Genomic DNA, 57,113 nt, shown 5'->3' with positions numbered 1-57,113 from the left:
GGAACCCGGTCTCGCGCGCGGCGGTCGTCAGCACGATGTCGGCCTGCCCGGCCAGCGGCGCGCCCGCGTGGTTGGTGATCGCGATCGTGGTGGCCCCCGCCTTGCGGGCGAGGAGGAGGAACTCGATGGTGTCGGTGGTCGCGCCGCTGTGCGACACCGCGATGGCGACGTTGCCGGGGCCGAGGGTGGCGGCGGAGGTCCAGGCGGCGTGCGGATCGGACCACTCCAGGGCCGTCCGCCCGATCCGGGTGAGCTTGCGCTGGAGGTCGAGGCCGACGATCGAGCTGGCCCCGACACCGAAGATGTCGACGCGGCTCGACGACGTGATCGCCTCGACCGCGGCGCGCAGCGACTCGGTGTCGAGCACCTTGGCGGTGTCGGCGAGCGACAGCGTCTCGGCGAGGGAGACCTTCGCCACGATGTCGGCGAGCGTGTCGTTGCGGTCGATGTCGCCCGACACGGCGGGGAGCGCGGCGGTGTCGTACGTCTCGCGCTCCACCTCGCGCAGCACGTGGTTGCGCAGCTCGCGCACGTGCTCGTATCCCAGGCGCTTGCAGAAGCGGACGACGGAGGTGGTGGAGGTGTCGCAGCGGTGGGCGAGCTCGGCGACCGAGAGGCCGGCGGTGGCGGCCGGGTCGGCGAGGAAGAGATCGGCGATGCGCTGCTCGCTCGGGCGGAGCTCGGGGCGGATCGCCCGCATGCGCACCAGCACGGGGGGAGCGCCGGCGTCGTCGCGGGCGGCGTCGTGGGACATGTGTTCTCCGATCGGTGTTCATAACAGTAGAGGAACTTCTGTTACACCAACAGCGACCTTCGTGTACTTTTGGTACCACCCAGACCGACGATGTTCACGGGACGTCAGGCAGCATCGCCTGAACCCAGCCAGGGCGACGCGGTCCCAGCCAGGAGGAAACAGCATGAGCACAGTACGGCGGGCGTCATTCGGCGCTCTCTCCGCCGCGGGCGTCGCGATGGCGCTCGTCATCACCGGGTGTTCCGCGCCGGCGTCGAACCCCTCGCCCTCCGAGGGCGGCACCGCGGGCGGCGACCTCGTCATCGGCGTCACCAGCGACCCGGACACCCTCTTCCCGTGGAAGGCCACGCAGTTCCAGGCGGTCAACGTCCTGCAGAACCTGTACGGCACGCTCACCGAGTTCGACGAGGACCTGAACGTGGTGCCCGGCCTCGCCGAGTCGTGGGACGTCTCGGAAGACGGCCTCACCGTCATCTTCCACCTCCGCGAGGGCGTCACCTTCGCCGACGGCAGCACGTTCGGCTCCGAAGACGTGAAGTACTCCCTCGACGCGATCGCCGCCGAGGCCACCGCGGCCGTCGCGCGCAGCTCGCTGGCGTCCGTCACCGCGGTCGAGGCGACCGACGAGACCACCGTCACCCTCACCCTCAGCGCCCCCGACGCGGCCCTGCCCGCCAACCTCGCCGTGATCAACATGGCCATGCTCTCCTCCGACGACACCGAGGAAGCGCTCAACACCACCCCGAACGGCACCGGCCCGTTCGTGCTCGAGGACCGCACCGCCAGCCAGTCGCTCACGCTCGCCAAGAACGACGACTACTGGGGCGACAAGGCGCTGCTCGACACGGTCGAGTTCCGCGTGATCCCCGACGAGTCGTCGATCGTGTCGGCCATGCAGTCCGGCAACGTGCAGCTCGCGGTGTTCGACGACCCGCTGGTCGCCCAGACCGCCGAGGGCGCGAACGTCGAGGTCGCCACGACCCCGCAGCTCAGCTACCACGCCCTTCAGCTCAACGCCACGCGCGGCGACCTGGCCGACGTGAACGTGCGGCTCGCGATCCAGTGCGCGATCGACCGCGAGGAGGTGCTGGAGACCGCCGCGCTCGGCGAGGGCGAGGTCACCGGGCCCATCACGTCGCCGGCGTTCAAGTCCGACCCCGACGCGCGCCCGTGCCCCGAGCGCGACCTCGACAAGGCGGCCGAGTACCTGAAGAAGGCCGGCAAGGAGGACGGCGTCACGATCAAGACGATCGTGTCGCAGGGCGAGTACGCCACCTCCGTCAACGAGGCGCAGAACCTGAAGGCGCAGCTCGCCGACGCCGACATCACGCTCGACCTCGAGGTGCTCGAGTCCGGCGCGTTCGTCGACCGCTGGATCGCCGCCGACTTCGACGCCGCGGTCGCCCTCAACGGCGGACGCCCCGACCCCGACGGCATGTACGGGCGCTACTTCACCAGCACCGGCAACCTGAACAAGGTCGCGGGGTACTCCTCGCCCGAGCTCGACGCGCTGTTCGCCGAGGGCCGCCAGACCGCCGACACCGAGAAGCGCAAGGAGATCTACGCCGAGGTCTCCGAGAACCTCGAGGACAACGCCGCCTGGATCTGGCTGTTCACCAGCTACACCTACACGGCCACCGCCACCAGCGTGGACGGCTTCACCCCGATGGCGAACGGCTCGCTGCAGTACCTGCGGACCACCTCCATCCAGTAGCGGACCGGAGGGGGCGCGGCCGCCCGCGCCCCCTCCGTCCCCCTCCGACGACAGGCACCCTCACACGCGCATGTTCAGACAGCTCCTCCGCAACAGCGTGCTGCGACGCATCCTCGCAGCCCTCGGCACCCTCTTCGGGGTCGCCGTGTTCGTCTTCCTGATGCTGCGCGCCATCCCCGGCGACCAGATCAGCTCGGGACTCGGCACCGAGGCCGCCGCGCTCACCCCGGCGCAGCGTGAGGCTCTCGAGGCCTACTACGGCCTGGACCAGCCGCTGTTCGTGCAGTTCTTCTCCTGGCTGGGCAACATCTTCACCGGCAACCTCGGCTTCTCGTCGCGGGCGCAGACGAGCGTGCTCGACCTGACCGCTGCCGCCCTGCCCGTCACGTTCGAACTCGCGATCCTCTCGATCGTGATCGCCCTCGCGATCGGCATCCCGCTCGGCATGCTGTCGGCCTCCAAGCCGGACTCGCTCCGCGACGGCGTCGGTCAGGTCGTGGGACTCGCGGGCCTCTCCATCCCGGCGTTCCTGCTCGGCACGGCGCTGCTGGCGATCCTGGCCCAGTCGCTCGGCTTCAACCCCAACGGCCAGGGCTACGCGCGGCTGTTCGACGACCCGCTGCTGAACCTGCAGCAGATGCTGCTCCCGTCGATCGTGCTCGGCTTCGGCATCGCGGCGCCGATCATGCGCACGACCCGCACCGCCGTGCTGGAGATCCGCGCGAACGACTTCATCCGCACGGCCCGGGCGAAGGGCGTGCCGCCCCGCCGCCTCCAGGTGCGCCACGTGCTCGGCAACGCGCTGGTCCCGATCGTCACCATGACCGGCCTGCAGTTCGGCTACCTGCTCGGCGGCGCCGTCGTGGTGGAGCAGATCTTCTCGCTCCCCGGCATCGGCCGTCAGGTGCTGCTCGGCATCCAGCAGAAGGAGTACGCGCTCGTGCAGAGCACCGTGCTGGTGATCGCGCTCGCCTTCGTCATCGTCAACCTGCTCACCGACCTGCTGTACCGGGTCATCGATCCCCGGGTGCGTGCCGCATGACCGACATCTCTCAGACCCCGGCCCTCGCCCCCGGCGGAGGGCGCACCATGGAGCGCGTGCGTCTCCTGCTGCGCAGCCGCAGCGGGCTCGCCGGCCTCATCATCGTGTTCCTGCTGGCGGTGCTCAGCGTCGTGTCGGCGTTCGGGCTGCTGCCCTTCGACCCGCTGGCGCAGGATCCGCCCTCGCGTCTGCAGCCGCCGTCGGCCGTGCACTGGTTCGGCACCGACCAGTTCGGCCGCGACGTGTTCTCGCGCGTGGCCGCCGGCGTCGCGAACTCGGCGCTGATCTCGGTCGTCGCGGTGGCGTTCGCGACCGTGGTCGGCACGGTCTGCGGCCTCATCGCCGGCTTCTACCGCGGCATCTCCGACGGAGCGATCACCGCGGTCACCAACGTCCTGTTCGCATTCCCGCCGCTGCTGCTGGCGCTGTCGCTCGCCTCGGTGTTCGACCGCAACTGGTTCACGATCGCGGTCGCCATCGCGATCGTCTACGTGCCGATCTTCATCCGCGTCACGCGCGGCCCGGTGCTGTCGCTGCGCGAGGTCGAGTACGTCAAGGCCGCCAAGAGCACGGGGCAGGGCCGCATGGCCACGATGTTCCGGCACGTGCTGCCCAACATCACGTCGATCATCATCGTGCAGGTCACGCTGTCCCTGTCGTGGGCCGTGCTGACCGAGGCGTCGCTGAGCTTCCTCGGCCTCGGCACGCCGCCGCCCGCGCCGTCGCTCGGCTCGATGATCTTCGAGGCGCGCACGCTCGTCACCATCGCGCCGTGGACCATGATCGCGCCCGGCGTGGTCGTGGTGCTGCTCGTGGTCGGGCTCAACCTGCTGGGCGACGGGCTGCGCGACAGCCTCGACCCGCGGAACCGGGGGAAGCGATGACCCTGGAGGATCTCGGCGCCCTCGCCACCGAGGCCAGCGACCCCCGCTACGCGCGACTCGACCAGATGAGCGTGGCGGAGCTCGCCCAGACCATGAACGACGCCGACGCCACGGTGCCCGCGGCCGTGCGGCGCGCACTGCCGCAGATCGTCCCGGCCATCGAGGCCACCGCGGAGCGGATGGCGCGGGGCGGACGGCTGGTCTACGTCGGGGCAGGGACGCCCGGTCGCATCGGGGTGCTCGACGCCTCGGAATGCCCGCCCACGTTCAGCACGCCGCCCGAGCTGGTGTTCGCCATCATGGCCGGCGGGCCCGGCGCGATCGTGAACCCGGTCGAGGGCGCGGAAGACGACGCCGAGGCCGGAGCCGCCGCGATCGACGCCGCCGACATCGGCCCGCTCGACACCGTGATCGGCATCGCCTCGAGCGGCCGCACCCCGTACGTGGTCGCGGCCGTCCGCCGGGCGCGCGAGCGCGGGGCGCTGGGTATCGGGCTGTCGTGCAACGCGGACACCCCGCTGAGCGCCGTCGCCGAGCACGGCATCGAGGTCGAGGTCGGCCCCGAGGTGCTGTCGGGTTCCACCCGCCTCAAGTCGGGCACGGCGCAGAAGCTCGTGCTCAACATGTTCTCGACCATCTCGATGGTGCGAGGCGGCAAGGCCTACGGCAACCTGATGGTCGACGTGAAGGCCACGAACCACAAGCTCCGCGAGCGCGCGATCCGCATGGTGCGCACGATCGCCGAGGTCGATCGCGACACCGCGGTCGCGGCGCTGGAGACCGCCGCCTGGGACGTGAAGCTCGCGTCGATCATGATCCGCCGCGGCGAGGACCTCGCCGCGGCCACCACCCGACTCACCGCGGCAGGCGGACGCCTGCGCACGGCACTGGAGGAGAACTGATGCGCGTCCTCGGACTGATCTCCGGCACCTCGCACGACGGGATCGACGCCGCCGTCGTCGACTTCGCGACCAGCGGGGGCTTCACCGACCACGGCGTCGACCTGACCGGCACCGTGCTCGCGGCCACGAGCGTGCCGTACGCGCCGGAGCTGCGCGCCCGGCTGATCGCCGCCCTCCCGCCCGCGCCGACCACGCTCGCCGAGGTCGCGGAGCTCGACACCCTCATCGGCCAGGCGTTCGCCGACGTCGCGGCCGACATCGCCGCGCAGGTCGGCGGGGTCGACGCGATCTGCTCCCACGGGCAGACCGTGTACCACTGGGTCGACGGCGCCCACGCCCTGGGGACCCTGCAGATCGGGCAGCCCGCCTGGATCGCGGAGAGGGTCGGGGTGCCCGTGGTGTCGGACATCCGCATCCGCGACATCACCGCGGGCGGCCACGGCGCCCCGCTGGTGTCGTTCCTCGACGAGCTGCTGCTGCGCGGACGAGCCGGGGTCACGGCGGCCCTCAACCTCGGCGGCATCTCGAACATGACGGTCGTGCGCCAGGACGGCCTGGTCGCCTACGACATCGGTCCCGCGAACGCGCTGGTCGACGCGGTCATCGTGGAGCACGGGCTCAACCCGCTCGGCTACGACGACGATGCGGCCGTGGCGCGCACCGGCCGCGTCGACGAGGCGCTGCTGTCGGCCCTCCTCGACGACCCGTACTACGCGCTGACGCCGCCGAAGAGCACCGGCAAGGAGCACTTCCACCTCGGCTACGTGCACGAGCACCTGGCCGCGCAGGGCCGCGACATACCGGTCGCCGATGTGGTGCGCACGCTCACCGAGCTCACCGTCCGCACGGTCGCCCGCGACGTCGCCGCGGCGGGCATCGGCTTCCTCGCCGTCTCGGGCGGCGGGTGCCGCAACCCGCTGATCCTCGAGGGTCTGCGCGCCGCGCTGCCGGAGACCGAGGTCGTGCTGGCCGACGAGCTGGGGGCTCCCGCCGACAGCAAGGAAGCGATCCTGCTCGCGGTCATCGGCTGGTCCACGATGCACGGCGTCCCCGCCATCGTCCCCGGCGGCACGGGCGCCCGCGAGCCCCGCATCCTCGGCACGATCACGCCCGGCGCCGGCCCGCTGCACATGCCGGAGCCGGTCGCGGCGATCGATTCGCTCACGCTCGGGGAGGCGACGGCGTCGTGAGCGGCCACGGAGCAGGCCAGGTGCGCGGCGCGAGCGCTGCGGGGGCCGTCGCGGCGGTGATGCGCGGCGACACCGCCCCCCGCGCGGTGGTCGCCGGGGTGGTCACGCGCACCTCGCGTGACGTCGCGGTGGGTGGCCTCGCGGACCTTGCGGGAACCCCGGTCACGCGCGCCACCGCCTTCGACCTCGCCTCGGTGTCGAAGGTCGCGGCGACCACCACGGCTCTGCTGCGCCTGGTGAGCACGGGCGACCTCGGCGTCGACGACCCGGTCGACCGCTTCCTTCCGGGCACCGCGTGCGCTCCCGGCACCACGGTGCGCCACCTGCTGCAGCACCGCGCCGGACTGTGGGAGTGGCAGCCGCTGTACCTCGACCCCGCGCCCGCCGACGCGGTCGTGGACGCCCTGCCGCTGCGCTACGGCCTCGACGAGGGGCGGCACTACTCCGACCTGGGCTTCATCCTGCTCGGGCGCCTCATCACCGCGGTGACCGGCCTTCCGCTCGACGCCGCCGTGCGGGCGCTCGTCACCGCGCCGCTGGGGCTCGCGCACACGGGCTACGGCCCCGTCGGCCCTCCCGTCGCGTCCTCCGGCATCGGCGACGCCGCCGAGCGCCGCATGGTGGCCACGGGCGACCCCTACCCGATCCTCACGTCGCGCCGGCACTTCCCGTGGCGGGAGGACGAGATCGCCGGCAGTGTCAACGACGGCAACTGCTTCCACGCGCTCGGCGGCGTCTCCGGGCACGCGGGCCTGTTCGGCACGGTCGACGACCTGCTCACGCTCGGCGCCGCGCTCGCCGACGCCGACCGGCACACCGACCTCTGGCGCCCCGACGCGGTCGCCGACTTCTTCCGCGACGGCCCGGACGCCGGTCAGGCCCTGGGCTGGCGCAGCGACACCGTGCCGGTCGACGGCCGCCCCACGCGCCTGCTGTGGCACCCGGGCTACACCGGCTGCGCGCTCGGCCTCGTGCCGGCGACGGGGACCGCGGCCGTACTGCTGAGCACCCGTCTCCTCGCGGCCGAGATCGCCCCGACCGAGACCCTGTGGCGTGCGGCGCTGCCCGCCCTCCTGGACCCCGAAGGAACGAGTACCCCATGAGCACCACCCCGCCCGTGCTGAGCATCGACGGCCTCGCCGTCGCCTTCCGGACCGGTTCCGAGCTGATCACCGCGATCAGCGACGTGAACATCGACATCGCCGCGGGCGAGACCGTCGCGGTGGTCGGCGAGTCCGGCTCGGGGAAGTCCACGACCGCCGCCGCCGTCAACCGCCTGCTCCCCGAGAACGGCGGGATCACGGCGGGCAGCATCCGCTTCGACGGGCGCGAGCTGACCGAGCTGCCCGAGAGCGCGATGATCTCGCTGCGCGGCGCCGGGATCGGGCTCGTGCCGCAGGACCCGATGTCGAACCTCAACCCGCTCATGCGCGTGGGGGAGCAGATCGGCGAGGCGCTGGAGGTGCACGGTCACACCAGCGGCGAGGCGACGAAGGTCCGCGTGGTCGAGCTGCTCGAGATGGTGGGCATCGCCGACGCCGCCCGGCGCGCACGGCAGTACCCGCACGAGTTCTCCGGCGGGATGCGCCAGCGCGTGCTGATCGCGATGGGGCTCGCGTGCAAGCCCCGGCTGCTGATCGCCGACGAGCCCACCTCGGCCCTCGACGTCACGGTGCAGCGCCGCATCCTCGACCAGCTCGACCAGCTCACCGACGAGCTCGGGACCGCGGTCTTCCTCATCACGCACGACCTGGCGCTCGCGGCCGAGCGCGCCGACCGCATCGTGGTCATGTTCCGGGGCCGCGTGGTCGAGGAGGGCACGTCCGCCCAGGTGCTGGGCAACCCGCAGCACGAGTACACCAGGCAGCTGCTGGCCGCGGCGCCGAGCCTCTCCTCCCGGCGCGACGCCCTGCCCGCGCGCACGGCCGCGACCGACGCCGTGCCGTTCGTGGAGATCCGCGACCTGCGCAAGGAGTTCCCGGTGCGCGGCGCCAAGGCCGGGGAGCCCCAGACCTTCACGGCGGTCGACGGTGTGAGCCTCACGATCCGCCGCGGCACGACCGTGTCGATCGTGGGGGAGTCCGGGTCGGGCAAGTCCACGACCGCGAACATGGTGCTGGGGCTGGAGGACGCCACCTCCGGATCGATCCTGTTCGACGGGCTCGACCTCACCACGCTGCGCCGCAAGGAGCTGTTCGCCCTGCGCCGCCGCGTGCAGCCGGTGTTCCAGAACCCCTACGCCTCGCTCGACCCGCGGTTCACCGTGGAGCAGTCGATCGCGGAACCGCTGCGCGTGCACCGCATCGGCACCGCGGCCTCGCGTCACGCCCGCGTCCTGGAGCTGCTGGAGCAGGTGGCGCTCCCGGCCGCGATGGCCGAGCGGCTGCCGCACGAGCTCTCCGGCGGACAACGGCAGCGCGTGGCGATCGCGCGGGCGCTGGCGCTCGAACCCGAGCTGGTGGTGCTCGACGAAGCCGTGTCGGCGCTCGACGTGCTGGTGCAGGCGCAGATCCTCGATCTGCTGGCGGAGCTGCAGACGCGCCTCGGCCTCAGCTACCTCTTCATCAGCCACGACCTCGCGGTCGTGCGGATGATCTCCGACGAGGTGCACGTGATGCAGCGCGGGGTCGTGGTCGAGAGCGGCACACCGGAGCGCATCTTCGACGACCCGCAGCACCCCTACACGCGGGAGCTGCTGGCCGCGATCCCCGGGGCCTCGCTGGCGTCCTGACCGCGGCCGGAGGCGACGGCCGCGGGCTCAGCGCCGGCGGTCGTCGTCGTCCCAGGGGCCTTCCCACCAGCCGGCACGACCGTCGTCCGAGCCGCGGCCGCGACGGGAGCGCACGAACTGCACGATGATCACGGTGAGCGACGTGAGCCCGATCAGGATCAGCACGAGGAACAGCAGGTCGTTCTGGGTCATGGGCGTTTCCCCTCCGCGGCGTCCGCCACGATCTTCGCGATGCGGGCGGCCTTCGTCTCCGGTCGCTTGGCCATCGCGATGTGCGTGAGCCCGAACTTCTTCACCGACTTCGGGAACGCGTCCCAGTTCTCACGGGCGGCGGGGTCCGCGTCGAGTGCGGCCGTGAGCTCGGGCGGCTCGATGCCCGCCTCCGGTCCGTCGAGCAGGGTCCACGAGCCGTTGGCCTTCGCGACCTCCAGCACCCGGACGCCCGCGGGGGCCAGCAGCCCGGCGGCCTCCAGCTCGGCGATGCGCGCCTTGTTCGTCGCCGCCCACCCGCTGCCGGGCCGCCGCGGCGAGAACCACTGGCCGTTCGTCTCCTCGTCGAAGCTGCGCACCGGGCCGTCGATCCACCCGAAGCACAGCGCCTGCCGCACCGCGTCCTCATAGCCGACGCCGACGGCGGAGCGGCCGCGCACGCTCAGCAGCCACACGCCCGCGGTGCGCTCGTGGTGCTCCTCGAGCCAGGCGCGCCAGGCCGCGGCGTCGGCCGCCGCGATCCGCTCGCCGTCGTCGAGGGCGCCCACGTCAGTCCTCGTCCAGCGTGGGGATCGATGCGGTGATGGTCGGCAGCAGGTCGGCGACGGAGTCGACGATCTCGTCGGGACGGAACGGGTACTGCTCGATGCTGCGCCGGTCGCTGATGCCGGTCATCACGAGCACGGTGTGCAGGCCCGCCTCGATGCCGGCGACGATGTCGGTGTCCATGCGGTCGCCGATCATGCCCGTCTTCTTGGAGTGCGCACCGATCTTGTTCAGCGCCGAGCGGAACATCATCGGGTTGGGCTTGCCGACCACGTAGGGCTCCTTGCCGGTCGCCTTCGTGATGAGCGCGGCGATCGCGCCGGTGGCCGGCAGCACGCCGTCGACGCTCGGGCCCGTCGCGTCGGGGTTGGTGACGATGAACCGCGAGCCGTTGATGATGTGACGGATGGCCTTGGTGATCGCCTCGAACGAGTAGTTGCGGGTCTCGCCGACTACCACGAAGTCGGGGTTCGTCTCGGTCATGATGAAGCCCGCCTCGTGCAGGGCCGTGAGGATGCCGGCCTCGCCGATCACGAAGGCGGAGCCGCCGGGCAGCTGCTGGGCCAGGAAGTCGGCCGTCGCGAGCGCCGAGGTCCAGATGCGCTCCTCCGGCACGACCAGGCCGCTCTGCCGCAGGCGCGCGGAGAGGTCGCGGGCGGTGAAGATCGAGTTGTTCGTCAGCACCAGGTAGGGGATGTCGTTGCGCTCCCACCCGGCGAGCAGTTCGGAGGCCCCGGGGATGGCGTCGTTCTCATGGACGAGCACGCCGTCCATGTCGGTGAGCCAGCATTCGATGTCGTCACGGTGTGCCATGTGCTCAGCCTAGAGGCCGCGTGTTTCCGGCAGGTCTCAGGCGGTGATCCACACGACGCCGGCGCTTCCGTCGGGAAGGGCTCGCTCGACGCCGTCCAGGCGCACGCCGTCGGCGAGGACCTCGACGGTGCTGCCGACCGTGAGCCCCTCGGCCTCCAGGGCCCGCAGCAGGTCGGAGTCGCGGTCGTCGACCCGCAGCACGCGACCGCTGTGCCCCTCCGCGGCGTCGGCGAGCAGCACGAACGGCTCCCGCTCGATGTGCCCGTCGGCGTCGGGGATCGCGTCGCCGTGCGGGTCGAAGCGCGGGCGGCCCAGGCGGGCGTCGATGCCCTCGAGCAGCCGCTCGCTGATGGTGTGCTCCAGCACCTCGGCCTCGTCGTGCACCTCGTCCCACCCGTAGCCGAACTCCTGCACGAGCCAGGTCTCGATGAGGCGGTGGCGCCGCACCATCGCGAGGGCCCTGGTCGTCCCGGCTTCGGTCAGCCGCACGGCACCGTAGGGCACGTGCGACACGAGCCCCGCGGCGGCGAGCTTCTTCACCATCTCGGTGACCGACGACGGGGCGATGCCGAGCTTGGCCGCCAGCACCGACGGGGTGATCGGGGCGTCCTGCCATTCGGTGTGGGCGTAGACGGTCTTGAGGTAGTCGTCAGCTGCGGGGGAGGCCACCCGTCCAGCCTACGCGGTGGCGTCGGAGGCTCTTTCGGCGCGCGCCCACGCGGTGAGGCCGTGGATGAGGGCGCGCACGCCGATCTCGAACGTGCGGCGGGCGGGGTCGGAGCTGAGGCGGGCGCGAGCGCGCTCGGCCTCGGCGAAGGTCGGGTAGGCGGGGGCGAGGTCGCCGGGCGACATGTTGTCCGCCGGGGCGAGGGCGTCGAGGGCGGATCCGATGATGAAGGACTCCAGGGCGACGATCGCGTCGACGATGGTGTCGGTGGGCCAGCCGTCGTCGGCGAGCAGGCGGGCGATCTGCTCGTAGTCGGCGAACGAGCCCTCGTCGGCGTCGATGGGGGAGGTGGCGAGCATGACCATCGCCTGGGGTGCGGCGATCGTGGCGTCGCGGTAGCTGTGCGCCCAGGCGAGGAGCGCGTCCTCCAGTGGCAGGGCCCCGGGCTCGGGGGTGGCGAGGTCGCGGCTGATCCGCCCGCGCATCGCCCGGATCACGGCGTCGCGGCTCTCGAAGTGGTGGTAGAGCGCCGAGGTGCGCACGCCCAGGGACTCCGCGAGCGCCGTCATCGTGAACTGCCGTGGTGTGCGCTCGGCGCTGAGCCGGAACGCCGCCGTGAGGATCCGCTCCTCGGTGAGCACCCTGGTCGACGGGCGGCCCACGCTGCGCGGGGATGTCGTCATCGTGGCTCACTCCTGCTCGGTGTCTGCTACTTTATTGAAACTCTTTCAATTCGCTCGAGGAAGAACGCCATGACGGGTTTCGACGCCGACACTATCGTCACCGGCGCGCGCGTCGTGACCATGGACCCCCGCCGCCCGGAGGCCTCGGCGTTCGCCGTGCGCGACGGCCGCTTCCTCGCGGTGGGCGACGACGCGCTCGTGCGGGAACTGCGCGGCCCGCGCACCGTCGTCCACGACCTCGCGGGAGCCGCGGTCACCCCGGGGCTCATCGACGCCCACCTCCACCCGCTGCAGGGGCTCGAGCTCACCGCCGGGGTCGACCTCGGCGGCATCACCACCGGCACCGGCTTCCTGGCGGCCCTGCGCGCCGAGGCCGACCGCGCGCTGCGCGACGACCGCGACCCCTGGGTGCGCGGCTGGAACCTCGACTACGACGTCTTCCACGAGCTCCCCATGACCGCCGATGCGATCGACGACGCCGTGCGCGGGCTCCCCGCCCTGTTCATCGTGTTCGACGGGCACACCGCGCTCGCCAGTCACGAGGGTCTCCGCCGCGCCGGCATCACCGGGCCCCGCGAGACCGACGACTCCTCGTGCATCGTCGTCGACGGCGACGGGCGGCCGACCGGGGAGCTGCGCGAGCTCGCGGCGTACGAGCCCGTGCGCCTCGCCGCCCCCGCCCTCGACCGCACGCAGACCCTCGCGGCGGGCCACGAGCTGCTGCGCGGACTGCGGGACTCCGGCCTCACGGGCGGCACCATCATGGACGGCGGCTTCGCCACGCTCGACCTGCTCGACGGTCTCGAGCACGGCCCGGGTCTGCCCCTCCGCATCGTGTCCGCGATCGACCACGAGCCCGGGTTCGACGCCGACCGCACGGCGGAGAACCTGCGGATGCGCGACCGCCGCGGCGAGCGGTGGCGCGGCGGCGTCGTGAAGCTGTACGCCGACGGGGTCGTCGAGACGGGCACCGCGTGGCTGTACGAGCCCGATACGGCCGGCGGCGGCACGGAGCCCTTCTGGAAGGACGCCGCCGCCTACGCCCGCACCGTGCGGCGCTACGCCGACGCCGGCTTCCAGGTCGCGACCCACGCGATCGGCGACCGCGCGGTCGGCGAGGTCGTCGACGCCTACCTCGCCGCGGGCGCGCGCTGCGCCACCGGAGCCCCGCACCGCATCGAGCACCTGGAGACCACGACCGACCGCGACGTCGCCCGCATCGCCGCCGCCGGCATCACCGCATCGATGCAGCCGCTGCACCTGCAGTGGCGCAAGGCCGACGCCTCCGACGACTGGTCGCGGCGCCTCGGCCCCGCCCGGGCCGCCCGGGCCTGGCGCGTGCGCGACTACTGGGATGCGGGTGCCCCGGTCGCCCTCGGGTCGGACTGGCCGATCGCGCAGAACGACGCCCGGATCGGCCTCGCGTGGGCCATGCTGCGCCGCCGCCCCGGCGACCGCGACGCCCCGGTGTTCGAGCCCCACCAGGTGCTCACCCCCTTCCAGGCGCTGCACGGCTACACCGTGGGCGCTGCGCGGGCGCAGGGCGACGGCGACCTCGGTCGCATCGCCCCCGGCTACCGCGCCGACTACGCCGTGTGGGCGGAGAACCCGCTGCACGTCGCACCCGACGACCTCCCCGACCTGCCCGTACAGCGGACGGTCGTCGGCGGCGTCGAGCCCTGACCCCCGGCTCGACCACCCCCTCCCTTTCCTTTCACACCGAGGTGAACCCCATGCCCGAATTCGGCGCCCTCGCGCTCCTGCCCATCGCGGTGATCCTCGTGGTCGCCGTCGCCACCCGCCGCACCCTCTTCGCGCTCCTCTGCGGCACCGTCGCCGGAGCTCTGATCCTCGGCGGCTGGGGCGGCTTCGACGTCTGGGTCGAGTACACCGGCAAGGCCCTGTCGAACGAGACGGCGCAGTGGCTGCTGCTGATCGTCGCCCTGTTCGGCATCCTGATGATGCTGTTCGAGAAGTCGGGCATCGTCACCGACTTCGCCCGCTGGGTCGAGCGGTTCGTGACCTCGCGGCGCAAGTCGACCCTGCTCACGTTCCTGCTCTCGATCGTGCTGTTCGTCGACGACTACCTCAACGTGCTCACCACCGGCACGTCGATGAAGCAGGTGACCGACCGCTACCGGGTTCCCCGCACCCAGCTCGGCGCGATCATGAAGATGACCGCTGCCCCGATCGCCGTGCTCGTCCCCGTGTCGACGTGGGCACTGTTCTTCTCGGGCCTGTTCGAGGCGCAGGGGGTCACCGTCGGCGGCAGCGGCTTCGGGGCCTACCTGCAGTCCATCCCGTTCATCTTCTTCGGCTGGGCGGCCATCGCGGTGGCGCTGCTGATGAGCATCGGCTGGCTGCCGAAGCTCGGCCTGATCAAGAAGGACGCGCTGCGCGCCGAGCGCGACGGCGACGTCTTCCCGCTCGGCACGACAGACGCCGAACGCCGGGCCGAGGGCGCGGCGCTGCTCTCCGAGCTCCGCGCGGACGACGCGGACGGTTCGACCGCGCAGCGCGTCGCCGTGGCGCTCGAGACGACCACGGACACCGCGCGCAAGCCGCAGCCGTGGTCTTTCCTGATCGCGATGGCCGTGCTGGTCGGCGTCACGATCGCGACGGACGCCAACGTGGTCGCCGGTACCGCGGCGGCCCTCGCAGTCACGGTCGTGCTGGTGCTCGTGCAGCGTCGGCTCTCGGTGCGCGGCGTGCTGGACGCGGCGCTCGAGGGCATCGAGAGCATGCTCTTCGTGATGGTGCTCACCGTGCTCGCGTTCATGGTGCAGGAGATGAACATCGCCCTGCAGCTCGCCGAGTTCGTGATCCAGGTGACCGAGCCCGTGCTCACCCCCGCTCTGCTGCCGGCGATCGTGTTCGCCGTGTGCGGCGTCTACGCCTACGCGACCGGGTCGTTCTGGGACCTCGCGGCGGTCATCACCCCGGTCGTGCTGCCGCTGGCGCTCGCTCTCGGTGCCGACCCGATCCTGGCCGGTGCCGCGGTGTTCTCGGGCGCCGCGCTCGGCAGTACCACGTGCCTGTACGGCGACGGCATCATCCTGGCCTCGCGTTCGATCGGCATCAAGCCGATCAACCTCATGCTGGCGATCCTGCCCTACGCGGGGATCGCGGCAGGGCTCTCGCTCGTGCTCTATCTGGTGACGGGGTTCGTCGCGGCCTGAGTCACGGATTCGCGACCGCGACCAGCAGGCCGAATGCCACCTGCCCCGCGAAGAACACCACGAGGAAGCCGAGGAGGGCGGCGGCGAGCGACAGGCGCCCGTCGAAGCCCTCCACCTCGGCGATCCCGACCTTGCGCGCGCGGAAGGCGAGCACGAGCGTGGCGATGCCGAGGGCGAGCTGCAGCCACGGTCCGAGGGGGCCGACGACCTTCGGGAACGCGATCAGCACGGCCCCGATCACCCCGGTCGCGATTCCGATCCAGGTGAGGATGCGGACGGTGCGGCGGGCGTTCTCGGCGGGCATGGTGTTGAGCCTATCCGGGCTCATGCCCCCGTCAGGACCAGCCAGAGCAGCGCGGCGTTGAGGGCGATGAGCAGCACCGAGGCGACGACCCCGGCGATGGTGGTCCACGCGCGGTTGGCCCACACCCCGAGCGTGCGCCGCTGCGCGGTCAGCGCCACCAGCGGGATGAGCGCGAACGGAATGCCGAACGACAGCACGACCTGGCTCAGCACGAGCGCGAGGGTGGGGTCGACGCCGAGTCCGAGGATCGCGAGGGCGGGGATCAGGGTCACCAGCCGCCGTGCGAGCAGCGGGATGCGCACGTGCAGCAGCCCGTGCATGATCTCGGCGCCCGCGTAGGCGCCGACCGAGGTGGACGCCAGGCCGGAGGCGAGCAGCCCCACCGCGAAGAACGTGGCGACGACGGGACCGAGACCGGCGGCCAGGGCGGCGTGCGCGCCCTCCAGGGAGTCGGTGCCCTCGACCCCGGCGAGGTTCGCCGCGGCCAGCAGGAGGATGCCGAGGTTGACCGACCCCGCGATGACCATCGCGATCGACACGTCCCAGCGCGTGGCGGTGAGCAGGCGGCGGATCCGGGAGGCCTCGGTCCGCGTGGCCTCCTCGTGGGGCAGACCCGCGCTCCCGAAGCGGTCGCGGGCGAGCGAGGAGTGCGCATAGATCGCGTGCGGCATGATCGTGGCGCCGAGGATGGAGGCCGCGAGCAGCACCGACCCGGTGCCCTCGAAGCGGGGCACGAGTCCGCCGACGACACCCGCGGGGTCGGGCGGGGCGAGGAACAGGCCGGCCAGGAAGCCGACCGTGATGACGAGCATCAGTCCGATGATCACGAACTCGAAGGGGCGGGCGCCGCGGCGGCTCTGCACGGTGAGCAGGATCATCGACACGGCCCCGGTGAGCAGGCCGCCGAGGAGCAGCGGCACGTCGAACAGCAGGTACAGCGCGACGGCGCCGCCGATCACCTCGGCGAGGTCGGTCGCCATGGCCACCAGTTCGGCCTGGAGCCAGTACGCGCGTCGCGCCCATGGGCGCTTCAGGCGTGCACCGAGCACCTCCGGCAGGCTCTGCCCCGTGACCACGCCGAGCTTGGCGGAGAGGTACTGGATGAGCCAGGCCATGACGTTTCCCGCGATGACCACCCACACCAGGAGGTAGCCGTACTGCGCGCCGGCGGTCATGTTGCTGGCGACGTTGCCCGGGTCGAGATATGCGACACCGGCCACGAGGGCGGGGCCGAGCAGCCACAGGCTGCGCGGGGCGGTGGCGGCGGACGGTGTCACGGGGGCGACGAGATTTTTCGGCACACCGAAACCGTAGCGTATTTTTCGGCTTGCCTAAATATCCGGATCTGGGCCACCTCGGTGACGACGATCGCTCCGCCGAGACAGGCGGCAGTGGGGCGGCGATAGCCTGGCGGGATGGATGCACGCACGCCCGAGAGCCCGGCGACGGACGACTCCGCGGCCCCGGTCCCGGACGGCGCGGGCGGGTCCCTCGCCCAGCCCGGCTACGGCGTCGGCCCGTGGCCGGGAGGACGGGACGCCTGGCCCGAGGGGGAGCAGTACGACCCGGAGCTGCTCGCCAACGGCGACACCCGCAACGTGATCGACCGCTACCGCTATTGGCGGATGGAGCGGATCGTGGCCGACCTGGACACGCGGCGGCACCCGTTCCACGTCGCGATCGAGAACTGGCAGCACGACATGAACATCGGTTCGATCGTGCGCAGCGCCAACGCGTTCCTCGCCGACACCGTGCACATCATCGGGCGCCGCCGCTGGAACAAGCGCGGCGCCATGGTCACCGACCGCTACCAGCACGTCGTGCATCACGAGGACGTGGCGTCGTTCGCCGCCTGGGCCGCGGCGGAGGGGCTGCCCGTGATCGCGGTCGACAACGTCGAGGGCGCCGTCCCCGTCGACCGGGCGGACCTGCCGCGTGCGTGCGTGCTGCTGTTCGGGCAGGAGGGTCCGGGGCTCTCGGACGAGGCGCTCGCCGCGGCCTCCGCGCACGTGGAGATCACGCAGTACGGCTCGACCCGCTCCATCAACGCCAGCGCCGCGGCCGCCGTGATCATGTACGAGTGGTGTCGCCGCCACGCCGCGGACTGAGGCGCGCGTGTTCGGCCCGCCGCGCCGCGACGGTCAGGCGGCGGCGGAGAGCCAGCGTCCCGACCGCACCCGCCAGCCGAGCGTGCCGAGCCGCGCGAGCAGGTATACGCCGAAGAAGGCCACCGCGAGCCAGATCAGGCCCGCCGCGCCGTCCACTCCCGTCGCCGCGATGATCCACAGCGCGGGCAGGAACGGCACCAGGTTCAGGCCGCCCGCGATCGCGAGGTAGCGCGCATCGTTCGCGCCCATCAGCACACCGTCGAGCACGAACACGACACCGGCGATCGGCTGGGCGACCGCGAGCACCAGCAGCGCCGGCTGCACGAGTGCCGCGACGTGCGGGTCGCCCGTGAACACGATCCCGAGCACGCCCGACAGTGCGGCGATGACAGCGCCGACCGCCACGCCGAACCACGCGCCCCAGGCGACCGTCCGGCCGAGGACGCGCTGCACCTGCTGCTCGTCTCCGGCGCCCAGCTCCTTGCCGATCAGCGCCTGCGCGGCGATGGCCAGGGCGTCGAGGGCGAAGGCGGCCGCGGAGAAGATGGTGAACACGATCTGCCACCCGGCGAGCTCGTCGGTGCCGACCCCGGTCGCGACCGCCACAGTCGCCAGCAGCGCCACGCGGAGGCTGACCGTGCGCAGGAACAGCCATCCGCCCGAGGTGGCGGTGTTGCGCAGGCCGTCGCGCTGCGCCCGGAGCGAGGCGCTGTGGCGGGAGGCGAGCCGCTGCACCACCAGCACGTACGCGGCGACCATGCCCCACTGCGCGGCGACCGTGCCGGCCGCGGATCCGGCGATGCCCCAGCCGAAGCCGTAGATGAAGAGCCAGTTGAGCAGCGCGTTGGCACCGAAGCCGAGGCCGGCGATCCAGAGCGGGGTCATCGTGTCCTGCATGCCGCGCAGCAGCCCGGTCGCCGCGAAGACGATGAGCATCGCCGGCAGCCCCCACATCGAGATCACCAGGTACTCGTCGGCCTGGGCGGCCACGGCCTCGCTCGCGCCGAACAGCGACACGAGCCACGGTGACGACACCGCACCGATCACGGCCAGCACGGCCCCGAGGCCCAGGGCCAGCCACATGCCGTTGATCCCGACCGACACGGCCTCGCCCGGCTGCCCCGCGCCGAAGCGCCGCGCGACCGCCGGGGTGGTCGAGTACGCGAGGAACACCATCAGGCCCACGATGGTCTGCAGCACGGCGCCGGCGATGCCGAGCCCCGCGAGCGGCGTGGTGCCGAGGTGGCCGACGAGCGCGGCGTCGACGATGAGGAACGCCGGCTCGGCGATCAGCGCACCGAGTGCCGGAACCGCCAGTCGCAGGATCTCTCGGTTGAGGGAGGTGCGCGCGGCCATCCTCCGAGCCTATGACCTCGCGCCGACACCCGTGCCGTGCCCCCGGACCGCACGTAGGCTGGAGGAGAGCAGGATGCGGCGGAGGTGCATCATGTCCGATCCCCGAGACGAGGCGGCGCGGTACCTCGCGCGCCGCCGGTCGCAGGGCGACGGTGCCGACGACGAGACGACCGTCTCCTCGACGCCTGGTGCGGCGGCGGCCGTGGATCGGGCGGCGTTCATCGAGAGCGCGATCCAGGTGGCGATCCGCCGCGGCGACTTCGACGACCTCCCCGGTGCCGGCAAGCCCATCGAGGGGCTCGGCACCCACCACGACCCTGACTGGTGGATCCGGCGCAAGATCGAGACCGAGAACCTCACCGGGCTCGGGCCGCCCGCGCTGCTGCTGCGCACGGAGGACCGCGAGCTCGACGGACAGCTCGACCTCCTCGGACGAGAGTCCGACGTGCGGGCGGTGCTCGAGGACTTCAACCGCCGCGTGATCGAGGCCAGGCGGCAGCTGCAGGGCGGCCCGCCCGTGGTCACGGCGCCGCGGGACGTGGAGGCCGAGGTCGCCGCGTGGCGCGAGCGCCGCTCCGCCCGCGGGATCGCATCGTCGGCAGAGGCCGCCCCCGCGCGTCCGCGTCGCCGGCTGTTCGGGCGACGGCCGCGCTGATCCGTGTCGGGGCGTGTCCGCCCTCGACACCGTGGGGGACCCCCGTCATAGGCTGGAGCGCATGACCGACGCGCTTCCCGTGGGCCTCGCCCTCGACGAGTTCAGCCCCGACATCCGCCCGCAGGACGACCTGTACCGTCACGTGAACGGCGCCTGGATCTCCCGCACCGAGATCCCCGGCGACAAGGCGCGCTGGGGCTCCTTCCACCTGCTGGCCGAGCAGGCGGAGAAAGACGTCCGCACGATCATCGAGGAGTCGCAGGACGCCGAGGAGGGCACGCTCGCCCGCAAGATCGGCGACCTGTTCGCGAGCTTCATGGACACCGACCGCATCGCGGCCGCCGGGGTCGCGCCGCTCGCGGAGACCCTCGCCGAGATCGACGCGATCGCCGACATCCCCGGCTTCCTGCGCACCGTGGGGGCGTACGACCGTGACGGGCGCGCCGCGGTGATCGGCCTCTACGTCGACGGCGACCCGGGAGACCCGGAGCGCTACATCCCGGTGCTCGTGCAGGCCGGGCTGTCGCTGCCGGACGAGAGCTACTTCCGCCTCGACACGTTCGCCGACACGCGCGCCGCGTACCGCGCCCACCTCGAGCGCCTGCTGTCCCTGGCGGGCATCGCCGACGCCGCGGACCAGGCCGAACGCTCCATCGCCCTGGAGACCGAGCTCGCGGGCCACCACTGGGACAACGTGCGCAGCCGCGACGCGGTCGCCACCTACAACCTCAAGACCTGGGACGAGCTGCAGGAGCTCGCGGGCGTCGACCTCGCACCGTGGCGCGAGGCCGTCACGCCGTCGAACCCCTCCGCGTTCGACGAGGTGGTCGTGTCGCAGCCCAGCTTCTTCGAGGGGCTGGGTGCGCTGCTCACCGCCGAGCGCCTCGACGACTGGAAGGCCTGGCTGCGCGCCAAGGTCGTGCACGCCGCCGCGCCCTACCTGACCGACGACCTGGTGCTGGAGAACTTCTCGTTCTACGGCACCGAGCTCACCGGCGTCCCCACGATCCGGGAGCGCTGGAAGCGCGGCGTCTCGGTCACCGAGGGCGCGCTCGGCGAGGCGATCGGCAAGGTGTACGTCGAGCGGCACTACCCGCCGACGGCGAAGGCCGCGATGGACGAGCTCGTCGGCAACCTCATCGAGGCGTACCGGCAGAGCATCGAGACGCTGGAGTGGATGACGGCGGAGACCCGGCAGCGTGCGCTCGCCAAGCTCGACGCGTTCACGCCCAAGATCGGCCACCCCGAGGTGTGGCGCGACTACTCCAGCCTCGTGATCGACCGCGAGGATCTGCTCGGCAACGTGCGTCGCGCGGCGACCTTCGAGCACGACCGCAACATCGACAAGGTCGGCAGGCCCATCGACCGCACCGAGTGGCACATGCCGCCGCAGATGGTCAACGCGTACTACAACCCGTCGATGAACGAGATCGTCTTCCCCGCCGCGATCCTGCAGTATCCGTTCTTCGACGCGGGTCGCGACGCGGCGGCGAACTACGGCGGCATCGGCGCGGTCATCGGACACGAGATCGGTCACGGCTTCGACGACCAGGGCAGCCGCTACGACGGCGACGGACGTCTGCAGGACTGGTGGACCGACGCCGACCGCGCCGCGTTCGAGGAGCGCACCAAGGCGCTGATCGCCCAGTACGACGAGCTCGTCCCGGAGGGGCTGGACGCGGAGCATCACGTGAACGGCGCCCTCACGATCGGCGAGAACATCGGCGACCTCGGCGGTCTCGGCATCGCGCTCCAGGCGTACGAGCTGTCGCTGGGTGGGCAGGAGGCGCCGGTCATCGACGGCTACACGGGCGTGCAGCGGCTGCTGCTGTCGTGGGCGCAGGTCTGGCAGCAGAAGAGCCGGGAGGCGGAGACGCTGCGGCTGCTCACGATCGACCCGCACTCGCCCAACGAGTTCCGCTGCAACCAGATCGTGCGCAACATCGACGCGTTCTACGAGGCCTTCGACGTGACGCCGGACGATGCCCTGTGGCTGCCCGAGGCGTCGCGGGTGACCATCTGGTGACCATTCTCCTCAGGCTGTGAGGTGTCCCCCGGCGGTGGGGTTACGATAGCCCTGCCGCTGGGGAGCGACTCCCTTGGCATGCCGATCAGCCCCCTCCCGAAGGATCACGCGTGGCCGCACTCGAGCCTGGCGACGGGTTCCGGAACTCCCCGGTCCCCGAGTCGATGGGAGGCGCGTCCGCGTCATCGAGCGGGCGCCGTTCGCAGCAGCGCACGAGCCGTCGTCTGCCCCGTCGGGCCGCCCTCGGCCGCCGATCGTTCACGGCCACGCTCAAGGCTCTCGAGGGCCTGGTCGATGCGGGCGCTCAGGTGTCGGTGCACGTGGTCGACCTCGACTCGCACGTGCATGTCCTGGCGGGCGACGACCACGTCACGATGCCCGTCGGCGGGCTCGGGGTCGTCCCGCTGCTGATCGAGGTCGCGGCGGCGTTCGAGTCCGGAGCGCTCGACCCGCTCGAGATCGTGGAGCGCGCGAGCGTCGACGCGGTCGAGTCGTCCGGGTTGTGGCGGCACCTGCGGGCTCCCGCGCTGCCCTTGGAGGATCTGGCGGTGCTGGCCGCGACCGCGGGCGACCCCATCGCGGTCAACATCCTGTTGGAGAAGGTCGGGCACGACCGGGTGCGCGAGCGCATCGAGGGGCTCGGCCTGCGCCGCACCGCGCTGCTCGACCGGTTCCGCGACCGCCGGGGCCCCGACGACGCGCCGCAGGTGGCGGTGGGGTCGGCGCGCGAGTTCGCCGGGCTGTTCTCCGCGCTCGTCAACTCCCAGGTGGTCGATGCCGCGGTGAGCGCGCAGGTGGCCGAGTGGCTGAGCCTCAACCAGGACCTGAGTCTGGTGGCCTCGGCGACCGGGCTCGACCCGTTCGCGCACGACCACGACGCGCACGGGCTGCTGTTCGTGAACAAGACCGGCCGCGACCGCGGTGTCCGCGCCGAGGCGGGCGTGCTGGCGGGACCGCGCGCGGGCGTCGGCTACGCGCTCATCGTGTGCTTCGACGACCTGTCGATCACGCACCGCCTGCGTGCGCACGACGCGTTCCGCGTGCTGGGCGTCGAGCTCATGGAGTACACCCACTGAGGCGACCGGCAGGGCAGCTCTCGACGAACCAGCCACTCATGTCCTCCGAAAGGTAGACAGACATGTGACGCATGACGTGTAACACTCTACAGGTCCACTGCGCTCACCCTTCGTCCAAACTCGATGCGGGTACGCCCGAAGAGTTCAAGGAGATCAGCATGCGCTCAACGGATTTCGGGGTCCCGGGATCGAGCGGGAAGGTCGACCAATGAGGCGGGGTTTGCAGATGTTCCTCGGCGCTGCCGTCGTACTTTGCACGGCACTCGCGACGGTGTCGCCCGCCAGCGCGCGAGAAGACGTGGCGGCGACGCCGAAAACGAGCGGTAGCGTCGCAGGTGCCCCTCCCGCAGGAGCGGTGGGCGGGGACGCATCGATCAATGCGCTTGTATCGCGGATCAATCAACTCGTGGCCGCCTACGACCACGACGCGCACCGGTTTGATCTCGCTGCAGTGCCGAGCGAGGTCTTGAACAGCGACGAAGGGCAGGCGTTCCTCGCGGTTGTGTCTCTGGGAGAGGCTGGCGCAAGCCCCGCCGAACTGAGTGAGGCATTTGCAGAGTTGCGCGACGGACTCCGAGAAACGAACGCACCCTCGTCGGTGGAGATCGATCGCAATGGCGTCGTCTCCACCTATGAGCTCGCGCCCGGGATGACCATCGTCTTTCCGACGGCTCTGGCCGCGGGAAGTGCGGTCCGCGGCCTCATGAGGCGGCGGTGGTTGGCGGTGCTGACCCCTGGCCGTACATTCAGCTCACGAATGCCGAGCAACAGGCAATGGTGACCGGCGCATCTGGTGCGTTGGTCGCAGCGATCTGTGCGCTGCTCGCGCCGACCACCGCCGGTGTCGGTTGCGGCGTCGGTGCCGCTGTGATCGCAATGATCGTGGGAATCATCGTCGCCAATGGGGTATGCCCGTACAACCGACAGATGAGGATCTATCCGCTGGTCGGGCCGACTGGATTCAGTTGCCAGCGATGAAACGGAGACGAATGAGGCCGGCGCTGTTCGCGACACTTGTCATCGCACCGATCGTCGTCCTTCAGGGATTCTTCGTTGCGGTAGGGCTCTGGGCTGCATCGATCGAGTTGCTGTCCGTGCTCGCAATCGATGCCGGATTCTGGGTTGTGACCTACGTCCTCTGGTCTCAATCGGGTCGCATTCGCCATTGATCCGGCCCGCCCGCAGCGCACAGACTGGAGAGGCTCGCGCACGACGCGTTCCGTGGGCTGGGCGTCGAGCTCATGGAGTACACCCACTGACGCGTCGCGCCGAGGGCGTCACTCGGGCAGCGACGGATGCTGCTCGGCGGCGCGGCGCCGCGGGATGAACAGCGACAGCACGACCGCGAGCACCCCGGCCGCGATCGCGAGCCAGAAGCACACCTCGAACGCGCTGCGCGTAGGGACGGCCACCCCGTCGACGTCGATGCTCATGGCGGCGAGGACGCCGCCCATCACGGCCGAGGCGGTCGAGGTGCCCACCGAGCGGAACAGCGCGTTGAGCCCGTTCGAGGCGCCGGTCTCGTTCGCCGGCACCGAGCGCATGATGATCATCGGCATCGCGGCGAACGTGAACCCGATGCCGATGCCGATGAAGATGTTCGCGACGAACACGTGCCACACGGCCGTGGACCACAGCAGCACGAACACGTAGGCGAGCACGATCGCGATCGCGCCCACGGTGAAGAGGGGGCGCGGTCCGACGGTGCGCTCCAGCCAGCCGGACAGCGGGGAGATCACCATCATCACCAGGCCGGCCGGCATGATCACGAGCGAGGCCGCGACCATGTCGAGCCCGAAGCCGCCGCCGACCACCGGCATCTCCAGCATCTGCGGGAACGTGACGTTCGACGCGAACAGGGCGAAGCCCATCCCGATCGCGGCGATGTTGGTGAACAGCACGGCGGGCCGCGCGGCCACGCGCAGGTCGAGCAGCGGATCCCTCGTCCTGAGCTGGTACCAGCCCCACACCAGCAGCACGGCGACGCCGCCGATCACGCACGCGAGGGTCACGGGCGACGTCCAGCCCCACTCGGCGCCGCGCGACACGAAGAGCAGCAGCCCGGTGAGGCCGATCGCGAGGCCGACGGCGCCGAGCACGTCGAGCCGACCGGGGGAGCGGAGCACGTCTTCCGGCACGACCGCGAGCACGAGCGCGAGTCCGGCGACGCCGAGCGCTGCGGCGAGCCAGAAGAGCATGTGCCAGTCGGCGTTCTCGGCGAGCAGGGCAGCCACGGGCATGCCGATCGCGCCGCCCACGCCCATGGTCGCGCTCATGAGGGCGACCGCGGTGCCCAGGCGCTCGGGCGGGAGCACGTCGCGCATGATCGCGATGCCCAGCGGCACCACGCCCGTCACGGCACCCTGCAGGGCGCGGCCGATGATCACGCCGACGATCGAGCCGGACACGGCGGCGATCACGGAGCCGAGGATCAGGATCGCGAGCAGCACGATGACCACGCGGCGCTTGCCGTACATGTCGCCGAGGCGGCCCGAGATCGGGGTGGCGACGGCGGCGACGAGCAGCGTGATCGTGACGACCCACGTGGTGTCTTCGCGCGAGGCGTTCAGCAGCTGCGGCAGCTCGGCCTGCAGCGGCACGACGAGCGTGAACATGAACGACGAACACAGGCCCGCGAAGGCCAGCACCGCGATGATCGCCCACCGGGGCGGGGTGCGGGAGAGGCGCTTCCTGGCTCTGTCGTCGCTCGCACCCACCGGCCCAGGCTATCGGCCCGTGCGCGGTGCGGGGCCGTTCGGCCGTGGCTAGCATGTGGTCATGGTCACGAGCAGCGTCGCTCCGGACGATCCCGCCGCCCACCGCGGCATCTCCCGGCGTACCCAGTCCGACATCTATCGCGCCGGGATCAGCGGCAGCCGACCGGCCGTCCCGGTCGCTCCGGCCGCGCTGGAGGAGGCGGCGCGGAAGACGCTGAGCGCCGAGGCCTTCGCGTACATCGCCGGGGGTGCGGGAGCGGAGCACACGGTGACGGCGAACCGGGCGGCGTTCGATCGGTGGCAGGTCTGGCCGCGGCCGCTGCGCGACGTCAGCGAACGCGACCTCGGCGTCGAGTTCCTCGGGACACGACGGACGAGCCCGCTGATCCTCGCGCCGCTCGGGGTCATGGAGCTCGCGCACCCCGACGCCGACCGTGCGGTCGCCCGCGCCGCCGCCTCCCTCGGCGTCCCGTACGCGCTGTCGAACCAGGCGTCGCTCCCGATGGAGCACGTGGCGGCCGCGGCGCCGTCCGGGGCGCGGCTGTTCCAGCTGTACTGGTCGTCGTCGGACGACCTGAACCGTTCCCTGCTCGCCCGCGCCGCGGCGTCCGGCTGCGAGGCGATCGTCGTCACGCTCGACACGCACCTGCTGGGGTGGCGCACCCGGGACCTCGACCTCGCCTACCTGCCGTTCACCCGGGGCCTGGGCATCGCGCAGTACACCAGCGATCCCATGTTCCGCGAGCTCGTGCGACAGCGGGCGGCCGCCCCGAAGAGCGACGCCTCCGCGGTGAAGGTCACCCCGACAGCAGTCGCCGCCGCGCTCAGCATCGCCAGGAAGGGCGCGGCCCTCACCGAGGGCGGACGCCTGCGCGACAACCTGCGCTCGCCGTTGCCGCGGGCGGCCGTCGAGACGTTCCTCGACGTGTTCTCCACCCCCGCGCTCACGTGGGACGACCTCGCGAAGGCGCGCGAGTGGACCACGCTGCCGATCATCCTCAAGGGCATCGTGCACCCGGACGATGCGCAGCGCGCGCTGGACGCGGGCATGGACGGCATCTGGATCTCCAACCACGGCGGACGCCAGATCGACCGGTCCGTGCCCACCCTCGACGTGCTGCCGACGATCGCGGAGCAGGTGGCCGGGCGGGTGCCGATCGTGTTCGACTCCGGGGTGCGCGGCGGCGCCGATGTCGCGATCGCCCTCGCGCTCGGCGCCACGGTGGTCGCGCTCGGCCGGCCCTACGCGTACGGCCTCGGCATCGCGGGCGAGCAGGGGGTGCGCGAGGTGGTGCGGAACGTGCTCGCCGAGCTCGACATCACCCTCGGCCTCGCCGGGCTGACCGCGGTCGCGCAGCTCGACCGCGACGCCCTGCGCGCCGTGTGACCGGGTGGACCGCGCCGTGGTTGCATGAACGGATGAGCGACGACGCCCCACCCACGCAGCACCCGGCCGATTCCCCGTTCCACCGCCGACTGCCGATCGGAGAGGTGCTCGACGCCTCGGCGATCGCCGACGGTCTGCCGTGGGCCTTCGAGACGGTGACGATGCGACCGCTCGAGCCGATGCTGGTGCCGGAGGAGCCGAGGGCGGGGGAGCTCGACCCGCGCGAGTGCGGGCACTGCGGTCCGAGCCCGCACACGATCTGGCACGACGACCTCTGGCAGGTGCGCGCCGGCTGGGACGTCGGCGGCCTGCCGTTCATCGGCGGCGTCGCCCCGCGCGAGCACTGGCTGCTCGAGGACGCCCCGCATGACGTTCTCGCGGCGCTGGGCCCGCTGCTGCAGCGGGTGTCGCAGGCGGTGAAGAGCGTCCCCGGGGTCGCCCGCTGTCACTTCGGACGCTGGAACGATGGTTCCGCGCACTTCCACATGTGGGCGATGGGGCGCCCCGCCGGCATGATGCAGGGGCGCGGCGCGGTGCTCGCGTTCTGGGACGAGATCCTGCCCCCGCTGCCGCCCGAGATGGCGTCGGAGCACCTCCGCATCGTCGCCGATGCGCTCGCCGCGGGCGGGGGAGAGGCGTTCCCGCACCGCTGAGGCCCGCCCGGGTTTCCGCGAACCCGCCGTGGAGGGGCAGACTGGAGCCGTGCGTACCATCCGTGACCTCGACACCGTTGAACTCATCCTCGACGCGCAGGGCCTGCTCGACTCCATCCGGGGTCCGCAGCGCGTGGTCGATGCCGGCACCCTCCGCGCCCTGCAGCAGTCGGGCAACTACGTCGTCGGGTTCTTCGACGGCGAGGGCGATGAGGAGCGCATGGTCGGTGCGTCCATCGCGTTCTTCGGCGAACCGGCCCGCCGGGCGATGCACTCGCACATCACGGCGCTGCTGCCGGAGTACCGCGGCCGCGGCTGGGGTCGCGAGCTGAAGGAGCACCAGCGGCAGTGGGCGTTCTCACGCGACGTCGGCCGCATCACGTGGGTGTTCGACCCGCTCGTGGCCCGCAACGCGCACTTCTTCTTCTCGGTGCTCGGGGCCCGCGCCACCGGCTACTCCGTGAACCGCTACGGCATCTTCGGCGGCGGTGACGCGGGCGATGAGAGCGACCGGCTCGATGTCGAGTGGGCGCTGGCCGACATCGCCAAGCCCCCGGCCGACGGCGACGTCGTGGAGACCCTGGAGATCCCGGACGACATCGAGGCGATGCGGGTCTCCGACCCGGCGGCCGCGCACGAGTGGCGGCTGCGGCTGCGCGCGCAGATGGAGGGTCTGCTCGGCAGCGGGCTGCGGATCGCCGGTTTCGAGTCGGGGCGCGGCTACCTGTTCACCGCCTGAGCCCCTCGCCGGGTGACGGCGCGGCTCAGCGCACGCCGCGCATGAGGCGCAGCACCGGCTTCACGCTCAGCAGCATCCCGACGCCGACGAGGATCGCGATCCCGCCGAGGATCGAGAAGAACGGCACCTCGTTCTCGGGGTCGTAGAACTGCACGAGCCACCCGGCGATCGCCGTGCCCAGCGCCACCGACAGGAAGAACAGCGCCACCATCTGCGTGTGGAACACCGCGGGGGCGAGCTTGGTCGAGGCGGAGAGCCCGACGGGGGACAGCAGCAGCTCGGCGACCGTGAACACGAAGAGGATGCCGACGATCGCCAGCAGCGGCGTGGAGTTCTCGCCGCCCCCGGAGAACGGCAGGAACAGCAGGAACGCCGCGCCCATGATGATGGCGGCGAGCCCGAACTTCACCGGCGTCGACGGCTGCCGGGTGCCGAGCTTGGTCCAGATCGCGGCGAAGACGCCCGACAGGATGATGATGAACACCGGGTTGATGGACTGCACCCACGACACCGGCATCTCCCACCCGAACAGGTTCCGGTCCAGGCGCTTGTCGGAGTAGACGGTCAGCACGGTGAACTGCTGCTGGTACAGCGACCAGAACGCCACGCTGGTGAGGAACAGCGGGACGAAGCTCCAGACGCGCGAGCGCTCGGTGGCGTCGATGCGGTGGCTGGACAGGATGACCGCGAAGTAGGCGATCGCCGCGACGATCGTGCCGACGATCACGATGAGTGCGAGGTTGTCGGCGTGGATCAGCCCGGTGAGCACGCACACGGCGATGACGAGCACGGCGCCGCCCGCGATGATCCCCACCAGCGGGTAGCGCGAGCGGGGCAGCGGGTTGGGCACCTCGCGCGCCGTGTCCGGGAGCCCGCGCCGTCCGAACGCGTACTGCACGAGGCCGAGCGTCATCCCGAGCGCGGCGAGTCCGAAGCCCCAGTGGAACCCGAGCGTGGACTGGAGCAGACCGGTGAGGATCGGCCCGAGGAAGGCGCCGAGGTTGATGCCCAGATAGAACAGCGAGAACCCGGCGTCGCGGCGCACGTCGTCCGGGGTGTAGAGGGTGCCGACGACGGCGGTCGCGTTGGCCTTGAGGCCGCCGGAGCCGAGCGCCACGAGCACGAGTCCGACCCCGACGCCCACGAAGCCCGGCAGCAGGGCGAGCGCGAGGTGCCCGGCGACGATCACCATCGCGCTCACGAACAGCACGCGCTCCGAGCCGAACAGCCGGTCGGCGAGCCAGGCGCCGAGGATCGTCGCGAGGTAGACCGAGCCGCCGTACGCGCCGAGGATCCCGCCGGCCGTGGCCTCGGGCAGACCGAGACCGCCCTGCGTGGCCGAGTGGTAGAGGTAGATGAGCAGGATGCCCTGCATGCCGTAGAAGCTGAAGCGCTCCCACATCTCGACGCCGAAGACGTGCACGAGGGGCCAGGGCTGCCCGAAGAAGCGGGTGTCCTCGTCGCGGGAAGCGGGCTGTCGCTCGGTGGTGCTCATGCGTGGGACGGTACTCTCCGGCGGCGACCGCGGCCAGGGGGCGCGCTGCGACCACCGATAGAATGGGGATGCCCGTGCTCACGGGCGTTCTCCGCATCCGACCATTGGAGCCACCGTGGCCGAACAGTCCCGTCTTGACAAGGTCATCGCCCTCGCCCGCCACCGCGGGTTCGTGTTCCAGGCGGGTGAGATCTACGGCGGTTCCCGGTCGGCCTGGGACTACGGACCCCTCGGCACCGAGCTCAAGGAGAACATCCGTCGCCAGTGGTGGCAGACGTTCGTGCGCGGCCGTGGCGACATGGTCGGCCTCGACTCCAGCATCATCCTGCCCAAGCGCGTGTGGGAGGCGTCGGGTCACGTCGCCACCTTCACCGACCCGCTGGTGGAGTGCCTGCAGTGCCACAAGCGCTTCCGCGCCGACAACCTGATCGAGGACTTCGAGGCGCGCAAGGGCCGCAAGGCCGAGAACGGTCTCGCCGACATCCCGTGCCCGAACTGCGGCACCAAGGGCCAGTACACCGAGCCCAAGGCGTTCTCCGGTCTGGTGAAGACGTACCTCGGCGTGGTCGATGACGAGTCCGGCCTGTACTACCTGCGTCCCGAGACCGCGCAGGGCATCTTCGTCAACTTCTCCAACGTGCTCACCGCGAGCCGCAAGAAGCCGCCGTTCGGCATCGGCCAGGTCGGCAAGGCGTTCCGCAACGAGATCACCCCCGGCAACTTCATCTTCCGCACGCGCGAGTTCGAGCAGATGGAGATCGAGTTCTTCACGCCGCCCGCCGAGGCCCCGCAGTGGTTCGACCACTGGGTCGAGGCGTGCTGGAACTGGTTCATCGACCTCGGCATCGACCCGGAGAACATGCGGCAGTTCGACGTGCCCGAGGAGGACCGCGCGCACTACTCCGCCGGCACGATCGACGTGGAGTACCGCTTCGGTTTCGCGGGCAAGGAGTGGGGCGAGCTCATGGGCGTCGCCAACCGCACCGACTACGACCTCTCCAGTCACAGCGAGGCGTCCGGCCAGAGCCTGACCTACTTCGACCAGGCGACGGGCGAGCGCTACACGCCATACGTGATCGAGCCGTCGTTCGGCCTCACGCGAGCCATGATGGCGTTCCTCGTCGACGCGTATGTGGAGGAGCAGGTGCCCAACGCCAAGGGCGGCACCGACACCCGCACGGTGCTCAAGCTCGACCCGCGTCTGGCTCCCGTCAAGGCCGCGGTGCTGCCGCTCAGCCGCAACGAGAACCTGTCGCCGCTCGCGCGCGAGGTGGCCGACACCCTGCGCGGCTCGTGGGCCGTGGACTTCGACGACGCCGGCGCGATCGGTCGCCGCTACCGTCGTCAGGACGAGATCGGCACCCCGTTCTGCGTGACGGTCGACTTCGACTCGCTCGACGACCGGGCTGTCACGGTGCGCGACCGCGACACGATGGCGCAGGAGCGGGTGCCGATCGACGGCCTGCACGCGTACCTCGCGGAGCGCCTGCGCGGGGCCTGAGTCCCGGGTCAGGAGCCCGCGACGGCCCTGGCATACCGCTCCGACAGCAGCTGGAGTCGGGGCAGCAGTTCGGGGGGCGACTCGACCGTGAAGTCCATCATCAGCATCCCGATGTAGGCCGCGATCGTGTCGAGGCTGTCGGCGCCGGTGACGAGGATGCAGTGTTCCTCGTCGACCGGCTCGACCACGCCGACCGCGGCGTGGATACGGTCGAGCACGGCCTCGGCGGGCGCGTCGATGCGCAGTCGCGCGTGCACCTGCCAGCCGCTCACGGCGATGGTGCGCATGGCGAACGCCGTGTAGTCGCCCCCGGGCAACGGCTGCGGGTCGAAGCGGCGGCGCGTCGGCATCCGCAGCTCCATCCAGTCCACGCGGTACGTGCCCCATTCGCTCGTCTGCGGGTCGCGGGCCACGAGGTACCAGCGTCGCACCCAGGTGAGCAGGCGGTACGGCTCGACCAGCATTGGGCGGCCGTCGTAGTCGAAGCGCAGCCGCTCCTGGTCGCGGATCGCTCCCGCGACGGCCCGCAGCACGGCAGCGTCGACCTCCGGGTCTGGGGCGTCGGTGTCGTTGTTCTCCGGCGCGCGGTCGACGCTCGTGCGCAGTGCGTCGACGGTGGGGCGCAGGTGCGAGGGGAGGACCTGTTCGAGCTTGGCGAGCGCTCTCGCACCGGAGTCGGCGATGCCCGCGATGCCGGCGGCGGCGCGCAGGCCGACGGTCACCGCCACCGCCTCCTCGTCGTCGAGCAGCAGCGGGGGGAGCTTGCCGCCCGCCCCGAGCCGGTAACCGCCGGTGGAGCCGCGACGGGCGTCGACCGGGTATCCGAGTTCGCGGAGGCGCTCGACGTCGTGGCGCACGGTGCGGGGTGAGACGCCGAGCCGCTGCGCGAGCTCGCTGCCGGATCGCTCCGAACCCGTCTGCAGCAGGGCGAGCAGCGCCAGGAGCCGTGCGGTCGGGTCCACCATGAGGCCTCCGAAAGTCGCCGAATCATTAGGAACGTATCCAGCCTAATGGGCTTCTATCGTCGGAGACATGAACACCACGACCCTCGCCTTCCGCCCCTTCTCCGTCGACGTCTCCGACGCCGAGGTCGCCGACCTCCGCGACCGCCTCGCCCGCACGCGCCTGCCCCGCACCGCGCCCGTCGACGACTGGGACGCCGGCACCCCGAACCACTTCCTGCGCGAGGCGCTGACCGCGTGGCAGGAGTTCGACTGGGCTGCCGCGCAGGAGCGGCTCAACGCCCACCCGCAGTTCACCACCGAGATCGACGGCCAGACGATCCGCTTCCTCCACATCCGCTCGCGGCACGAGAACGCGACCCCGCTGCTGCTCGCACACACCTACCCCGGTTCCTCCGTCGACTACCTCGACCTCATCGACCGGCTCACCGACCCCGAGGCGCACGGCGGTCGCGCGGAGGAGGCGTTCCACCTCGTGATCCCGGAGGCCCCCGGCTACGGTTTCTCGCAGCCGCTCGCCTCCGCCGGGTGGACGGTGGCGAAGGTCGCCGCCGCGTACGACCGGCTCATGCGCGGCCTCGGCTACGACAGCTACGGCATCCACGGCTCCGACAACGGCGCGATGGTCGCGCGCGAACTCGGGCTGCTGGCGCCGGAGGGCTTCCTCGGGCTGCACGTGCTGCAGCTGTTCTCGTTCCCCTCGGGCGACCCCGCGGAGTTCGAGAAGCTCGAGCCGCAGGACTACGCGGGATTGGAGCACATGCAGTGGTTCCAGTCGGTGGGCGGCTACAACGCGATGAACGCCTCCCGTCCGCAGACCGTCGCGGTGGGCCTCAGCGATTCCCCGGTCGGGCTCCTCGCCTACAGTGAGCTGTTCACCTCCTTCGGCAACGGCACCTCGCTCGTGCCGCTGGAGAGCATCCTGCTGGAGGTGAGCGTGAACTGGTTCGCGAACGCCGCCTCGGGCATGAGCCGCAGCTACCTGGAGAACGCACGCGCCGAGGCCGAGCCGCAGGTCAACCACGCGCGGACCGGGGTCGCGGTGTTCGCGGACGACTTCCAGACCATCCGGGTCTTCGCCGAGCGCGACAACGACAACATCGTGCACTGGAGCCGTTTCGACGAGGGCGGGCACTTCGCCGCGCTGGAGCGCCCCGATCTGCTCGCCGCCGACCTCCGGGCCTTCTTTGCCGACCCGCGCTGAGCTCGTGCCACGATCGCCCCCGCGCCCCCACGCGCGGGGGCGATCGCGTGCCGACCCTGGCGTCGGGAGCCCGGGGCTGCTACGGTCTCTCTCCGTGGGTACTCTGATTCGCTAGATCGGGACACTGCGTCGAGACGTCTTCTCCGCGGTGGGTCCTGAGCGAACGCGTCCTCTTGTGACGCGATCGAGGTCCGTTTCCCCTGCGTCGTCCGACGCGTATCCGCGGTGCCGTCCGCACCGCAGCGAGGACCCCTCATGTTCCCTGTACTCCCTTCCCCTTCTCCCTCCACCGTCCCGGCGATCCGTCCGCACCGCGTGTGCGAACTGCGCGCGGCCGGCGTGCGCTTCGCCGCGCACCGGGTGCTCGACGGGATCGATCTCGTCGTCGGTCCCGCGGATCGTCTGGCGATCATCGGCGACAACGGCGCCGGCAAGTCCACGCTGCTCGAGATGCTCGCCGGAACGCTCGCACCGACCGCCGGGGAGGCGCGGCTGCACCTCCCGGGCGGTGTGGCCCACGCCCTCCAGAATCCGGAGTTCCCGCCAGGGGCGACGGTCTCCGCGGCGATCGACGACCTGCTGGGCGACCTGCGCGCGCTGGAACGCGAGCTCGCGCGGGCCTACGAGCAGCTCGCCTCGGCCCTTCCCGCCGAGCAGGCGCGGCGCCTGGCAGCCGTATCCGACCTGCAGGACCGTTTCGAGACCAGGGCCGGCTATGACGTCGACCACCGCATCGACGTCGCGCTCGACCAGCTCGGCGTCGGAACCCTGGACCGCACGCGTCCCGTGGCCGCGCTGTCCGGCGGGGAACGTGCCCGGCTCGCGCTCGCGGTGGCACTGTCCTCCCGCGCCGAGCTGCTGCTGCTCGACGAGCCGACCAACGATCTCGACGAGCACGCGCTCGCCTGGGTCGAGGATCGGATCGCGGCGCACCGCGGGGCCCTGGTCGTGGTGACCCACGACCGCGACTTCCTCGACCGCTTCGCGACCGCGGTCGTGCACGTGAGTGACGGCGGCATCCGCCGGTACGGCGACGGCTACCCGGGGTTCCTGCGGGCGCGGGAGACCGAGCGACGACGACTCGCGGAGCGACACGAGGCGTGGAAGGCCGAGGTCGCCCGCACCGAGGAGCTGCTCGCGACGAACGCGTTCCGCCTGGACGCGATCCCGCGCAAGCTCGAGCTCGACGGCTTCGGTCACGGCGCCTTCCGCGCCCGTAGCCGCGACCACGGCGCGGTCGGGCGCATCCGCATGGCGAAGGAGCGACTGTCTCGGCTGCGGGAGGATCCGGCGCCGCCCCCACCCGAGCCGCTGCGGTTCGTGCTGCCCGACGGCCCGGCTCCGGACGCGGAGCCGTCCGGCGAGGACGACGCCCTCGTCACGCTGCACGATGTCGTGTTCCAGGAGCCGGGCCGCCGGCTCACCGTGACCGCGTGGACCGTGGCGCCGGGTGACCGCTGGCTCGTGACCGGTCCGAACGGGGCAGGCAAGACCACGCTGCTCGACCTCCTCGCGGGCGAGCTGAGCGCCGCATCGGGTTCGATCGATCGGCGCCCGAGACTCCGTGTCGCCCGGCTGCGGCAAGACGTGGGGGCGGCCGCACGGGGCTCCGCGGTGGAGGTGTTCGCGCGACGGGCGGCGGTGCCCCCGAGCGATGCCCGTGCGGCTCTGCTCGCCCACGGCCTGTTCCGCGAGGACGAGATCGAGCGCCCGGCGCGGGCCCTGTCGGTCGGGCAGCGGCGGCGGCTCGACCTCGCGGTCGCGCTGGCCTCCACGTTCGACGTGCTGCTGCTCGACGAGCCGACCAACCACCTCGACCCGGAGCTGGTCGAGCAGCTGGAGCGGGCGCTCGACGACCACCCGGCCGCGGTCGTCACGGTCTCGCACGACCGGCGGTGGCTGCGGCGGGCGCGCCAGCAGGGTGCCGCGGCGGTCCGTGTCACGGAGGGTGCGGCCGTGGTGGCGTCGTGACCCGGCGGCCGCGGGGGCGTGCGGTCAGCCGGTGACGGTGACCGTCGCGCCCTCGTCGCCGCCCGCTTCGGCCCAGGCGAGCGAGTGCTCCAGGATCCCGCGCAGCACCGTCAGGTCCACCTGCTCCAGGTCGGGGAGGTAGAGGCAGCCGACGCCGGTGGTGTGTGGCCCGAGCCGTGCCAGGTCGTCCGCGTGCGCATCCGTCCCCTCGAAGAGGTAGATCGTGGTGGCGGCTCGGCGCGGCGCGAAGCCGAGGAGCGGGCTGTCGCCCTCGGTACCGGTCGGGTAGCGGTAGTGGCAGGAGCCGAAGCCGATGATGGTGCCCCAGGTCTGCGGCTCGCGCCCGGTGATCTCCTGCATGAGCGCGGTGAGCGTCTCCGCGTCTCGGCGCCGAGCGGCGGGGGAGGAGCGGGCGATGAGCCCGGCGACGTCGTTCCCCGTGGGCTTCACTTCGCCGCCTTGGCCGCGGCCTTCATCGCCTTCTTGTACTCGCGCACCTTCGTGAGCGACTCGGGGGAGACGATGTCGGCGACGCTGCGGTACGAGCCGTCCTCGCCGTAGGGCGCCGAGGCCTCGCGCCAGCCCTCGCCCGTGAAGCCGTACTGCTTGCCGAGCAGCGCCAGGAAGATCTTGGCCTTCTGCTCACCGAAGCCGGGCAGTGCCTTCAGGCGCTTCAGCACCTCCGCACCGTCCGGGTCGCCCGCGGTCCACAGCGCTGAGGCGTCGCCGCCCCACTCGTCGACGATCGCCTGGCACAGAGTCTGCACGCGGGCGGCCATCGACCCGGGGAACCGGTGCACGGCGGGCGTCTGGCGGAACGCCTCGAGGAACTCCTCGGGTGCCATCCCCGCGATGGCCGCGGCATCGGCCGCACCGGTGCGCTGTTCGATCTTGAGCGGACCGGCGAAAGCGGTCTCCATGGGCACTTGCTGGTCGAGCAGCATCCCCACGAGCAGCGCGAGCGGGTTCTCGGTCAGCAGGGTGTCGGCGGCGGTGTCTCCGGTGATGTGAAGGGCCATGCCCCCAGTGTCCCATCCCGGGCGGATGCCGCGGGGGCGGTGGCAGGACCGTTCAGTGCAACGTCAGCGCGTATGACGCGATGTACGTCGTGCTCGCGCGCGCGGCGCAGTCCTCGTTGCTGACTCTCGATGCTCGTCTCGCGGCATCCGCTGCGGATTGCGCACTGCTGCCGTAGTTCTTCGCGCATGACTGGCGTCGCCGCCTCCGGCTGAGCGGCTACGCGCTGATCCCGGGCGACCGTGCCGTCAGGCGGAGGCGGCGTCCTCGGCGGCGGGGGCCTCGGGGCTGAGGCCGTACAGGGCGGACAGCGCGGCGGCGAACTCGTCGGCCCTGCCTTCTGCGGCGAGCTCGTGGGCGCGGACGGTCGGGGTGTGCAGCAGCACGCCGACGAGGTGCCGCAGCGCCTGCTCGACCTTGCCGTCCTCGTCGCCGCGCGCACGGGCCCGGTCGATCTCGGTGTCGAGCAGCGAGAAGATGTGCGACCGCAGGGCCACGACCGAGGGGGTCACGCTCTGGCGGGCACCCACGACGTGGAAGGTGTCCGCGGCCTCACGCACGACGGTGCGGGCGGCGTCGGTCGCCTGCAGCTCCTCGAGCGGCGCGTGCAGGCGGATGGTCTCGAGGTCGAGCAGCGCCACGCCCTCCAGGGTCGCGACCGCGGGGTTGACGTTGCGCGGCATCCCGAGGTCGACGACCAGCTGACTGTGCGAGCCCACCGGGCATCCGGCCGCGGCGAGACCGACGGGGAGCTGCAGGTGCTCCGGTCCCAGCACCGGTTCGGTGGCGGACGTGCAGGTGATGAGCAGGCTGGAATGTGCGGCTGTGTGGGCGTAGTCCGCGGCTGCGACCGCGCGGATGCCGTGCTTCGCCGCGAAGATCTCGGCCCGACCGGAGGGTGAGTACACGGAGATGTCGACCGCGCCGCGCTCGCGCAGCGTCGCGAGGGTCACGGCCGCGTAGGCGCCGGTGCCCACCAGGAGCACGCGCTCGGCGGACCAGTCGGCGATGCGGCTGTCGGCCAGTTCGAGTGCCAGGCGCACGAGCGAGCGACCGGCGCGCCCGAGCGCGGTGACGTTCTTGACCTTGCGCTGCGCCTGGCTCGCGCGCTGGAAGAGGCGCTCGAGCTCGGGGGAGGTGGTGCCGTCCTTGCGGGCCGACTTCAGGGCCCGGCGCACCTGGCCGGCGATCTCGCCCTCACCCGACACGACCGACTCGAGGCCGGAGGCGACGGAGAACAGGTGCTCGGCCACCCGGCGCCCGGCGTGGACGGTGTAGGCGCCGTCGAGGTCGGCGGCCGGAATGCCCGTGGCGGACTCGACGGCTTCGAGCACGGCCTCGACGCCGATCGCGCCCGCGGCGGTCATCGGCTCGTCCATCTCGACGTACGCCTCGAACCGGTTGCACGTCGCCAGCACCACGGCACCCTGCACGCACGGCGTCATGCCCACCAGGGTGGGGGCGACATCGTCGGGGGTGCGGCTCAGGCGTTCGAGCAGTTCGAAGGAGGCGGTCTTGTGACTCGCCGTCACACACAGCAGCACCCCTCGATTGTACCGGAGCGTTCGGACAGGCGGACTCGGCGGCCCCATAACCGGGCAATGGGAGGATGGGGGCATGGCCCTTTCCGACGCTCCGCTGCTGCGCGCCCTCACGGGCGACCGCCCCGACACGACGCCCGTCTGGTTCATGCGGCAGGCCGGCCGCTCGCTGCCCGAGTACCGGGAGCTGCGGGTGGGCACACGGATGCTCGACGCCTGCCTCACGCCCGACCTCGCGGCGGAGATCACCCTGCAGCCGGTGCGGCGGCACGGTGTGGACGCGGCGGTGTTCTTCAGCGACATCGTGATCCCGCTGCGCCTTGCCGGCGTCGAGGTGGAGATCGAGCCGGGGCGCGGGCCGGTGTTCGCGAACCCCGTGCGCACGAGGGCCGATGTCGAGCGGATCACCGCGATCGATCCGGAGTCGCTCGACGGCACGGCGATCGCGGAGGCGGTGGGCATCGTCGCGGCGGAGCTCGGCGACACCCCGGTGATCGGCTTCGCCGGCGCGCCTTTCACGCTCGCGGCCTACCTCGTCGAGGGCGGCCCGTCGAAGGAGCACCTGCGGGCACGCGGCATGATGCACGCGGACCCCGACGCCTGGCACCGTCTGGCAGGGTGGCTCGCCCGCGTCTCCCGACGATTCCTGGAGACGCAGCGCGACGCGGGTGCCGCGGTCGTGCAGCTCTTCGACAGCTGGGCCGGCTCGCTCAGCCCCGCCGACTACCGCACGTTCGTGGCGCCGCATTCGACCGCCGCGCTCGACGGCATCGGTGTCCCCACCATCCACTTCGGCGTCGGCACCGGCCCGTTCCTCGCCGACATGCGCCTGGGCGGCATCGCCGACGGGGTCGGCGTGGACTGGCGTCTTCCGCTCGACGAGGCCGCGGCGATCCTCGGACCGGACACGAGCGTGCAGGGCAACATCGACCCCGCGCTGCTCGCGGCGCCGTGGCCCGTGCTGGAGGCGCACGTGCGCGACGTCCTGGAGCGCGGTCGTGCGGCCCGCGGGCACATCGTCAACCTCGGTCACGGGGTGCCGCCCGAGACCGACCCCGACCAGCTGACGCGCATCGTCGAGCTGGTGCACGGCGCCTGAGCACGCGTCGCCCCCGGGCGCGGTGGAAGGATGGACGGCATGAGCCCTGACCCCTCCGGTGCACACCCGTCCGCGGCCGAGCCGGCCGACCTGGCCGCACGCGCCGCGGAGAAGCACGTCGTCGTGATCGGCGGGGGCATGGGTGGTCTCGTCGCCGCCCGCGAGTGCGCCAAGGTCGGCATGCGGGTCACGGTGCTGGAGGCTGCCGAGGCGCTGGGCGGTGCCCTGCGTCGCGTGGAGCTCGACGGTGTGACGCTCGATGCGGGCGCCGAGAGCTACGCGACCAGGGGCGGCCTCGTCCGCGCCCTCGTCGACGAGCTCGGACTCGCGGATCGGGTCGTGCCCCCTCGCGCGGGCGGCGCCTGGCTCTCCGGCATCCCCGGCACGGGTGCGGCTCCGCTCCCGGTGGGCGGGGTCCTCGGCATTCCCGGCAACCCGTTCCAGGACGACGTGCGGCGCATCATCGGATGGTCGGGCGCATGGCGCGCCTACCTCGACCGCGTACGGCCGCCGCTGACCATCGGCCACGAGCTGAGCCTCGGGCGGCTCGTCGCCTCCCGCATGGGCCCGAAGGTGCGCGACCGCCTGGTCGCCCCGGTCACGACGGGCGTGTACTCCGCGTCGCCCGACGACGTGGACATCGACGTGGCCGCCCCGGGGCTGAACGCCGCCCTGACCCGCGTCGGCTCGCTGTCCGGCGCGGTGCTGGCGCTGCGCGGGAACGGCGGCTCCGGTGGCGCGAAGGCTCCGGGTGCCGCGGTGGAAGGCCTCCGTGGCGGCATGACCGTGCTGGTGGACGCGATCGCCGACGACCTCGCCCAGCTCGGGGCGACCGTGCGCACGGGAGTGCGGGTGCTCTCGGTCGTGTCGGAGGACGGCGGTTGGCGGGTCACGGCCGCGACGCAGCTCGACACCCCGACGCAGACGCCGGAGCCGTGGGTTGCCGAGTCGGAGCCTCTGGCCGACGCCGTCGCGGTGACGGACGAGCCGGTGGAGGAGCTTCTCCGTGCGGACGCCGTGATCGTCGCGACCGCGGAGTCCGTGGCGCGCGAGCTGCTCGCCGACGCGGTGCCGGCGCTCGCTCTGGCCGAAGCGGCTGCGTCCCCGGAGATCGAGATCGTCACGCTGCTGCTGGATGCCCCGGCTCTGCGCAGCGTGCCGCGTGGCACCGGGGTGCTCACGGTGCCCGGGAGCCACACGGCCAAGGCGCTCACCCACTCGACGGCGAAGTGGGAGTGGGTGCGGGAGGCCGCGGGCGACAGGGAGGTCGTGCGGGTGTCGTTCGGCGCGCAGGGGGAGCCCGCGGCCACCGCCGCCCTCGACGACGCGGCGGCGATCGACCTCGCGCGGCGGGAGGCGGCCGCGCTGCTCGGCGTACCGCTGGAGCCGACCCAGGTGATCGCAGGGCACCGCGGACGGTTCGTGCAGTCGCAGCCCGCGTCGCTCCTCGGATCGGGGGCGCGGCGCCAGGCTGCGCGCGATGCGATCCAGGCGATCCCCGGCCTGGCGGTGGTCGGAGCCTGGGTGGCCGGGACCGGCCTCGCACAGGTGGTCCCGGATGCCACGGAGGCGTCCGATCGCCTGCGTCGCGCGCTCCTGTGGGACTGATCGGGCGACCTCCGCGCACCACGAAGCGCACAAGCGTGAGTGACGAAGGGCCCGCTGTCAACCCTCTCCGGGATTGATGCCGAAATCGGCATACGGGGTTACGCTGGGTACCTGATCGCGGCGGAGACGTCGGCGATCGGCGTCCGAACCGGACGACCACCGCCGGAACAACGTGAGGAGACCCCATGAAGGGGAAGATCGGACTCGTCGTCGGACTCGGCGTCGGCTATGTGCTGGGCACCCGTGCCGGACGCGAGCGTTACGAGCAGATCCGGACGCAGTGGCTCAAGGTCTGGAACACGGATCCCGTCCAGGACCAGGTGGAGAAGGTCAAGGACTTCGTCGGCGACAAGGCCGCGGCCGTCCCGGGGGCCGTGTGGACCGGCGCGGTGAAGATCGTGAAGTCGGTCACGGGCAACGGCACTCCCGGCCAGAAGCTCGACGCCGTGATCGCGTCGGGCAAGGAGGCCGCCGAGGAGGTCTCGGAGGCGGCGGAGGACGCGGTCGACGAGGTCAAGGAGCGCGCCGCTGCGGCTGAAAAGCCCGCTGCGAAGAAGCCCGCGACGAAGCCGGCAGCGCAGAAGTCCGGCGACTGACATGCCCCGCGGATACCGGGATCGCGCCGACGACAGTCTGCTGACCCTGCTCGGGGATCTGCCCGAGCTGGTCACCAACCTCGTGAAGGCGGAGATCGACGCCGCCAAGGCGTGGGTCTCGCGCACGGCGAAGGATGCGGGGATCGGCTCGGTCTGGTTCCTCGTCGCCCTGTTCTTCCTGTTCTGGGCCGTGCCGGTGATCCTCGTGTTCGCGATCGCCGGCCTGTCGTCGTGGTGGCCCGTGTGGCTGTCGGCGATCGCCGTGTTCGGCATCCTGATCCTCGCCGTGCTGCTGTTCGCGCTGCTCGGCATCCTCAAGTTCCGCAAGGTGCTCAAGCGCCAGAACCCGGCGCAGGCCGTGGCCGAGGACATCCGAATCGTGAAGGAGGCCGGCGATGAGCACCCCTGAGTCGCTGCCGCGCACCGCCGTCCCCGCGGGCATCGTCGATCCCGTGACGTCGGCCCGCGCCGAGCTGAAGGCGGCGCTCGCCGCGATCGAGGTCAAGGGCAACATCCCGCGCCGGGTGGAGAAGGCGTCGGCTCGTGCCGCGGTCAAGGCACGCGCGTTCGCCGATCGGAACCCGGTGGGCGCGGTCGCCGCGGCCGTCGGGATCGCCGCCGTCGTCGGCGGCGCCGTGTGGGCGATCGCTCGGGCCATCGCGCGCTGACGGTCGGCCGTTCCTCGCGGTATTCCCCTGATTAGGGGCTTCTCCGCGAAAGGGGCAGACTGGGATCATGTCCGAAGTGCGCGAAGAGAACCCGTCCGGCTTCACCCTCTGGGCTGTGTGGCGACGCAATCCCGATGCTCCCGTCACCGAGAACGACGCCACGGAGCTCGAGTCGATCGTCTCGCACATCGAGGACTCCGGCGTCACCGTCCGTGGCTTCTACGACGTCTCCGGGCTGAAGGCTGACGCCGATCTGATGGTGTGGCTGCACGGCGACACCGCCGAGGAGCTGCAGAAGGCGCTGCGCCGCCTCCGTCGCACGGAGCTGCTGCGCTCGCTGCTGCCGGTGTGGAACGTGATGGGCGTGCACCGCGACGCGGAGTTCAACCGCTCGCACGTGCCGGGGTTCCTCCGCGGCGTCGCACCGAAGGACTGGCTCTGCCTGTACCCGTTCGTCCGCACCCCGGAGTGGTACCTGGCGCCGGAGGCTGACCGCCGCGCGATGCTCGCCGACCACGGGCGCAAGGGCGCTGCGTTCACGGGCGTCATCGCGAACACCGTCGCCGCGTTCGCGCTGGGTGACTACGAGTGGCTGCTGCCGATGGAGGCCGACGACGTGACCGACCTGGTCGACATGATGCGCGACCTCCGCTACACCGAGGCGCGGATGTTCGTGAAGGAGGAGGTGCCCTTCTACACGGGGCGCCGTCTGCGCTTCGACGAGATCGCCGACGTGCTGCAGTGACCGCACCATGAGCACCCCCATCCGTCTCGGCACCCGACGCAGCGCGCTCGCGCAGGCGCAGTCGGGCCATGTCGCCGCCGCCCTCGAGAAGGTCACGGGGCGTGCCGTCGAGCTCGTCCCGATCACCAGCGAGGGCGACACCAATCGGGCGTCGCTGTCGGAGATCGGCGGTCTGGGCGTCTTCGCGACCCGGCTGCGCGAGGCTCTGCTCGCCGGCCGTTGCGACTTCCTCGTGCACTCCCTCAAAGACCTCCCGACGGCCGTCCCCGAGGGACTCGTGATCGCTGCGACTCCGCCGCGCGAGGATGCCAGGGACGTGGTTCTCACGCGTCACGGCGCGCCCCTGCACGAGCTCGGCTCGGGCAGCACCGTCGGCACGGGCTCGCCGCGACGCATCGCCCAGGTTCGGCGCCGGGCACCGCAGGCGGAGGTCGTGGACATCCGCGGCAACGTCGACTCCCGGCTCGCGCGGGTGGCCTCGGGCGAGCTCGACGCCGTGATCCTCGCGGCCGCCGGGCTGTCGCGTCTGGGGACCGACTCGCCGCTGAAGCGCGAAGAGCTCGGGCTCGCGGAGTGGCCGACCGCGCCGGGGCAGGGGTCGCTCGCGGTGGAGACCAGGGCGGACGCCCCGGAGGAGCTGCGGGAGGCGCTCTCCGCCCTCAACGATCACGACACCCGACTGGCCGTCACGGTCGAGCGCGCCATTCTGGAGGGACTCGATGCCGGGTGTCAAGCCCCCATGGCGGCGCACGCACGCGTCGAGGGCGCCGAGATCCGCATCAGGACGGTCGTGTACGCCCCGGACGGGGGTCGGCGGATCGGGCTCGACGTCACGGAAGCCCTGAACGGGGAGTATATTCATCGGAACGGCAGTGGCAATGGAGCGGATGCTGCCGATGGTGCAGGCCCGATGCACGCAGCGCGCGAGCTCGGGCTCGCTGTTGCCCGTCGGCTGCTCGATCAAGGGGCGGCCGACCTCGTCCCCCGAGAGCACCCCGATTTCTCATGACCACATCCGAAACCAAGCAGGACCGACCGCTGGACGGCTGGCGCATCCTCGTGCCCCGTGGCGGGCCCTGGGGCGACAGTGTCGCCGCGAGCCTGCGTGCCCTGGGCGCCGTGCCGGTCGTCGCCCCGCTCATCAACTTCGCCCCCACGACCGATCAGGACACGCTCGACCGCGCGCTGGAGCAGCTGGCCGCCGGTGAGTTCGACTGGCTGACGGTGACGAGTGCGACCACGGTCGACGTGCTGTTCGCGCATCGCGCGGTCGTGCCCAAGTCCACGAAGATCGCGGCGGTGGGCGAGACCACGGCCGCAGCGCTCCAGGCCGTGGGCTACGAGGTGGCGCTGGTCCCCGAGCAGGACAACTCGGCGCAGGGCATGGCTCAGCAGCTGATCGCGCTCGAGCAGGAGCCCCGGCGCATCCTGGCGCTGCGCAGCGAGATCGCGAAGCCGGTGCTGAGCATCATGCTGTCCGAGGCCGGGCACGACGTGCACGGTGTGGTCGCCTACCGCACGGTGGGCGTGCCGGTCACGGAGCGCATCCGTCGCGATGTGGAGAACGGCCGCATCAACGCCATCCTCATCACGAGCGGTTCGGTGGCGGAGCAGGTGCGCGAGCAGTTCCCCGACATCCCGGACGAGACCCTGCTCGCCGCGATCGGCCCGCGCACCGCGAAGGATGCCGAGCGTGCCGGTCTGCCGGTGTCGGTGGTGGCCGATCGGCAGACCATCGACGCGTTGATCGATGCCGTGTCCCAGTTCACGCTTCCGCACGCGGCAGACGAGTTCGCGCCGTGAGCTTCCCCGACATCCGCCTCCGTCGGCTGCGCCAGTCCCGCGCTGTCCGCGACCTCGTGCGCGAGACCTCGCTCGAGCCCCGTCAGCTCGTGCTTCCGCTCTTCGTGCGCGAGGGACTGACCGAGCCGGCGCCCATCGGCTCGATGCCCGGCGTGGCGCAGCACTCGCTCGACTCGTTGCGTGCCGCCGCCGTCGAGGCGGCTGAGGCCGGCGTCGGCGGGGTCATGCTGTTCGGCGTCCCGGCGGTGCGCGATGCGGTCGGCTCCGGAGCGGACGATCCGCGCGGCATCCTGAACGTCGCGACCGAGGCCCTCGCGGCCGAGGTGGGCGATGCGCTCGTGGTGCAGACCGACCTCTGCCTCGACGAGTTCACCGATCACGGGCACTGCGGGGCGCTCGCGGCGGACGGCTCGGTCGACAACGACGCGACCCTCGAGCGCTACACCTCGATGGCGTTGGCGCAGGCGCGGGCCGGGTCGCAGCTGCTCGGACTGTCCGGCATGATGGACGGCCAGGTCGCGGTGATCCGCCGGGCGCTCGACGCCGAGGGCTTCACCGACACGCTGATCCTGGCGTACGCAGCCAAGTACGCGAGCGCCTTCTACGGCCCGTTCCGTGAGGCCGTGGACTCCCAGCTGACCGGCGACCGGCGCACGTATCAGCTCGATCCGGGCAACCGCCGCGAAGGCGTGCGGGAGGCGCTGGTCGACGAGCAGGAGGGCGCCGACATCGTCATGGTCAAGCCGGCGATGGCGTTCCTCGACGTGCTGCGCGAGGTGCGCGACGCCGTGACCGTGCCCGTGTGGGCGTATCAGGTGTCCGGCGAGTACGCGATGGTCGAGGCCGCCGCGGCCAACGGCTGGATCGACCGCCGGGCGGCGATCCTCGAGTCGCTGCTGTCGATCCGGCGCGCGGGTGCCGACGCCGTGCTGACCTACTGGGCGACCGAGGCCGCCCGCTGGCTTCGCGGCTGACCGCCCCGCGGCGTCACCGCGCGGACTCCGGCGTCGGTACGGCGGGTTAGCCTGGAAGGGATGCCCGGGAGAGCTCCGCGCATCACCGAGGAGTTGCCATGACCGACCGCAATGACGACCTGTTCTCCGCTGCCCGCGCTGTGATCCCGGGTGGGGTGAACTCACCGGTGCGCGCCTACGGCTCGGTGGGCGGGACGCCGCGGTTCCTCGCTTCGGCGAAGGGAGCGACCGTCACCGACGCCGCCGGCCGAGAGTACGTCGACCTGGTGGCCTCGTGGGGCCCGGCGCTGCTGGGCCACGCGCAGCCCGAGGTGGTCGCCGCCGTGCAGGACGCCGCAGCGCGGGGTCTGTCGTTCGGTGCCCCGACCGAGGGCGAGGTCGAGCTGGCCGCGCTGATCGCCGACCGGGTTCGTTTCGGCGACATCCGACCCATCGAGCGCGTGCGCCTGGTGTCCACGGGGACCGAGGCGACCATGACCGCGATCCGACTCGCCCGTGGCGCGACCGGTCGCGACCTGCTGGTGAAGTTCGCCGGGCACTACCACGGCCACTCCGACGGGCTGCTGGCCGAGGCGGGGTCGGGCGTCGCTACGCTCGCGCTGCCCGGATCCGCCGGGGTGCCGGCACCCATCGCCGCACAGACGCTCGTCATCCGCTACAACGACCCCGAGGCGCTCGACGCGGTGTTCGCCGAGCACGGCCAGCGCATCGCCGCCGTGATCGTCGAGGCGTCCGCGGCGAACATGGGCGTGGTCCCCCCGCGGCCCGGATTCAACCGCCTGATCGCCGACACCGCACACGCTCACGGCGCGCTCATGATCCTGGACGAGGTGCTGACGGGCTTCCGCGTGCACCCCGCGGGGTTCTGGGGTCTGCAGGCCGCGGCGGGCGAGGACTACCTCCCCGACATCATCACGTTCGGCAAGGTCGTGGGCGGTGGCATGCCGCTGGCCGCGCTCGGCGGTCGCGCCGAGGTCATGGACCTGCTGGCTCCGCTCGGCCCGGTGTACCAGGCGGGCACGCTGTCGGGGAACCCGCTGTCGGTCGCCGCGGGTCTCGCCACGCTGCGCCTCGCGACGCCCGAGGTCTACGCCACGGTCGACGCCGCGGCGACCCGAGTGGCGACCGCGCTCGACACCGCCCTCAGCGACGCGGGCGTGACGCACGCGGTGGCGTCGGCCGGCAACCTGTTCAGCGCCTCGTTCCGCGCCTCGATCCCGCGCGACTACGCCGAGGCGCAGGCGCAGCAGTCGTTCCGCTACTCGGCGTTCTTCCACGCCATGCGCGAGCACGGTGTCGCGCTTCCGCCGAGCGTCTTCGAGGCGTGGTTCCTCACGGCTGCGCACGGTGAGGACGAGTTGCAGCGCATCGAGGCGGCGCTGGCGTTCGCGGCCAGGGCCGCGGCAGACGCCCGGCCCTGATGTATCCGTGCCCACAACGGATCGTTGCTTTCCTGTGAGCAACTTCCAGCCAACCGGGAGCGCCGCGCTGGCAGACTAAGGGGCATGGTGACGTTGCTGCTGGACCAGACGCAACTCGAAGTCGTGCTCTCGCCCATCGAACGTGCCGCCACCTTCCACCGTGAGAACGTGCGGATCCCGCGCGACACCATCACCAAGGTGCAGCTGACCGACGACGCCTGGACCTGGCTCCGCGGTGTGCCGAACCCCGGGACCCACATCCCGACCGTGCTCGCCGCCGGCAGTTGGAAGGCCGCCGGAACCCTCGACTTCGTGCTCATCCGGCGGCGTCGCCCGAGCGTCGTGATCGACCTCGAGGGCGACCCGCAGTACAACCGGCTGATCCTCACCACGCGGCACGGCCTCGCACTCACGCAGGCGCTGCGGCTCGAGGTGTCGGACGAGCCGGCGAGCGTCGAGGAGATCGTCGCCACCGCACCGACGCCCGTGTCGAAGGGCAGCCGTCGTCCGGTCATCCGCCCGCGGCCGGCCTAGCAGCCCCACGAACGACAGACGCCCTCCCGGCCGTAGCCGGGAGGGCGTCTCGTGTCTCGGGCTCAGCCGCGGTGCTCGTCGCCGTCGGTGTGCTGCTCGCGATCGTGCCCGTCGTGATCGTGCGCGTCGCTCTGCCCGTCGTCGTGACCGGGGCCTTCGCTCTGCCCGTCGTCGTGACCGTGGCCCTCGCGGTCGCGGTCGTCGTCGCTGTGCTCGTCGCTGTGCTCGTCGTCGTGCTCGGGCACCGCGTGCCCCTCGCTCTCGTGCCCCTCGCCGTCCTGCACCTCGGCGACACCGTCGTGGGGCTGGTGGTGCGCGTCGGCGGTGCCGTGGTCGTCCTGACCATCGGTCGCGGTGTCGCGAGCCAGCGGGACCGTGTCGATCACGCCGGTGGTCGCGACGCTCCAGTGGGCCCCGGCGTCGTGCGGCTCTCCCGACGCGCCGGTCGCGGGCATGCTGTCGGCGGTGCTCAGCGGGTAGTCCCGCGGCTCGTCCTCGTAGTACGCGCGTGCGGCAGCGGAGAGCAGGGAGCTGACGGCGGCCGCGCGGGGGTCTTCGTCCTCGTCCGGGGTTTCGGCTCCGTCCGTGCCGCCCGCCTCGAGCGGCGCCTCCTCGGCATCGCGGTCGCCGTGGTCGGCCTCGTCGGTCTCGTCCGCCTCCTCGGCGTCGTCCAGCTCGGCGAAGAACTCGATGCCCGCGGGGTCTTCCTCGATGGACTCGTCATCGGCGGTGCTCACCGGCTCGTCGTCCGCCGGAACCGGATCTGCGGCGGGCTCGTCGGACGCGATCCCGGTGTCGTCCGCCGGCGCCTCATCCGCCGGGCTCTCGCTGTCGTGGGCGTCATCGACGGAATCCAGCGCGGACTCCTGATCGTCGGCGAGGGGCTCGTGGCCCGCGGGCTCGTCTACCGGAGTTCCGTCTGCCCCGGTTGCGTTCTCCGGAGTCTCGTCTGCCTCGGTTCCGTTCTCCGGGGCCTCGTCCGCCCCCTCCTCGGTCGGTGCGGAACCGGTGCTCCACGCCGAACCGCCCGTTGACTCCGCGTCGTCCGAGCCGGTCGGGACATCACCCTCGGAGTCCTGCTCGTCGCTGGACACATGCTCCGGGGACGCGCTGTGGTCGTCGTCGGCGGACTCCGGTGTCGTCGCGAACAGCTGCGCGAGGCTGCGTCGCGTGGGCCGCTCGGTCGGCTCCTCCTCCTGGACCGGCGCGGTGCCGCCGAACAGGATCTCGTCGAACGAGGTCGCCGTCTCCGCGTGCGACTCGGACAGGGAATCGCCATCGCCGATCCGCGCCGCGTCCTCCATCGTCACGGGACGCACGTCTTCTTCCACCGGGACGACCGCGACCGGGCCGGCGGTCGCCGTGACCTCCGCCACGGTCTCGATCACGTCGGAGTCCTCCGTGTCGGCGGCGGCGACGAGGTCCTCCGACGCGGGCTCCGCGTCGGTCGACTGCTCGTCCACGTCGTCGTCTTCCGCCGTGGCGTCCGTCGGCTCGGGCATGGTCTCGGTGGTGAGGTCGTCCGCGAGAGCGGCCGCACCCCCGGCAGCCAGAGCCGATGCTGCGGCACCGGCGCCCGCTGTCGCCACGTCGGCGGAGGAATCGCTCGCCTCATGGTTCGTATCGGTCGCTGCCGTCTCGCCCGGCGCCGCCCCGCCCGCAGCGGCCGCGGTCGTGTCCGCCGCTGTGCCGAAGCGACCACCGCGCATCAGATCGATGAAGACGTCTTCCAGCGTGGGCCCGCGCTGCACGAGGGTGCTGAGGGCGATGCCGGCCTCAGCGGCCACGGCACCCACCGTGCTCGCGTCGGCTCCGCGCACGGTCAGCCCGGAGCGCAGCACCTCGATGTCGAAGCCCGCCGCCACCAGCGCCGTCGTGAGGCCGGGACGATCCACGGAATCCACGATGACGGACCCGCCGGCCGGGTCGGCCAGGGTCTCGATGCCGCTGGACAGCACCAGCCGTCCCTTCGACAGCACCAGCACGTGGTCGGCCACCTGCTCGATCTCGCTGAGCACATGCGACGACACCAGGACCGTGCGCCCCTCGTCCGCGAGACGGCGCATGAGCAGACGCATCCAGCGGATGCCCTCCGGGTCGAGGCCGTTCGCCGGCTCGTCGAAGACCAGGGCACCGGGGTCGCCGAGCAGCGCGTGTGCGACGCTCAGCCGCTGCCGCATGCCGAGGGAGAAGCCGCCGATGCGGGAATCGGCCTCGCTCTCCAGGCCCACGAGCGACAGGACCTCGTCGACGCGGGACAGGCGGATGCCGTTGGCCTTCGCGGCGATGGTCAGCTGCCGGCTGGCCGTGCGGCGAGGGCGGTAGACCGTCTCCTCCAGCACGGAGCCGATCGTGCGCAGCGGCTGGCGCAGCTCCGGATACGCGACGCCGCCGATCGTGGCGGTTCCCGACGTGGCACGCACCTGACCGAGCAGGATGCGGAGAGTCGTGGTCTTTCCGGCGCCGTTGGGACCGAGGAAGGCGGTCACGGCCCCGGGCTCGACGCGGGCGGAGAAGTCCGAGACGGCGGTCACCTCGTTGAAGCGCTTCGTCACATTCGTGAACTCGAGCACCTGTCCTTCAGGCATCCGGCACCTCTCGTCGCGATGAACAGTTCCCCCTATCCTGCCGGAAAACCGCCCCGGAACCCGCATTCCGTGCGGAATTCCACCCCTGGTGAGAAGGTAGCCTGGCACCCGTGACCGATACCTCTGCCGCCCCCCGTGTCCTCGTCCGCACGGAAGGAGCGCTCGGACGGCTCACCCTCAATCGCCCCGAGGCGATCAACGCGCTCGACGAGGACATGATCGCCGAGATCACCCGGGCGCTGATGGCGTGGCGTGACGACTCCGACGTGCAGATCGTGCTGATCGACGGCGAGGGCGAGCGCGGCATGTGCGCGGGCGGCGATGTGCGCCGCCTGCACGAGCAGATCGTGTCCGGTCACCCCGAGCGGTCGGCCGAGTTCTTCCGCGCCGAGTACGCGATGAACGCGATGATCGCCGAGTACCCCAAGCCGGTCGTGGCGCTGGCCGACGGCATCACGATGGGCGGCGGCATCGGGCTCGCCGGGCACGCGGCCATCCGGATCGTCACCGAGCGGTCGAAGCTCGCGATGCCGGAGACCCGCATCGGCTTCACTCCCGACGTCGGTGGCACGTGGCTGCTCGGGCGGGCGCCGGGACGGTTCGGCGAGTACTTCGGGCTGACCGGGGCGACCATGAGCGCCGCCGACGCGGTGTACCTCGGGTTCGCCGACCACGTGGTGCCCTCCGACCGCCTCGACGCCCTGCGCGACGCGCTCGCGCACCGCGCCGACCCGACGAGCCCCAGCGAGATCGTGCTGCTGTTCGACGAGACGCCGGAGCCGTCGGCCCTCCCGGCATCGCGCCCCTGGATCGACGAGGCGTTCTCCGCGCCGACCGTGCCCGAGATTTTGGAGCGGCTGCACGCGCAGGGCACGACCGAGGCCGCAGCCGTGGCCGATCTCCTCGAGGGGCTCGCGCCGACCGGGCTGGTCGTGACGCTCGACGCCGTGCGTGAGGCGCGGGAGCTGCCGGGACTGCGCGCCGCGCTCGAGGGGGAGTACCGACGGGTGCTGTGGTTCGTCAACGAGCACCCGGACCTCGTGGAGGGCATCCGCGCGCAGCTGGTCGACAAGGACCGCAACCCGAAGTGGCAGCCGGCGACCCTCGCCGAGCTGCCGGCGGACGCGGGTGCGCCGGCCCGCGACTACACGCCGCAGCCGCCGCTGTTCTGAGGGTCAGTCCGCTCGCTGACGCGGGCGTCGATCGGGCAGGCTTCCGGCGGGCCCTTCTTCGTCACCGTGCAGAAAAGTGCTGATCGCACGGGATGCGGTTCGCTGTGAGCGAAGGTCCGCCCCCAGGGGGATACGAATGTCCCCGCTTCGTGGCACGCTGTCCTATGGCCGGTCGTCGGTCGGCATCCGTCTGCCGGGAGATCCGCCGCCTCCTCCTTCCTAGAAAGTCCGCCTGTGCTGGGAAAAATCCTCCTCCGCTATCTGTCCCGATATAAGTGGCTCCTCGTGGCCGTGCTGGTCTTCCAGTTCGCCAGCGCGGCTGCCACCCTCTACCTGCCCCGCCTCAACGCCGACATCATCGACAAGGGCGTCGCGCAGGGCGACACCGCCTACATCTGGCGCACCGGTCTGTTCATGCTCGCGGTCTCCCTGGGCCAGATCGTCGCCTCCGTGATCGCGACCTTCTTCGCCGCGCGCGCGGCGATGGGCGCGGGTCGCGACATCCGTGCCGACGTGTTCGGCAAGGTCAGCGGCTTCTCCGAGCGCGAGGTGTCGCAGTTCGGCGCCGGCTCCCTCATCACGCGCAACACCAACGACGTGCAGCAGGTGCAGATGCTGGCGATGATGGGCGCGACCATGCTCGTCACCGCGCCGCTGCTCGCGATCGGCGGCATCATCTTCGCCGTGCAGACCAACGCCGGGCTCAGCTGGCTCATCGCCGTGTCGGTCCCCGTGCTCCTGCTCCTGGCGGCGCTCGTGATCGGCCGCATGGTGCCGCTGTTCCGCAGCTACCAGGGCAAGCTCGACAACGTCAACCGCATCATGCGCGAGCAGCTCACCGGCGTGCGCGTCGTCCGCGCGTTCGTGCGCGAGCGCATCGAAGAGGAGCGCTTCCGCGGAGCCAACACCGACATCATGGTCGTCGGCCGCAAGGTCGGCTCGCTGTTCGTGCTGCTGTTCCCGCTGTTCATGCTCATCCTCAACGTGACCGTGGTCGCCGTGATCTGGTTCGGCGGCATCGAGGTCAACAACGGCACCGTGCAGGTGGGCACGCTGTTCGCCTTCATGCAGTACATCGGCCAGATCATGGGCGGCGTCATCATGGCCAGCTTCATGGCGATGATGATCCCGCGCGCCGCCGTCTCGGCCGAGCGCATCGGCGAGGTGCTCAACACCGAGTCGACCATGACGCGCCCCGCGAACGGCGTCACCGAGTTCCCGACGCCGGGTGCGGTCGCGTTCGACGACGTCGCCTTCACCTACCCGGGCGCCGACGCGCCCGTGCTGACCGGCATCAGTTTCGCGGCGCAGCCGGGTGAGACGGTCGCGATCGTGGGTTCCACGGGTGCGGGCAAGACCACGCTGGTCTCTCTCATCCCGCGTCTGTTCGACGTCTCGAGCGGCTCGGTGCACGTGGGCGGCACCGACGTGCGCGAGGCCGACGTGGAGGCGCTGTGGGACAGCATCGGTCTGGTGCCGCAGCGTCCGTTCCTCTTCACCGGCACCGTCGCGTCGAACCTGCGCTACGGCCGGGAGGACGCGACCGATGAGGAGCTGTGGCACGCGCTCGAGATCGCCCAGGGGCGTGACTTCGTGGAGGAGATGCCCGACGGGCTCGAGTCCCGCATCGCCCAGGGCGGCACGAACGTGTCGGGCGGCCAGCGCCAGCGCCTCGCGATCGCGCGGGCCATCGTGCACCAGCCGAAGGTGCTCGTGTTCGACGACTCCTTCTCGGCGCTCGACCTGACCACGGACGCGCGACTGCGGCAGGCGCTGTGGCGCGAGCTGCCGCACGTCACGAAGATCGTGGTCGCCCAGCGTGTCTCCACCATCACCGACGCCGATCGCATCGTGGTGCTCGAGGGCGGCACGATGGTGGGCGTCGGCACGCACGAGGAGCTGCTGGAGACCAGCGGCACCTATCGAGAGATCGTCGAGTCGCAGCTGGGGGTGGACGCATGAGCGCGCAGGACGACAAGCGCACCGCCGCGCCGAAGCGCGGACGGGGGAAGGCCCCGGTGCAGACCGAGGAGCGCGAGCTCACGGCGGAAGAGCAGTACGAGGCCGAGCTCGCGGAGCAGGCACGGCAGAACGGCGGCGGCTGGGACAGCGTCGCGCCGGGCAAGGCCGACAACTTCGGGCCGAGCTTCGCCCGCATGATCGGACTGCTCAAGCCCTCGGCCGTGTGGTTCGTGTTCGTGTCGATCCTCGGGGCCCTGGGCGTCGTGCTGACGGTCGCAGCTCCCAAGGTCCTGGCCGAGGCGACCAACATCGTCTACCGCGGCTTCATCTCCATCCAGCTCGGCCAGCCGAACGGCGACTTCCCCGGGTTCCCCGCCGGAACGTCGCAGGACGTGGTGGTCGATGCGCTGCGCGGAGCGGGACAGGACGACTTCGCCAACCAGGTCGGCGCCCTCGGCGACTTCCGGGTCGGCGACGGCATCGACTTCGATGCTCTGCGCTGGGTCATCGCCGCCGTCCTCGCGATCTACGTGGTGGCCGCGTTCCTGAGCTGGCTGCAGGGATACGTGATCAACGTCATCATGGTGCGCACCATGTGGCGCCTCCGCGAGGCCGTCGAGGCGAAGATCAACCGGCTGCCGCTGTCGTACTTCGACAGGGTGCAGCGCGGCGAGCTGATCTCCCGCGTCACGAACGACATCGACAACATCACCCAGACGATGCAGCAGTCCCTCTCCGGGGCCCTGACCGCCGTGCTCACCGTGGTCGGCGTGCTGGTGATGATGTTCTCGATCTCGTGGCAGCTGGCACTGGTGGCCCTGGTCGCCCTGCCGCTCATGGGCGTGATCTTCGGCGTCATCGGCCCGCGCTCGCAGAAGGCCTTCGGCACACAGTGGCGCAAGGTCGGCCGTCTCAACGCCCGCGTCGAGGAGGCCTTCTCCGGGCACGCGCTCGTGAAGGTGTTCGGTCGGGAGCAGGACGCGCTCGACAAGTTCAAGGCCGAGAACGAGGAGCTGTTCCAGGCGAGCTTCAAGGCGCAGTTCCTGTCGGGCATCATCATGCCCGCCATGACCTTCGTCGGCAGCCTCACCTACGTCGGTATCGCGGTGCTCGGCGGCCTCATGGTCGCGAGCGGGCAGCTGCGCCTCGGCGACGTGCAGGCGTTCATCCAGTACTCGCAGCAGTTCACGCAGCCGCTGTCGGAGCTGGGCGGCATGGCAGCGGTCGTGCAGTCCGGCACGGCGTCGGCCGAGCGGGTGTTCGACCTGCTCGACGCCGACGAGCAGGAGCCCGACGAGGCCGACGCCCCGCGGCTCGGCGACGGCAAGGGCGTGATCGAGTTCGAGAACGTGTCCTTCTCCTACACGCCGGAGCGACCGCTGATCACCGACCTGTCGTTCCGGGTGGAGCCGGGCCAGACGGTCGCGATCGTCGGGCCGACCGGCGCGGGCAAGACCACGCTGGTCAACCTGATCATGCGGTTCTACGAGCTCAGCGGCGGGCGCATCACGCTCGATGGTCAGGACATCTCGCAGATCACGCGCGACGACCTGCGCTCGCGCACCGGCATGGTGCTGCAGGACCCGTGGCTGTTCGCCGGGAGCATCCGCGAGAACATCCGCTACGGTCGCTCGACCGCGACCGATGAGGAAGTGCTCACCGCCGCCAAGGCCACGTACGTCGACCGGTTCGTGCACGCCCTCCCCGAGGGCTACGACACCGTGCTCGACGAGGATGCGTCCAACGTGTCGGCCGGTGAGCGGCAGCTGATCACGATCGCGCGCGCGTTCGTCGCCCAGCCGTCGATCCTCATCCTGGATGAGGCCACCTCGGCCGTCGACACCCGCACCGAGCTGCTGCTGCAGCACGCGATGGCCGCGCTCCGCCAGGGGCGCACGTCGTTCGTGATCGCGCACCGCCTGTCCACCATCCGCGACGCCGACCTCATCCTCGTGATGGAGCACGGCGACATCGTGGAGAAGGGCACGCACGACGAGCTCATCGCCGCGCAGGGCGCCTACTGGCGGCTGTACCAGTCGCAGTTCGAGCAGGCCGCGACCGACCTCGACGCGGAGGAGGCCCTCACGGGCTCCACGCCCCTGGTCGTCACGGGGGAGGCCGCCGACGAGACGGCACGGGAGCAGGCCGACGACGCGATCGCCGGAGCCTCGGTCGGGGCGAACGTCCCGGCCGCGGAGGCCGCGGCCGCACGAGCGCTGCTCGATGACGGCGCCGAGGGCGCGGACCCCCGCGCCTGACACCTCGGCGGCCCCGCACCAACGACACGACGCCCCGCTCCGGATCCTCGGAGCGGGGCGTCGTCGTCTGCGCGGCCGGTGAACGGCGGCGCCTGGCTCAGTCGGTGTGGACGGTGATGCCCAGCAGATCGAGCGGGTGCGTCAGGCGCCACCAGGGACTGGGGCCCTCCACGTCTTCGCGCAGCACGAGGGCCGTGTCCTCCGTGTCGAGCGGCCCGGTGGTGGTCAGCGTGCCCACGCGGTCGTCGGCCTCTCGTCGCTCGCCCAGGTCGAACGCGGCGGTCGCGGTCGCGGCGGCACCGTTCCACAGCACGACGTCCGCGTCCTCCGCGGTGACCACGTCCACCTCCTCGCCCCACATCGTGGTGACGCGACCGACCACCGTGCCCGCGGCGACGGCCGGATCCTCCGTCTGCAGCTCCGCCTCGGCCTGACTGAACAGCGCGCGGGTGGCCGCGAGCCGCGACTCGTCGTCGGCCTGATCCAGCACTGCCGCGAACAGCCGCACGGTCGTGTCGCCCACCTCCACATCCTTCGCGGTGAGGAGGTTCCACCCGACCAGGGTCCCGGTCTTGATGCCGACGACGCCCGGATCGGCCAGCATGCCGTTGGTGTTCACGACCCTCCCCGCGCCCGGAAGCTCGACCGAGGCGGTGCCGACGATCTCCGCGAACACCGGGTTGCGCATCGCCAGCTCGCCCAGCGCGATCAGCGCCTCCGGCGTCGCGACGTTGCGCTCATCGAAACCCGACGGCGTCACCACCGTGATCCCGGTCAGACCACGCTCGCTCAGCCACTCCTCGGCCGCCCTGGCGAACTCGGAGTTCGACCCCCAGATCTCCGAGGCCAGCCGATCGATGTAGTTGTTCGCCGAGCCGAGCAGCGTGCCCTGCAACAGCTGATACTCCGTGAGCACACCGTTGACCGGGACGTCGAGCGCCGACTGATCCTGGCGTCGATAGTCCCAGTAGCGCACGCTGTCGCCGCGGGTGAAACGGAACTCCGGTCCCTGCTCACCCGGCGCGAGCGGCATCCGATCCAGCACCATCAGGCTGCTGACGACCTTCGTGATGCTCGCGATGCTCACCGCATCCGGGATCGACGCCGACGTGGTCATGCCGGCGACCCCCACGGCCGCGCTGCCCTCCGCAGGCCACGTGAGCTCGGCGGCCGAGGCGGGCGTCGTCTCGAACTGCACCGCCTCCACCGCCGGGGGCACCTCATGCAGCGGCCACAGCAGCGTCGTGCCCGAATAGGCCAGGACGAGCCCGGCCAGCACCCCCAACGGCACCAGCAGGCCGGGGCGCGCGATGGCCGGACGCAGCCGGGCCCCGCGGAACAGCCCCTCGGCGGTCTGCGCCTCCGGCTCGGCGTCCAGCGAGACGGCGGGAGCGTGGGCCGCGACATCGGCGGGATCCACCCAGGTCAGCGCGGTCGCCGGGGTCGCGTCGTCCGCCCACTGCGCGGCCGTACCGGACAGGAGGGCGATCGCTGCATCGTCGTCTTCGGCCGGGGGAGCCGGCTCCGAGACCCTCGCGCGGAACGGCGGCTTGGTCAGCGGCGGCGTCGGTGCCGTGATCGTCGAGGACGCGGAGTCCGCACGCGGCTTCCTCGGCGCGTTCCCGACCGCGTCGCGGGCGACGACCGTGCTGGTCGGC

General features: G+C 71.7%; 52 protein-coding genes (1 of these 52 running past the window's edge). 35 read left to right on the top strand and 17 right to left on the bottom strand.

All coding sequences use genetic code 11. The features are described from left to right. Positions 1-754, bottom strand: the 5' portion of a protein-coding gene (locus DW297_RS07120; protein WP_136030814.1) for a MurR/RpiR family transcriptional regulator. The gene continues 149 nt to the left of window position 1, outside the view; 754 of the gene's 903 nt are visible here — the first part of the coding sequence; it begins with the start codon at positions 752-754; its stop codon lies off the left edge, out of view. Between the two features lie 163 nt (positions 755-917). Between DW297_RS07120 and DW297_RS07115 the strand changes: the two genes are divergently transcribed. From DW297_RS07115 to DW297_RS07085, 7 genes are all read left to right on the top strand, one after another. Beyond that, positions 918-2,468: an ABC transporter substrate-binding protein gene (locus tag DW297_RS07115; protein WP_136030812.1), complete on the top strand. Its 1,551-nt coding sequence runs from the start codon at positions 918-920 to the stop codon at positions 2,466-2,468. A gap of 70 nt (positions 2,469-2,538) precedes the next feature. After that, a complete protein-coding gene (locus DW297_RS07110; protein ID WP_136030810.1) occupies positions 2,539-3,510 on the top strand; it encodes an ABC transporter permease in 972 nt (323 codons plus the stop codon). Further along, positions 3,507-4,394, top strand: coding sequence for an ABC transporter permease (locus DW297_RS07105; RefSeq protein WP_136030808.1), 888 nt, complete (start codon positions 3,507-3,509; stop codon positions 4,392-4,394). Before DW297_RS07110 ends, DW297_RS07105 begins: the two co-directional genes overlap by 4 nt. After that, a complete protein-coding gene (murQ, locus tag DW297_RS07100; RefSeq protein ID WP_136030806.1) occupies positions 4,391-5,296 on the top strand; it encodes an N-acetylmuramic acid 6-phosphate etherase in 906 nt (301 codons plus the stop codon). The genes DW297_RS07105 and murQ overlap by 4 nt, the downstream gene beginning before the upstream one ends. Further along, entirely contained in the window at positions 5,296-6,486 is a 1,191-nt protein-coding gene (locus tag DW297_RS07095; protein WP_136030804.1) for an anhydro-N-acetylmuramic acid kinase, read from the top strand. The genes murQ and DW297_RS07095 overlap by 1 nt, the downstream gene beginning before the upstream one ends. Continuing rightward, a complete protein-coding gene (locus tag DW297_RS07090; protein WP_136030802.1) occupies positions 6,483-7,589 on the top strand; it encodes a serine hydrolase domain-containing protein in 1,107 nt (368 codons plus the stop codon). Before DW297_RS07095 ends, DW297_RS07090 begins: the two co-directional genes overlap by 4 nt. Continuing rightward, positions 7,586-9,217: an ABC transporter ATP-binding protein gene (locus tag DW297_RS07085; RefSeq protein ID WP_136030800.1), complete on the top strand. Its 1,632-nt coding sequence runs from the start codon at positions 7,586-7,588 to the stop codon at positions 9,215-9,217. The genes DW297_RS07090 and DW297_RS07085 overlap by 4 nt, the downstream gene beginning before the upstream one ends. A 27-nt stretch (positions 9,218-9,244) precedes the next feature. On the opposite strand, the gene DW297_RS18850 is transcribed toward DW297_RS07085, so the two are convergent. The 5 genes from DW297_RS18850 to DW297_RS07065 are packed head-to-tail and all read right to left on the bottom strand — an operon-like array spanning position 9,245 to position 12,136. After that, entirely contained in the window at positions 9,245-9,409 is a 165-nt protein-coding gene (locus DW297_RS18850) for a hypothetical protein (RefSeq protein WP_168442813.1), read from the bottom strand. Next, positions 9,406-9,975, bottom strand: coding sequence for a YdeI/OmpD-associated family protein (locus DW297_RS07080; RefSeq protein WP_136030797.1), 570 nt, complete (start codon positions 9,973-9,975; stop codon positions 9,406-9,408). Before DW297_RS07080 ends, DW297_RS18850 begins: the two co-directional genes overlap by 4 nt. Position 9,976: 1 nt before the next feature. Further along, entirely contained in the window at positions 9,977-10,786 is an 810-nt protein-coding gene (locus tag DW297_RS07075) for an HAD-IIA family hydrolase (protein WP_136030795.1), read from the bottom strand. Between the two features lie 36 nt (positions 10,787-10,822). Further along, on the bottom strand, positions 10,823-11,455 hold the full coding sequence (locus tag DW297_RS07070; RefSeq protein ID WP_136030793.1) for a metal-dependent transcriptional regulator: 633 nt from the start codon (positions 11,453-11,455) through the stop codon (positions 10,823-10,825). A gap of 9 nt (positions 11,456-11,464) precedes the next feature. Beyond that, on the bottom strand, positions 11,465-12,136 hold the full coding sequence (locus tag DW297_RS07065) for a TetR/AcrR family transcriptional regulator (RefSeq protein WP_136030791.1): 672 nt from the start codon (positions 12,134-12,136) through the stop codon (positions 11,465-11,467). A 69-nt stretch (positions 12,137-12,205) separates the two neighbouring features. Between DW297_RS07065 and DW297_RS07060 the strand changes: the two genes are divergently transcribed. Both DW297_RS07060 and DW297_RS07055 read left to right on the top strand, forming a co-directional pair. After that, complete coding sequence (locus DW297_RS07060) at positions 12,206-13,819, top strand: amidohydrolase (RefSeq protein ID WP_136030789.1); 1,614 nt, start codon at positions 12,206-12,208, stop codon at positions 13,817-13,819. 50 nt (positions 13,820-13,869) lie between these two features. Then, the gene (locus DW297_RS07055) at positions 13,870-15,315 is read left to right on the top strand and encodes a Na+/H+ antiporter NhaC family protein (protein WP_136030787.1); all 1,446 of its coding nucleotides are present in this window, start codon (positions 13,870-13,872) and stop codon (positions 15,313-15,315) included. A 1-nt stretch (position 15,316) separates the two neighbouring features. Here the strand turns inward: DW297_RS07055 and DW297_RS07050 are convergent, their stop codons facing one another. Both DW297_RS07050 and DW297_RS07045 read right to left on the bottom strand, forming a co-directional pair. After that, positions 15,317-15,619 carry a hypothetical protein gene (locus tag DW297_RS07050; RefSeq protein ID WP_136030785.1) on the bottom strand — a complete coding sequence of 101 codons (303 nt, stop codon included), beginning with the start codon at positions 15,617-15,619 and terminating at the stop codon, positions 15,317-15,319. Between the two features lie 20 nt (positions 15,620-15,639). Next, positions 15,640-16,920: an Nramp family divalent metal transporter gene (locus tag DW297_RS07045; protein WP_240744544.1), complete on the bottom strand. Its 1,281-nt coding sequence runs from the start codon at positions 16,918-16,920 to the stop codon at positions 15,640-15,642. A 114-nt stretch (positions 16,921-17,034) separates the two neighbouring features. Here DW297_RS07045 and DW297_RS07040 point away from each other — a divergent pair, with 114 nt between their 5' ends. After that, entirely contained in the window at positions 17,035-17,727 is a 693-nt protein-coding gene (locus DW297_RS07040) for an RNA methyltransferase (RefSeq protein WP_136030783.1), read from the top strand. Between the two features lie 33 nt (positions 17,728-17,760). Here the strand turns inward: DW297_RS07040 and DW297_RS07035 are convergent, their stop codons facing one another. Beyond that, a complete protein-coding gene (locus tag DW297_RS07035; RefSeq protein WP_136030781.1) occupies positions 17,761-19,083 on the bottom strand; it encodes an MATE family efflux transporter in 1,323 nt (440 codons plus the stop codon). 91 nt (positions 19,084-19,174) lie between these two features. Here DW297_RS07035 and DW297_RS07030 point away from each other — a divergent pair, with 91 nt between their 5' ends. The 5 genes from DW297_RS07030 (at position 19,175) to DW297_RS07010 (ending at position 23,818) form a co-directional block, all read left to right on the top strand. Beyond that, positions 19,175-19,738 (top strand): DnaJ family domain-containing protein, encoded by a 564-nt coding sequence (locus tag DW297_RS07030; RefSeq protein WP_206252467.1) that lies wholly within the window; start codon positions 19,175-19,177, stop codon positions 19,736-19,738. A gap of 61 nt (positions 19,739-19,799) precedes the next feature. Further along, positions 19,800-21,764, top strand: a complete 1,965-nt coding sequence (locus tag DW297_RS07025) for a M13 family metallopeptidase (protein ID WP_136030777.1) — start codon at positions 19,800-19,802, stop codon at positions 21,762-21,764. Between the two features lie 110 nt (positions 21,765-21,874). Next, the gene (locus tag DW297_RS07020; RefSeq protein ID WP_136030775.1) at positions 21,875-22,840 is read left to right on the top strand and encodes a serine hydrolase; all 966 of its coding nucleotides are present in this window, start codon (positions 21,875-21,877) and stop codon (positions 22,838-22,840) included. 220 nt (positions 22,841-23,060) lie between these two features. Continuing rightward, on the top strand, positions 23,061-23,621 hold the full coding sequence (locus DW297_RS07015) for a hypothetical protein (RefSeq protein WP_136030773.1): 561 nt from the start codon (positions 23,061-23,063) through the stop codon (positions 23,619-23,621). Continuing rightward, positions 23,615-23,818, top strand: a complete 204-nt coding sequence (locus tag DW297_RS07010) for a hypothetical protein (RefSeq protein ID WP_136030771.1) — start codon at positions 23,615-23,617, stop codon at positions 23,816-23,818. The genes DW297_RS07015 and DW297_RS07010 overlap by 7 nt, the downstream gene beginning before the upstream one ends. Positions 23,819-24,117: 299 nt before the next feature. Here the strand turns inward: DW297_RS07010 and DW297_RS07005 are convergent, their stop codons facing one another. Next, positions 24,118-25,557 (bottom strand): MFS transporter, encoded by a 1,440-nt coding sequence (locus DW297_RS07005; RefSeq protein WP_136030769.1) that lies wholly within the window; start codon positions 25,555-25,557, stop codon positions 24,118-24,120. A gap of 61 nt (positions 25,558-25,618) precedes the next feature. Between DW297_RS07005 and DW297_RS07000 the strand changes: the two genes are divergently transcribed. Genes DW297_RS07000 through DW297_RS06990 form a run of 3 tightly spaced genes read left to right on the top strand, consistent with a single transcriptional unit; the run spans position 25,619 to position 28,336 of the window. Then, the gene (locus DW297_RS07000) at positions 25,619-26,944 is read left to right on the top strand and encodes an alpha-hydroxy-acid oxidizing protein (protein WP_136030766.1); all 1,326 of its coding nucleotides are present in this window, start codon (positions 25,619-25,621) and stop codon (positions 26,942-26,944) included. Positions 26,945-26,976: 32 nt separating this feature from the next. Then, positions 26,977-27,597, top strand: a complete 621-nt coding sequence (locus DW297_RS06995) for a hypothetical protein (RefSeq protein ID WP_136030764.1) — start codon at positions 26,977-26,979, stop codon at positions 27,595-27,597. A 49-nt stretch (positions 27,598-27,646) separates the two neighbouring features. After that, positions 27,647-28,336, top strand: a complete 690-nt coding sequence (locus DW297_RS06990; RefSeq protein ID WP_136030761.1) for a GNAT family N-acetyltransferase — start codon at positions 27,647-27,649, stop codon at positions 28,334-28,336. A gap of 25 nt (positions 28,337-28,361) precedes the next feature. Here the strand turns inward: DW297_RS06990 and DW297_RS06985 are convergent, their stop codons facing one another. Continuing rightward, positions 28,362-29,831 (bottom strand): peptide MFS transporter, encoded by a 1,470-nt coding sequence (locus tag DW297_RS06985; RefSeq protein ID WP_136030758.1) that lies wholly within the window; start codon positions 29,829-29,831, stop codon positions 28,362-28,364. Positions 29,832-29,946: 115 nt separating this feature from the next. Here DW297_RS06985 and DW297_RS06980 point away from each other — a divergent pair, with 115 nt between their 5' ends. Next, on the top strand, positions 29,947-31,332 hold the full coding sequence (locus tag DW297_RS06980; protein ID WP_136030756.1) for a glycine--tRNA ligase: 1,386 nt from the start codon (positions 29,947-29,949) through the stop codon (positions 31,330-31,332). Positions 31,333-31,340: 8 nt separating this feature from the next. On the opposite strand, the gene DW297_RS06975 is transcribed toward DW297_RS06980, so the two are convergent. Further along, positions 31,341-32,297 carry a helix-turn-helix transcriptional regulator gene (locus DW297_RS06975; RefSeq protein WP_136030755.1) on the bottom strand — a complete coding sequence of 319 codons (957 nt, stop codon included), beginning with the start codon at positions 32,295-32,297 and terminating at the stop codon, positions 31,341-31,343. Positions 32,298-32,364: 67 nt separating this feature from the next. Here DW297_RS06975 and DW297_RS06970 point away from each other — a divergent pair, with 67 nt between their 5' ends. Both DW297_RS06970 and DW297_RS06965 read left to right on the top strand, forming a co-directional pair. Then, positions 32,365-33,498: an epoxide hydrolase family protein gene (locus tag DW297_RS06970; protein ID WP_136030753.1), complete on the top strand. Its 1,134-nt coding sequence runs from the start codon at positions 32,365-32,367 to the stop codon at positions 33,496-33,498. Positions 33,499-33,753: 255 nt separating this feature from the next. Continuing rightward, the gene (locus tag DW297_RS06965) at positions 33,754-35,469 is read left to right on the top strand and encodes an ABC-F family ATP-binding cassette domain-containing protein (RefSeq protein WP_136030750.1); all 1,716 of its coding nucleotides are present in this window, start codon (positions 33,754-33,756) and stop codon (positions 35,467-35,469) included. A 24-nt stretch (positions 35,470-35,493) separates the two neighbouring features. Here the strand turns inward: DW297_RS06965 and DW297_RS06960 are convergent, their stop codons facing one another. From DW297_RS06960 to DW297_RS06950, 3 genes are all read right to left on the bottom strand, one after another. Further along, positions 35,494-35,919 carry a DUF1801 domain-containing protein gene (locus DW297_RS06960; RefSeq protein WP_136030748.1) on the bottom strand — a complete coding sequence of 142 codons (426 nt, stop codon included), beginning with the start codon at positions 35,917-35,919 and terminating at the stop codon, positions 35,494-35,496. Further along, the gene (locus DW297_RS06955; RefSeq protein WP_136030746.1) at positions 35,916-36,488 is read right to left on the bottom strand and encodes an HhH-GPD-type base excision DNA repair protein; all 573 of its coding nucleotides are present in this window, start codon (positions 36,486-36,488) and stop codon (positions 35,916-35,918) included. Before DW297_RS06955 ends, DW297_RS06960 begins: the two co-directional genes overlap by 4 nt. 246 nt (positions 36,489-36,734) lie before the next feature. After that, the gene (locus tag DW297_RS06950) at positions 36,735-38,030 is read right to left on the bottom strand and encodes a glutamyl-tRNA reductase (protein WP_136030744.1); all 1,296 of its coding nucleotides are present in this window, start codon (positions 38,028-38,030) and stop codon (positions 36,735-36,737) included. A 73-nt stretch (positions 38,031-38,103) separates the two neighbouring features. Here DW297_RS06950 and hemE point away from each other — a divergent pair, with 73 nt between their 5' ends. The 11 genes from hemE to DW297_RS06895 all read left to right on the top strand — a co-directional run bounded on the left by hemE (position 38,104) and on the right by DW297_RS06895 (position 47,475). Beyond that, the gene (hemE, locus tag DW297_RS06945) at positions 38,104-39,126 is read left to right on the top strand and encodes a uroporphyrinogen decarboxylase (protein WP_136030742.1); all 1,023 of its coding nucleotides are present in this window, start codon (positions 38,104-38,106) and stop codon (positions 39,124-39,126) included. Between the two features lie 39 nt (positions 39,127-39,165). After that, positions 39,166-40,734 (top strand): protoporphyrinogen/coproporphyrinogen oxidase, encoded by a 1,569-nt coding sequence (locus tag DW297_RS06940; protein WP_136030739.1) that lies wholly within the window; start codon positions 39,166-39,168, stop codon positions 40,732-40,734. A 185-nt stretch (positions 40,735-40,919) separates the two neighbouring features. Beyond that, positions 40,920-41,330, top strand: a complete 411-nt coding sequence (locus DW297_RS06935) for a hypothetical protein (RefSeq protein ID WP_136030737.1) — start codon at positions 40,920-40,922, stop codon at positions 41,328-41,330. Position 41,331: 1 nt separating this feature from the next. Beyond that, positions 41,332-41,739 carry a phage holin family protein gene (locus DW297_RS06930; RefSeq protein WP_136030735.1) on the top strand — a complete coding sequence of 136 codons (408 nt, stop codon included), beginning with the start codon at positions 41,332-41,334 and terminating at the stop codon, positions 41,737-41,739. After that, positions 41,726-41,998 carry a hypothetical protein gene (locus DW297_RS06925; RefSeq protein WP_136030732.1) on the top strand — a complete coding sequence of 91 codons (273 nt, stop codon included), beginning with the start codon at positions 41,726-41,728 and terminating at the stop codon, positions 41,996-41,998. Before DW297_RS06930 ends, DW297_RS06925 begins: the two co-directional genes overlap by 14 nt. A gap of 67 nt (positions 41,999-42,065) precedes the next feature. Next, positions 42,066-42,743, top strand: coding sequence for a hydrogen peroxide-dependent heme synthase (hemQ, locus tag DW297_RS06920; RefSeq protein WP_206252488.1), 678 nt, complete (start codon positions 42,066-42,068; stop codon positions 42,741-42,743). A gap of 7 nt (positions 42,744-42,750) precedes the next feature. Next, on the top strand, positions 42,751-43,752 hold the full coding sequence (hemC, locus tag DW297_RS06915; protein ID WP_136030728.1) for a hydroxymethylbilane synthase: 1,002 nt from the start codon (positions 42,751-42,753) through the stop codon (positions 43,750-43,752). Beyond that, positions 43,749-44,546, top strand: coding sequence for a uroporphyrinogen-III synthase (locus DW297_RS06910; RefSeq protein WP_136030727.1), 798 nt, complete (start codon positions 43,749-43,751; stop codon positions 44,544-44,546). Before hemC ends, DW297_RS06910 begins: the two co-directional genes overlap by 4 nt. Beyond that, the gene (gene hemB / locus DW297_RS06905; RefSeq protein WP_136030726.1) at positions 44,543-45,520 is read left to right on the top strand and encodes a porphobilinogen synthase; all 978 of its coding nucleotides are present in this window, start codon (positions 44,543-44,545) and stop codon (positions 45,518-45,520) included. The genes DW297_RS06910 and hemB overlap by 4 nt, the downstream gene beginning before the upstream one ends. 98 nt (positions 45,521-45,618) lie before the next feature. After that, positions 45,619-46,941 (top strand): glutamate-1-semialdehyde 2,1-aminomutase, encoded by a 1,323-nt coding sequence (gene hemL, locus DW297_RS06900; protein WP_136030724.1) that lies wholly within the window; start codon positions 45,619-45,621, stop codon positions 46,939-46,941. Between the two features lie 84 nt (positions 46,942-47,025). Next, complete coding sequence (locus DW297_RS06895) at positions 47,026-47,475, top strand: hypothetical protein (protein WP_136030722.1); 450 nt, start codon at positions 47,026-47,028, stop codon at positions 47,473-47,475. 62 nt (positions 47,476-47,537) lie between these two features. On the opposite strand, the gene DW297_RS19095 is transcribed toward DW297_RS06895, so the two are convergent. After that, positions 47,538-50,063, bottom strand: a complete 2,526-nt coding sequence (locus DW297_RS19095) for an ATP-binding cassette domain-containing protein (RefSeq protein WP_205828245.1) — start codon at positions 50,061-50,063, stop codon at positions 47,538-47,540. 110 nt (positions 50,064-50,173) lie between these two features. Between DW297_RS19095 and DW297_RS06885 the strand changes: the two genes are divergently transcribed. The 3 genes from DW297_RS06885 to DW297_RS06875 all read left to right on the top strand — a co-directional run bounded on the left by DW297_RS06885 (position 50,174) and on the right by DW297_RS06875 (position 55,455). Beyond that, positions 50,174-51,235 (top strand): enoyl-CoA hydratase/isomerase family protein, encoded by a 1,062-nt coding sequence (locus DW297_RS06885; protein WP_136030720.1) that lies wholly within the window; start codon positions 50,174-50,176, stop codon positions 51,233-51,235. A 234-nt stretch (positions 51,236-51,469) separates the two neighbouring features. Then, entirely contained in the window at positions 51,470-53,197 is a 1,728-nt protein-coding gene (locus DW297_RS06880) for an ABC transporter ATP-binding protein (RefSeq protein ID WP_136030718.1), read from the top strand. Then, the gene (locus DW297_RS06875; RefSeq protein WP_136030715.1) at positions 53,194-55,455 is read left to right on the top strand and encodes an ABC transporter ATP-binding protein; all 2,262 of its coding nucleotides are present in this window, start codon (positions 53,194-53,196) and stop codon (positions 55,453-55,455) included. Before DW297_RS06880 ends, DW297_RS06875 begins: the two co-directional genes overlap by 4 nt. Before the next feature lie 97 nt (positions 55,456-55,552). Here the strand turns inward: DW297_RS06875 and DW297_RS06870 are convergent. Beyond that, positions 55,553-57,113: D-alanyl-D-alanine carboxypeptidase family protein (locus DW297_RS06870; protein WP_136030713.1), on the bottom strand; the 1,561-nt coding region annotated here is incomplete at its 5' end.

This window comes from Microbacterium sp. PF5 (assembly GCF_004794315.1).
Classification (GTDB): Bacteria; Actinomycetota; Actinomycetes; order Actinomycetales; family Microbacteriaceae; genus Microbacterium; species Microbacterium sufflavum.
This window is presented reverse-complemented; position numbering and strand designations above follow the sequence as displayed.

Coding starts and splice junctions, on each gene's coding strand:
- DW297_RS06970 (WP_136030753.1), top strand. CDS start 32,365: ATGAACACCACGACCCTCGCCTTCCGCCCCTTCTCCGTCGACGTCTCC.
- DW297_RS19095 (WP_205828245.1), bottom strand. CDS start 50,063: ATGCCTGAAGGACAGGTGCTCGAGTTCACGAATGTGACGAAGCGCTTC.
- DW297_RS06995 (WP_136030764.1), top strand. CDS start 26,977: ATGAGCGACGACGCCCCACCCACGCAGCACCCGGCCGATTCCCCGTTC.
- DW297_RS06975 (WP_136030755.1), bottom strand. CDS start 32,297: ATGGTGGACCCGACCGCACGGCTCCTGGCGCTGCTCGCCCTGCTGCAG.
- DW297_RS06965 (WP_136030750.1), top strand. CDS start 33,754: ATGTTCCCTGTACTCCCTTCCCCTTCTCCCTCCACCGTCCCGGCGATC.
- DW297_RS07065 (WP_136030791.1), bottom strand. CDS start 12,136: ATGACGACATCCCCGCGCAGCGTGGGCCGCCCGTCGACCAGGGTGCTC.
- murQ (WP_136030806.1), top strand. CDS start 4,391: ATGACCCTGGAGGATCTCGGCGCCCTCGCCACCGAGGCCAGCGACCCC.
- DW297_RS06985 (WP_136030758.1), bottom strand. CDS start 29,831: ATGAGCACCACCGAGCGACAGCCCGCTTCCCGCGACGAGGACACCCGC.
- DW297_RS07055 (WP_136030787.1), top strand. CDS start 13,870: ATGCCCGAATTCGGCGCCCTCGCGCTCCTGCCCATCGCGGTGATCCTC.
- DW297_RS07010 (WP_136030771.1), top strand. CDS start 23,615: ATGGTGACCGGCGCATCTGGTGCGTTGGTCGCAGCGATCTGTGCGCTG.
- DW297_RS06910 (WP_136030727.1), top strand. CDS start 43,749: ATGACCACATCCGAAACCAAGCAGGACCGACCGCTGGACGGCTGGCGC.
- DW297_RS07040 (WP_136030783.1), top strand. CDS start 17,035: ATGGATGCACGCACGCCCGAGAGCCCGGCGACGGACGACTCCGCGGCC.
- DW297_RS06955 (WP_136030746.1), bottom strand. CDS start 36,488: ATGGCCCTTCACATCACCGGAGACACCGCCGCCGACACCCTGCTGACC.
- DW297_RS06925 (WP_136030732.1), top strand. CDS start 41,726: ATGAGCACCCCTGAGTCGCTGCCGCGCACCGCCGTCCCCGCGGGCATC.
- DW297_RS07035 (WP_136030781.1), bottom strand. CDS start 19,083: ATGGCCGCGCGCACCTCCCTCAACCGAGAGATCCTGCGACTGGCGGTT.
- DW297_RS07000 (WP_136030766.1), top strand. CDS start 25,619: ATGGTCACGAGCAGCGTCGCTCCGGACGATCCCGCCGCCCACCGCGGC.
- DW297_RS06930 (WP_136030735.1), top strand. CDS start 41,332: ATGCCCCGCGGATACCGGGATCGCGCCGACGACAGTCTGCTGACCCTG.
- hemE (WP_136030742.1), top strand. CDS start 38,104: ATGGCCCTTTCCGACGCTCCGCTGCTGCGCGCCCTCACGGGCGACCGC.
- DW297_RS07030 (WP_206252467.1), top strand. CDS start 19,175: ATGTCCGATCCCCGAGACGAGGCGGCGCGGTACCTCGCGCGCCGCCGG.
- hemC (WP_136030728.1), top strand. CDS start 42,751: ATGAGCACCCCCATCCGTCTCGGCACCCGACGCAGCGCGCTCGCGCAG.
- DW297_RS06940 (WP_136030739.1), top strand. CDS start 39,166: ATGAGCCCTGACCCCTCCGGTGCACACCCGTCCGCGGCCGAGCCGGCC.
- DW297_RS06875 (WP_136030715.1), top strand. CDS start 53,194: ATGAGCGCGCAGGACGACAAGCGCACCGCCGCGCCGAAGCGCGGACGG.
- DW297_RS07105 (WP_136030808.1), top strand. CDS start 3,507: ATGACCGACATCTCTCAGACCCCGGCCCTCGCCCCCGGCGGAGGGCGC.
- hemQ (WP_206252488.1), top strand. CDS start 42,066: ATGTCCGAAGTGCGCGAAGAGAACCCGTCCGGCTTCACCCTCTGGGCT.
- DW297_RS07060 (WP_136030789.1), top strand. CDS start 12,206: ATGACGGGTTTCGACGCCGACACTATCGTCACCGGCGCGCGCGTCGTG.
- DW297_RS06895 (WP_136030722.1), top strand. CDS start 47,026: ATGGTGACGTTGCTGCTGGACCAGACGCAACTCGAAGTCGTGCTCTCG.
- DW297_RS07110 (WP_136030810.1), top strand. CDS start 2,539: ATGTTCAGACAGCTCCTCCGCAACAGCGTGCTGCGACGCATCCTCGCA.
- DW297_RS18850 (WP_168442813.1), bottom strand. CDS start 9,409: ATGACCCAGAACGACCTGCTGTTCCTCGTGCTGATCCTGATCGGGCTC.
- DW297_RS07095 (WP_136030804.1), top strand. CDS start 5,296: ATGCGCGTCCTCGGACTGATCTCCGGCACCTCGCACGACGGGATCGAC.
- DW297_RS07025 (WP_136030777.1), top strand. CDS start 19,800: ATGACCGACGCGCTTCCCGTGGGCCTCGCCCTCGACGAGTTCAGCCCC.
- DW297_RS07075 (WP_136030795.1), bottom strand. CDS start 10,786: ATGGCACACCGTGACGACATCGAATGCTGGCTCACCGACATGGACGGC.
- DW297_RS06935 (WP_136030737.1), top strand. CDS start 40,920: ATGAAGGGGAAGATCGGACTCGTCGTCGGACTCGGCGTCGGCTATGTG.
- hemL (WP_136030724.1), top strand. CDS start 45,619: ATGACCGACCGCAATGACGACCTGTTCTCCGCTGCCCGCGCTGTGATC.
- DW297_RS07050 (WP_136030785.1), bottom strand. CDS start 15,619: ATGCCCGCCGAGAACGCCCGCCGCACCGTCCGCATCCTCACCTGGATC.
- DW297_RS07085 (WP_136030800.1), top strand. CDS start 7,586: ATGAGCACCACCCCGCCCGTGCTGAGCATCGACGGCCTCGCCGTCGCC.
- DW297_RS07115 (WP_136030812.1), top strand. CDS start 918: ATGAGCACAGTACGGCGGGCGTCATTCGGCGCTCTCTCCGCCGCGGGC.